Consider the following 54,202-nt stretch of genomic DNA (forward strand, 5'->3'; position numbering starts at 1 on the left):
GAGGTCATCGCGGAGGCCGGGGCGGGGGCGTCGTTCCTCGGGTACCACCCGTCGTTCGGCGCGATGCCGTACCCGGGGGTGATCTGCACGTCGGTGAACGGGGTGATGCTGCACGGGCTGCCGACGTCGTACCGGTTGCGTGACGGTGACCTGCTGAGCGTGGACTGCGGCGCCTACGTCGACGGGTGGCACGCCGACGGCACGGTCAGCTTCGCCGTCGGGCAGGCCCGCGCCGGGGACCTCAAGCTGATCAGGGTCGCCGAGGAGACGCTGGCCGCGGGCATCGAGGCGGCGCTTCCCGGGGGCCGGATGGGCGACATCGGCCACGCCATGTCCACGGTCGGCCGCGGCGCGGGCTACGGCATGCAGAACGACTTCGGCGGCCACGGCATCGGGCGGGCCATGCACGAGTCGCCGTTCGTGCCCAACGAGGCCCGCCAGGGCCGGGGTCTGCGGTTGAGGCCCGGGCTGGTGATCGCGATCGAGCCGAGCCTGATGGCCGGGGGTGGCGACGACTACGTCATGGCGGAGGACGGGTGGTCGGTCTGCTCGGGCGACGGCAGCAGGAGCGTGCACGTTGAGCACACAGTTGCCATAACTGCGGACGGTCCGGTCATTTTGACTCTTCCGTAGGCCGGGAGCGCGCGATGGCCAAGTGATGGTCATGGAGGGCGAGGTATTTTCTCAACTCGGGACGCCGGAATGTCAAGTGGGTCGATCTTGGTCACCACTTCTCCCACGCCCGGTATTTGCGCGGATCAAGAGGAGTGTAGGGGCGTTTGTCCAACTTGGGCGAGGGGCAGATCTTCCTCCGATAGCTACGGAGAGTAGTCGAGCGGTTATCAGAGGAGAAAAACATGTACAGATCAGGGCTCGTCCTGGCCGGCCTCGTCGGCGGGATGATCGTGGTCGCCGGTCCCGCGCTCGCCGCGACCCCAGGTGTCGCCGCCGTCGCAACGAACGCCGGCATCCTGCCCGGTCCCAACCAGACCGACGACGCCGCGAGGTGGGACTTCGGCGAGTGGAACAACCTCGGCTCGGACAACGACATCCTCGACGTCGACGTCCTGGGCCAGCTCCTCAAGTCGGTCCTGAGCAGCGGCTGATCAAGCGCAGACGTGCGAAGGGGCTCGCCCAGGGGCGGGCCCCTTCGGGGCGTTCGGATCCCTGTCCTCCGGTTGTGTGCGGGCCCGGCCGCGGTCCTGTGTGCGGGGGGAGGCGCGGCCGGGCCCGCCGGGAGGGGAGCGCATGGGCGTGCGGTGGGAAACCGGCTCGGGGTGTGGCCGGTGAAGGCCCCGGCGCTCCCTGGTCCGGGGGCAGTGCTCCGAAGTGGAGACTGCGTCGATCCCGAATTCTGGCGCCCCAGGGTCGGCTATGTATGGAAAAAGCCATCCATAGCTGGAGCTCCAGGTGGTCGAATCGTAATATGACCCGTGTGACCAGCGGGTAAACCACGGCGGCCCCCTGAGCGTCAGGGGGCCGCGCGGCGTCACGAGATCGTCAGCACTGTACGGGCTTGAGCCACGAGCACTCGAGGTCGCCGCCCCCGGGGGGCGCGTTCTGGGCGCGGAGCTGGACGGTGCCGGTGGTCGCCGTGGCCCGGGAGAACTGGGCGAGCCGGACGGCGATCTTGTCTTCGATGTCCTTGGGCGAGGGCGACGCCAGATACTGGTTCAGCATGATGGAGAAGACCAGCGGCTCCCCGTCGGCGCTCGTGACGTAGCCGGACAGGGCCGTGACTCCGGTCAGCGAGCCCGTCTTGGCGTGTACGTTGTTCGCCGCGGCCGTGCCCTGCATGCGGCTGCTCAGGGTGCCGCCGACGAAGCGCTCGGTGTTGCCCGCGATGGGCAGGGAGTCGTACCAGGTCTGGAACCAGGGCTTGGCCCGCAGGGCCGACAGGAGCTGCACGATCGAGCCGGGCGAGAAGCCGTCGCGGCGCGACAGCCCTGACCCGTCGCGCATGTTGACCACCTGCACCCCGTTGGCCCGGGCGAAGTCGGTGCTGACCTTGAGCCCGGCCGACCAGGTGCCCTGACCGGTGGCCTTGCGTCCCATGGCCTTGGTGAGGATCTCGGCGTGGATGTTGTTGCTCAGCTTCATGAACGGCACCAGCAGCTCGCCCAGCGTCATCGACTCGTGCCTGGCCAGCTCCTTCGCGCCCGGCTCGGCCGCGCCCGTCACGGTCGGCCCGAGCACCTTGACGCCGTGCCTGGCCAGCGCGTCGCGGAAGAGCGAGGAGGCATATGCCGTGGGGTCGTCCACGGCCACCCACTCCCGGGCCGAGGTCGCCACCGTGCCGGTGATCACGACGGTGCGGGTGCTGTGCTGCCGCTCGATGAGCAGGTCGTTCTCCGAGCCCACGGTGGCCCGGTTGACGATCTTCAGGTAGTCGGTCGGCGGAGTGGTGGTCACCTTGGCCTTGCCGCCCTCGGCCGCCACCGAGACGATCACGGAGCCGGCGTCGTAGTCCGTGTCGGGGGAGGCGGTCAGCGCCGAGATCGGCGCCGCGTAGTACGCGGTCTCGTCGTCCCAGGCCCAGTCGTTGCCGAGCCGCTGCCCGTCGAACCAGGTGTCGTCGGCCACGAGTTTGCCCGTGACGCGCCTGACGCCCGCGGCCGCCACCTCCTTGGCCAGCGCCTCGTAGTCCGCGGCCAGCATGGTCGGGTCGCCGGTGCCGCGCAGCACCAGGTCGCCGGCCAGCACCGAGCCGGCCTTGCGACCGTGCCTCAGCACGGTGGTGGGGAAGCGGTAGTCGAGCCCGAGCGTCTCCACCGCCGCGGACGAGGTGAACAACTTGGTGTTGGAGGCAGGGATCAGGAGCTTGCCCGCGTCTGTGGCGTACAGTTCCTCGCCGGTCTGGGCGCTCTTGACCACGACGCCCGCCCTGGCGATCGTGAGGCGCGAGTCGGCGAGGATCTGGTTGATGTCCTGGGTCAGGTCGGCCACGCCCGCCGATGGATCGAGCGCGACGGCCGGTAAGGAGGGGCTGGAAGCCCACGCGAGGGCCGCGACGAGCGCGCCCGCGGCGAGGGAGACTGAGGTGCGCCGCATGAGGTCTCCAAAAGACTGGGGGATCGCATGAGATCCTGGATCAGCGCACCCCACCCTGCAATCCGCAAATATCCGTATTTACAGGGATCGCGAGGTCAGGTCGGCTGGCCGTGCGTCAGCAGAAACCCGCAGTCGCCGAACGAGATCTCGTCCCCCGACTTGACCCGGGCGGGCCCCACCAGCCGCCACCCGTTGAGCCGGGTGCCGTTGAGCGAGCCCAGATCGACCAGCATCCACTGCCCGTCGCCCTCGCGCCGCAACTCGGCGTGCACCCGGGAGACCGTCAGGTCCGACAGCACGAGATCGCATGCCGATCCCCGGCCCACCACGTAACGCAGCCGGTTGTCGTCCGGCAGGGCCAGCCGGGGCAGCCGGGGCTTGCGCCACGCCGACTGCAGCTTGCTGGTGAAATCCGACATCGACGCCACGGCGTCGGTCAGCCGCTGCCGGAACGTCTGCCGCCGCGGCAGATCGGCCACCAGTTCGTCCAGCTCATGCTGGTTGCGCGCGCGCAGCGCCTGGTCCACCCGGCCCACGAACGTGTCGTGCGAGATCCGCCCCTCCACGGCGCGGTCCCTGAGCTCGTCGATCGCACGGTCGCGTTCACCGTCGGATGCCCGAAAGTGCGGGTGCGTGGAGCTCATAGAGCGAGTATCGGCCTGAACCGCGTTCCGTGTCCAGAATACGCGTATCGAGTTGCGAACAGCATACTCAGTATGCATACTCCGTATCTATGTCGATCAGACACGGACTGCTCGCACTGCTGAACAGCGGGCCCCGTTACGGCTACCAACTCCGGGGCGAATTCGAGGCATCGACGGGAGGGACCTGGCCGCTCAACATCGGGCAGGTCTACACCACGCTCGCCCGCCTGGAACGTGACGGCCTGGTCGAGCCCGCCGGTGCCGACGAACAGGGCCGCGCGGTCTATGCGATCACCGAGGCCGGTCGCGGGGAGCTGGAGCGCTGGTTCGGGACCCCCGTCGCCCCCGGCGACCGGCCCAGGGACGAACTCGCCATCAAGATCGCGATGGCCGTCGCCAGCGGCGCCGTCGACGTGGCCGAGGTCATCCAGGCCCAGCGCGCGGCCACCATGCGCGCCCTGCAGGAGCTCACCAGGACCAAACGCTCCGCGACACAGGGGCTCGCGGAGCGGCTGGTGATCGACGCTTCCATCTTCAGGACCGAGGCGGAGCAGCGCTGGCTGGACCACTGCGAGGCCGTTTTCAAGGAGGTTCGATGAGTGTGGTGAGGCTGGCGGACGTGACCCGCGAGCATGGCGACGTGCACGCGCTGAAGGGGGTGAACCTGGAGGTCACGGCGGGTGAGCTGGTCGCGGTCATGGGCCCGTCGGGGTCGGGCAAGTCGACGCTGCTCAACCTGGCCGGCGGCCTCGACCGGCCCACCTCGGGACCGACCGCTTCCCCGAGGAGCTGTCCGGCGGCCAGCGCCAGCGGGTCGCCATCGCCAGGGCACTGGCGGGGGAGCGGCGACTGCTGCCGCGATGCCACCGCCGACCAGCAGGATCACCACGTGGGCGAAGACCGGGCCGAAGACGGGGGTGGCCATGGCCAGCGCGGGCCCGCAGCCGAACAGCAGCGCGGCCAGCATCATCGCCCCGCGCTTGTCCGGTAGGCCTACTCGGCGTCACGCACGGCGAGGGCCCGGTTTCCCCGGGCCCCGGCCGTGCGTGTGCGTCAGTCCCGCACGTCGGCGCACACCACGTGCGCGCCGATCTCGATCATCCGGCGCTCGCTGCGCGTGTCCGCCACCCTCGCCATGAGGATCGGCGCCCCCGAGGCCGCGAACTGCGGCAGCCGGGCCCGCACCAGGCGGTGCAGATCGCGTACGACGTCCTCGGCGGCCGACATGTGCACCTTGACGTGCAGCATGATCCCGGGGGCCCCGGACGCGGTACGGGCCTCGGAGATCCACACGTGGTGCACCAGCGGGAAGTCCACCAGCAGGTACGCGATCGCCTGCCGCAGCGCGGGCAGGATCGGATGCGTGCACCGCCGGTACCCAGGGTCCACCTGCTGCATGGGCCCCGACAGGTGCGGCCGCGGCGCGGGCACCCACGGGAAGGCGGGTGCCTCCGTGCTCGGCGGCGCCACCTGGGCCACCGCGGATCCGCGTGACACGGTGGCCATGGCACCCGTCGCGTAGGCGGCCGGCACGGCCCCCGACAGCACGGGCGTCGGCCCCGAGCGCGTCGAGGTCAGGAAGCGCTGGAGGTCTTCGATGGGCACGGCGGCCGCAGCGGGACCGGCCGCATCGATCACGATCTCCCGCACGCCCGTGACGCGCTGGATGTCCAGGATGGTGTCGGCGTCGCACGCCGAGAGGGAATGGCTGCCACGGTGCCTGGCGTACGTAGCAGGGCCGGTGTAACCGAGAAGCACCCGGTCACCGGCTTGGGTCGTCCCCAGGACGACCGAACGGTCTGGTCGCACTGCCACCAGGACTCCACCGTCGGCGAGGGCGCCCAGGAGGCGGTGAGGCGTGCCATGCCGGGCGAGCACGTCGGCAAGCGCAGGATTCCCGATGCTCATATGACGAACCATAGGTAGTCGGCCACGGCTTATCAGGCTAATGGCGAATAAATCTCCCGATCAAGACAAGATTCATGCGCTTCTGGATGAGTTTCGCCGCCGCCGGGTACGGCGAGACGCTGTCTCACATCGTGGTATCTCGTGAATGCGTTCACAAGCGGTGGATAGACTCTGTGGGACCGCCGGGGGATCCGTGGACGTGTCCCCCGCAAGCCCGCAGCATGTCCGAAGGATCCACGCCAGTGAACAAGCCCGTCGTTCTGGTCGCAGAGGAACTGTCCGAAGCCGGCCTGGCCGTACTCGGCGCTGATTTCGAGGTCCGCCACACCGACGGCGCCGACCGTTCCCAGTTGCTGCCCGCCCTCGCGGAGGTGGACGCGCTGATCGTGCGCTCCGCCACGCAGGTCGACGCCGAGGCCATCGCCGCCGCGCCCAAGCTGCGCGTCGTGGCCCGGGCCGGTGTCGGCCTCGACAACGTTGACGTCGAGGCGGCCACCAAGGCCGGTGTCATGGTCGTCAACGCTCCGACCTCCAACATCACCAGTGCCGCCGAACAGACCATCGCGCTCATCCTGGCCAGCGCGCGCAACACGGCCCAGGCCCACGCCGCGCTGAAGAACGGGGAGTGGAAGCGCTCCAAGTACACCGGTGTCGAGCTCGACGAGAAGGTCGTCGGCATCCTCGGCCTGGGCAAGATCGGCCAGCTCGTGGCGCAGCGGCTGCAGCCCTTCGGCGTCGAGCTGATCGCCTACGACCCCTACCTGCCGCCGGCGCGCGCCGCGCAGATGGGCGTCAAGCTGCTCAGCCTCGACGAGGTGCTCAAGCAGGCCGACTTCATCACCGTGCACCTGCCCAAGTCCAAGGAGACGATCGGGCTCATCGGCGACCGGGAGCTGCACGCGGTCAAGCCGTCCGTACGCATCATCAACGTCGCGCGCGGCGGCATCGTGGACGAGGGCGCGCTCTACTCGGCGATCAAGGAGGGACGCGTCGCGGGAGCGGGCCTCGACGTGTTCGCCAAGGAGCCGTGCACCGACAGCCCGCTGTTCGAGCTGGACCAGGTCGTCGCCACGCCGCACCTGGGCGCCTCCACGCACGAGGCCCAGGAGAAGGCCGGCACCCAGGTCGCGCGCAGCGTGAAGCTGGCGCTCGCGGGCGAGTTCGTGCCGGACGCCGTCAACGTCCAGGGCGGCGTGGTCGCCGAGGACGTCAAGCCGGGCCTGCCGCTGGCGGAGAAGCTGGGCCGGGTGTTCACCGCGCTGGCCGGCGAGGTCGCCACCAAGCTCGACGTCGAAGTGCGCGGCGAGATCGCCTCCCAGGACGTGCGGGTGATCGAGCTGGCCGCGCTCAAGGGCGTGTTCACCGACGTGATCGAGGAGCAGGTCACCTACGTCAACGCGCCGCTGCTGGCCAAGGACCGCGGCATCGCCGTGGAGCTGGTGACCAGCTCCGAGAGCCCCGACTGGCGCAACGTCGTGACCGTGCGCGGCGTGCTCGCCGACGGACGTCAGGTCTCGGTCTCGGGCACGCTCTCCGGCCCGCGGCAGATCACGAAGATCGTCGAGGTCAACGGCTACGAGATGGAGATCGAGCCGACGGCTCACCTGTGCTTCTTCACCTACACCGACCGGCCCGGCATCGTCGGCGTGGTCGGCCGCCTGCTCGGTGAGCACAGCATCAACATCGCCTCCATGCAGGTGGCCCGGGACGTCAAGGGCGGCAAGGCGCTCATCGCGCTGACCGTCGACTCGGCGATCCCGGCCGACGTGGCCGACCAGATCGTGGCCGAGATCGGCGCCGAGAGCGGCCGCTCGGTGGACCTGGAGGACTGAGCGACCCTGCTCCACAAAGGGGGCCGCCACCCGGATCACACCGGGGGCGGCCCCCTTGTTTGTCTCACGATACGAGATGCTAGGACATCCAACGAGACGCTCGGGGTACTGTGGTGGGGATATGCGCCAGGTTCTCGTACTCATTACCTGCCGCGGCGGGGCCTGTTAGGGCAGGTCGACGACCCGCCGCGGGGTGTGGCGATGCGTCGGCCGGTAAGCCCCTTTTCGTCCGGTCCGCGACCCGGACCACGAGGTCAGGCCCGATCGGATTCGCGATCGGGATCCGAGTCCCCATTGGCACGCTCGCGAAATGAGATGAGTCACATGTACGAGATGTATGCCGCCAACCGCGCCGAAGAGCACGAGGACCAGGCCGCCGAGGCCCTGCAGATCGCGCTGGACCGTCGGGACAACGGCGGCGCGCCCCAGAACTCCAGCCGGTAGAACCGGCCGACCGCTTCATCCCCGGCAGGGCCTTGTCGTCTGCGAGGCCGTGACCGGGCGGCCCCGCGGCGGCCCCGCGGTGGTGCCGCGGTGGTGCCGCGGGGCCGCGTCCGCTCACAGGGTGGCGGTGAGCATGGCAGGCGGTGGGTCGTTGTGTTGCTTCGTGGAGAGCCGTACGCCCTTGGGGTCGGGCCGGACGGCGCCCACGAACGCCTCCCTGCGCCAGTCAGAGAGCGGCTCCTCCTTGACCACGTCACCGGTGTGCGGCGCGTTCACCATGTAACCGGGTCTGGAGACCATCCCGACGTGCCCCAGTCCGTGGAAGAAGACCAGGTCACCGGGCTTGAGATGGTTCCAGGAGATCTTCCTGGAGAACGCGTTGTACTGCTCCGCCGCGGTTCGCGGCAGCTCGATCCCGGCGTGCGCGTACGCCTTGAGCGTGAGTCCGGAGCAGTCGTACCCGCTGTCGCTGGTTCCGCCCCAGACGTAGGGGATGCCGCGCTTGCGCATGGCGAAGTTGAGGGCGATCTTCCAGGCCGGCTTGGGCTGGCTCTTCTGCTGGACGTGCTTGACCTGGGGGCCGGTCAGCGTGATCGCGCCGGAGTCGGCGGCCTGGGGGCGGACGACGTCGGGGCTGTGGGAGGTGGCGGCCTGGGCGGGAGAGGCCAGGGCGAGCCCGGCGGCGGTGGCCGCAAGGCAGGTGGTGATGCGAGGCATGGTCTGTCCTTCCACGTGGCCTACCGGGTTAGCTGACGGGCTCGGGCCTGGAAGTGGCCCTACGGCGGCTGCCGACTCGCCCCAGGGGAGATTTGGGTCCCCGGCTCCACACAGCGGTGTGCGGATTAGGCTGGACGAACTCTAACGAAACGGTCAAAGCGTTGTAAACCACCTAAAATCGGACGTCCGAGAAATGAGATGGTGTGTTCGTCAGTCGAGACGAGCCGGTAAGGTACCGCCATGGAGTCGCGTAACATCCGCTTGGCCGTCATCCCCGGGGATGGCATCGGCACCGAGGTCGTGGCCGAAGGGCTCAAGGTCCTGGAGGCCGTCGGCACGAAGTTCGAGCCCACGCACTATGACCTGGGCGCCGCGCGCTATCACCGCACCGGTGAGACGCTGCCCGACGCGGTGCTCGAGGAGTTGCGCGGCTATGACGCGATCCTGCTCGGTGCCGTGGGCGACCCCAGCGTGCCGCCGGGCGTGCTCGAGCGCGAGCTCCTGCTCCGCATCCGGTTCGAGTTCGACCACTACGTCAACCTGCGGCCGGTCAAGCTGTTCCCCGGTGTGACGACGCCGCTGGCCGGCAAGTCGCCCGAGGACATCGACATGATCGTCGTCCGCGAGGGCACCGAGGGCCTCTACGCGGGCACCGGCGGCGTCATGCGGCGCGGCACACCCCACGAGATCGCCACCCAGGAGTCGCTCAACACCGCCCACGGCGTCGAGCGCGTGGTGCGTTACGCGTTCGAGAAGGCCAGGTCGCGCCCCCGCAAGAAGCTGACCCTGGTCCACAAGACCAACGTGCTCTCCTACGCCGGCGACCTGTGGCAGCGCACGGTCAACCGGGTGGCGGCGGACTATCCCGAGGTCACCACCGACTACAGCCACATCGACGCGGCCTCGATGTTCTTCGTGAGCCAGCCCGAGCGGTTCGACGTGGTCGTCACCGACAACCTGTTCGGCGACATCATCACCGACCTCGGCGCGGCCATCGCCGGCGGCATCGGCCTGGCGGCCAGCGGCAACATCAACCCCGAGGGCGCCGCGCCCAGCATGTTCGAGCCGGTGCACGGCAGCGCGCCGGACATCGCCGGGCAGGGCAAGGCCGACCCGACCGCGACGATCCTGTCGGTCGCCATGCTCCTCGACCACCTCGGGCTGCACGCCGAGGCGGCCAGGGTCGAGCAGGCCGTCGCCGACGACCTCGTGGACCGGCTGGCCGGCGGGGCGAGCCGCACCACCAGTGAGATCGGCGACGAGATCACCGCGCGAGTATCCGGCTAGGACCGCCTAGTCCCCACGAGCGCCTGGCGGTTCCCACGAGGACCTCCAGGCGCTTTTTCGTGTGCGGACCGGCGAACCACCCCATCAGCCGCTTGTCATCCCATATAGCGAGACAATAGGAAGGTACGCACCGCCCTCGGGCAGTGCCCCACTCCCACAGACTTCGGTAGATTGCGCAGAACCGCAGAGAGAAGGACCTCCGTCATGACCGTCGCTCAGAAGCTCAGCTTCGACGTGCAGCTCTCCGACCACGCTCGCACCGCTGCCGAGCGGGAGCAGGTACTGGCGAACCCCGGTTTCGGGACTTTCTTCACCGATCACATGATCTCCATCGACTTCACCGAGGGCCGCGGCTGGCACGACGCCCGGCTCGCGGCGTACGGGCCGCTCTCCCTCGACCCGGCCACCGCGGTCTTCCACTACGCGCAGGAGCTGTTCGAGGGGCTCAAGGCCTACCGGCAGAGCGGCGGCTCGATCGTGACCTTCCGCCCGTACGCGAACGCCGCCCGCTTCAACCACTCGGCCGTCCGGATGGCCATGCCGGAGCTGCCGGAGGAGACGTTCGTGGAGTCGCTGGAGCTGCTCGTCGAGACCGACAAGGAGTGGGTGCCCACGACCGAGGGGCACAGTCTCTACCTGCGCCCCTTCATGATCGCCACGCAGGCGGGACTCGGGGTCAACTACCCGTCGAAGACCTACCGGTACATGGTCATCGCCTCGCCCGCGGCCTCGTACTTCACGGGGGGTGTCAAGCCCGTCTCGGTCTGGCTGTCCACCGAGTACACGCGGGCCGCTCCCGGCGGCACCGGCTTCGCGAAGTGCGGCGGCAACTACGCGGCGGCGTTCGTGGCGCAGCGGCAGGCGGTGGCCAACGGCTGCGACCAGGTGGTGTGGCTGGACGCCCACGAGCACAAGTACGTCGAGGAGATGGGCGGGATGAACCTGTTCTTCGTCTTCGGCGACAAGCTCGTCACCCCGGCGCTGACCGGCACCCTGCTGCCCGGCATCACCCGCGACTCCATCCTGGCGCTGGCCGGCGAGCTGGGCCTGGAGGCGGAGGAGCGGCTGATCTCGGTCGACGAGTGGCAGGCGGGGTGCGCGTCCGGGGAGCTCACGGAGGTGTTCGCGTGCGGGACGGCGGCCGTGGTGACGCCCGTGGGCACGGTGAAGGGCGCCGACCGCGCCTGGACCGTCGGCGACGGCACGCAGGGCCCCGTGACGACGCGGGTGCGCGAGGAGCTCGTCGGCATCCAGTACGGCTCCCGCCCCGACACCCACAACTGGGTCCACAAGATCGTCTAGTCGGGGGCCGTGGGATCGCCCGTGCCGGCGGGCGGTCCCACCTCAGTGCTTCGTGATCATGGTCATGCCGTCCGCCCACGGCATCATGAGCACGCTCACCCGCGGATCCTCGATCACCAGCTCGTTGAACTCGCGGATCTCCACGGTCGTGGTCTCCTCGTGGGCGGGGTCGGCCACCCATCCCCTGCGCAGCGTGTTGTCCGCGATGATCAGCCCGCCCGGGCGCAGGCGGGCGACCAGCAGCTCGTAGTAGCCGGGGTAGTTGCCCTTGTCGGCGTCGAGGAAGGCCAGGTCGACGGTCTCGTCGAAGGCGGCGAGCGTCTCCAGCGCGGGCCCGAGCGTGAGCGTGATCCGGTCCTCGACCCCGGCCCGGCGCCAGTAGCGGCGGGCGATCGAGGTCCACTCCTCGCTCACGTCGAAGCAGTGCAGCCGGCCGCCGGTCAGCCCGCGGGCGATGCACACGGACGAGTAGCCGGTGAACGTCCCCACCTCCACGACCACCCGGGGCGCCGCCAGCCGGGTGATCATCGTGAGGAAAGCGCCCTGGTCGGGGGAGATCTGCATGCCCGCGGAGTCTCCGGTGGCGGCCGCGGTCTCCTTGGCCAGCTCCTCCAGTAGCGGGTCGGGTGAAGAGCTGTGAGTCTGGACATATTGCGCCACGGCGGGGTCCAGGAAGTATGCCTTCATACGGCCATTGTTTCCGTTTCCGGTAGGGTCTGCGCGATCAATGACGTGGGAAGTGGGCTGATGATGAAGCGGTTGGTAGCGGTCGCCGCGGCGTGCGTGGCGATCGCCGCACTCGGGGTGCTCGCGTTCTCGGAGCCGGGAGCGTCGCCGGACGGGGTGCGGCTGAGCCGCCAGGTCGACGGCAGCATGGTCCTGGCCGACCGGTCCAGCGACGCACCCGTGCTGGACCTGTACGAGGACTTCGACTGCCCCGTCTGCAAGGACCTGCACGCCAGGGTGGACGCCACCATCCGGCGGCTGGCCATGGAGGGCAAGGTCAAGGTCGTCTTCCACACCGTGACGATCTTCCAGGACGAGCCCATGCGCTCCAACTCCGTCCGCGCCGCCGCTGCCGCCCGCTGCGTGCCCGAGGAGAGCTGGCTGACCTTCCGCGACGAGCTGTACGCCATGCAGCCCGCGCCGCACGGCGTGGCCTCCGGGTTCACCGTCGAGGACCTGGCCAGCGCGGCCAGGCAGGCGGGAGCGGACGTGGACCAGTGTGTCACCTCGCAGTCGTACGCGAAGGACCATCTGGAGCAGACGGCGAAGGCAGGGCTGGAGGGCACCCCGACGGTGCTGCTCGACGGGCAGATGCTGGGCCAGGAGGCGTTCGACCCGGCGGCCCTCGAACGGGTCATCACCCAGGGCGACGGTGTCGTGGTGTAACGACACTCATCCCACAAGGTGAGATCGATGTGCCAGATGGTGACCACGTGTGGCAGACTGATGAGCACTATGTTCAGCGGTCTGCTCATTATCGGCAGGCGCGCCGGCTGACCAAGGGAGACCGCCGGCGCGCAGACCTCTCACGTCCGTGAGGGGTCTTTTTGTTTTCCAAGATCCGCAGAACCCGCGCAGACCCACCAGAACTCCAGAACCAGTCGAAGACTTCCGGAGAGAACCCATGGCCGACGACCGCTTCCACGTATACGACACGACGCTGCGTGACGGCGCCCAGCAGGAGGGGCTCAACCTGACTGTCGCCGACAAGCTCGCCATCGCGCGCCACCTGGACAGCCTGGGCGTCGGCTTCATCGAAGGGGGCTGGCCGGGCGCCAACCCCAAGGACACAGAGTTCTTCAGGCAGGCCCGAACAGAGCTCGACCTGAAGCACGCGCGACTAGCCGCGTTCGGCGCGACCCGCCGGGCCGGTGTGAAGGCCGCCGACGACCCACTGGTGGCCGCGTTGCGCGAATCCGGCGCGCCGGTCGTGACCCTTGTCGCCAAGAGTCACGACCGGCACGTGGAGCTGGCCCTCCGCACGACTCTCGAGGAGAACCTCGCGATGATCCGCGACACGGTCTCCCACCTGCGAGCGGAGGGCCAGCGGGTATTCCTCGACGCCGAGCACTTCTTCGACGGCTACAAGTCCAACCCCGCCTACGCCCTGGAGGTCGTCAGGACCGCCGCCGAGGCCGGGGCCGACGTCATCGCCCTGTGCGACACCAACGGCGGCATGCTGCCGGACGAGCTCGGGGAGGTCGTCCAGGAGGCGGCACGGACCAGCGCCCGGGTCGGCATCCACTGCCACGACGACACCGGTTGCGCGGTGGCCAACACCCTGGCGGCCGTCCAGGCCGGCGCCACCCACGTCCAGGGCTGCGCCAACGGCTACGGCGAGCGCTCCGGCAACGCCAACCTCTTCACGGTCGTGGCCAACCTCCAGCTCAAGCGCGGCTTCGACCTCGTACCCACCGGCGCGCTGGCCGACATGACCCGCATCGCCCACGCCATCACCGAGGTGACCAACGTCACCCCCAACTCCCACGCCCCCTACGTCGGCACCTCCGCCTTCGCCCACAAGGCCGGCCTGCACGCCAGCGCCATCAAGGTGGACCCGAACCTCTACCAGCACATCGACCCGGCCGAGGTGGGCAACGACATGCGCATGCTCGTCTCCGACATGGCGGGCCGGGCGTCGGTGGAGCTCAAGGGCCGCGAACTGGGCTACGAGCTGACCCCCGACCACACCAAGGCCCTGGTGGACCGGGTCAAGGACCTGGAGTCGCGCGGCTACACCTTCGAGGCCGCCGACGCGTCCTTCGAACTGCTGCTGCGCGACACCGTACACGGCCGGCGCAAGCGCCACTTCGAGGTGGAGTCCTGGCGGGTCATCGTCGAGCGCACGAAGGGCGGCGAACTGGTCAGCGAGGCCACCGTCAAGGTGCACGCCAAGGGCGAGCGGATCGTGGCCACCGGCGAGGGCAACGGCCCCGTCAACGCCCTGGACAAGGCCGTACGGCTGGCCCTTGAGCAGCTCTACCCGGAGCTGGCCAAACTGGAGCTGGTGGACTACAAGGTCCGCATCCTGGAGGGCACCCACGGCACCGACGCCATCACCCGAGTCCTCGTCACCTCCAGCGACGACCGCGCCGAGTGGTCGACGGTCGGGGTGGCGGAGAACATCATCGACGCGTCGTGGCAGGCTCTGGAGCAGGCGGTCACGTACGGCCTCCTGAGAGCAGGCCGCGAAACCCTCTGACCATCACCATGCACTGACCCGCTACCAGGCCACACGGTGGGCGCCCACCCAGCGCCCACCCGTTACCTGGTTACACGGTGGGCCATGTGCGCCCGCCCCGAGCGGTCCTCGCTACCGCTCGGGCTGCCCAATCGTGGGCTTCGCCCAGGCGAGGGGCCTTCGGCCGATCGAGCGGTCGCAATGGTTGGCGGTCGGAAGATCGAGGGCGAATCGCAATCCATGAGCTTGCACAGCGTAGCCCCCGGCGAGAGAGAAGCCTCGCCGTTCTGTCACCTTCGGGATGATCCGCGCGACGAGTTCATGCAAACGGATCCATCGGTGCTACTCGGCCCGCGCCAGTCCCGGAAACCGTGCTTCCCAGGCTTGTCTGGCCTGGACCGGCAAGTACAGGGAACGCCAGACTCGGACCAGCGTCTCGTGGTTCAGATACGTTCGCAGATCTTCGAGGTGAGTCGCTTCACGGATCACGCGTTCGTACATCAACCCCACGTGGCGGTTGTTCGAGAGGTGGTAGAAACGCTGTTCCGACCAGTCCCAATCGAGTCGGTAACACCATCACACCCGTGACCGGCCCGGTCAGCTCACTGAGGTTGGCGGGGATGAGATAGACGCGATGGTTGGCGTACTGGGACTCGACGTTCACTCTTCCAGCCTGTGCAGTGACGGAGGGTGTTCGCGCCGTCGCTGTGGTATTTCGCCGCGTTGGCCGTCTCGTCGATCAATGACGTGACGACCAACACGGTGTTCGGCGATGAGGGCATGTCAGTCGTCGGAGTCGTGTTCCGGTGCGAACGGCCTCAGTTAGGTCATTCGACCCAAGCCTCACGGGGAGAACTGTGCTGTTGCCACGTCGAAATCCTCTCTGCGAGATGCTTGCCAGCAAAAATTACCCCCGATCTTGGGCACAGTACGCGTGCTATGTGTATGTGGTACCACACAATGCGGGTGGCGCAGCCAGCAAAAAGAAGAGGCTCGGCATTCCGGGCCTCTCCTATGTCTCGTCAGGGTGTTAGAAGTCGAATTCTCCCGCTTTTACTGCCTTGGTGAACGCATCCCACACAGATGCACTCACCACATAGGGCTGCATGTTCGACTGCTCGGTGTCTCGGATGCCGACGCGGCCTTTGGACAGCGGTGCGACCTCAAGGCAGTTGCCGTTGTCGCCCGAGAACGAGGACTTCCGCCACGCGGCGGTGGTGAGTTCCTCGTTCAAGTTCAGTTCCATTCCTGATCCAACCTCTTCAATTCTTCGGCGCGAAAGACTCTGGGGGAGTGCCTCGGAGCGGCATGCCTGGTATCGACGGATAAGGATCGCGATTTCGGACTCTCCATCCCATACCTTCCCGCTAACTGGCGAATCAACGAAGGCGGCAGCCGGCCTACCAGCTATGTGTGCGATCAGACAGCCGCCCAGAAGTCCAGCGGTCACGCGAGCGCTGAGTGGAAGGATTTACTTCCGATCATCTACCCATAGTGATCGTTCCCACACCTAGAGTGATACCCCTGGGTAACGGGTGGGTGCTGGGCGAGCGTGGTTGTCGGGGTGGGGTTCGGGCGGCCCACCGTGTAGCCGGGTAACGGGTGGGTGCGGCTGCTCAGAAGAGGTCAGTGGGGAAGGAGATGCCGTTCACCGTGACCTTGCTGGATGAGCAGGAGACCTTGGGGGAGTCGGTGCCGGGGACGATCGCCGTCAGGAGGGACTTCGCGGGTGGGGAGATCACCACGTTGGTCTGCTTCTTCGACAGGTACGCGGGGGAGGCCCAGCCCAGTTTCCCGCCCCGTTCCACCTGCTGCCCGCCGACCCGCTCGCAGGACGACAGTTGCACCAGGGAGACCTTGAACTTGTCGTCCCCGAGCACCACCTTGCCGCCGCTCTTGGAGATCAGCTTGAGTGACGGGTCGAAGCGCCACAGGTTCCTGATCTTCTTGCCTCCGGAGGCCGTGTCGAGCACCGCCATGAGGTCCTCGCCGTGGTTCACCAGGACCGATCTGGTGCGGGCCACGCCGTACGCCTTGTCGGTCAGCTTGAACGACTGGCGGTCGTCGCCGTACTCGGTGGCCACGAGCTTCGAGGCGGTGCGCGGCTTGAAGCGGGCGCCGACCACCGTCGGGACGTTGTGCGCCTCCGGCGAGAGCGTCCAGTAGCGGTAGGCGCTCTTCTCGTAGGAGTGGAAGCCGCCGTCCACGAGGATGTCGTGGCCCTGGGCGTAGTACGTCACGCCGAGATGGTCCTCGTGCCCGTGGAACTTCATGCCCGGCCCGTAGCGGAGCGAGTAGTAGGCCGAGTCCGGCTTGCCCCAGGCCGTGCGGCCGAACACGTAACCGGCGCGGTAGGTCCGGACCTCCTGCTTCGGCGTGCCGGTCTCCATCTTCGGCTCGGTCTCGGCGCTGCCGTCGCCGAGGGGCACCATGTAGCCGTTCGGCATGGTCGAGTGGGCGACGAAGTCCTTCAGGGCATCGGTCCGCTTGGCGATCTCGGCGGGGACCCTGCGGTCGCACGCCTTCATGTTGGTCATCGCGACCTGCAGGCGGCTGTGCACGTAGACGGCGTAGCGGGGAGCCTGCTCCATGAGCGCGCCCTGCGCGTCGACGTCGAGCTTGACGGTGCCGGTCAGCCGGTTGATCGCCAGGTTCGTCCAGTCCTTGCGGTCATACCGGCAGCCGATGCCCATGAGCGCGATGTCCTGGTCGATGCCGTGGTTGTGGCCCTTCTTGTAGAGCCGCGGGTCCGACAGGAGCTTGGCGTGCTCGGCCAGGCTCTCCTTGAGCCAGCTCTCGTTGACGTGCATGCTCAGGCACAGCAGTGCCTGCGTGCGCAGCGAGACGGGGTGGTCCTGCCAGACGTACGACTTGGTCGTACGGGCGCCGCGCTTGTTGTTGGCCACCCAGTCCTTGGCGATCTCGGTGGCGCGGTTGAGGTAGCGTTGCTCGCCGCTGTTCTCGTACTCGACGGCCAGCGAGCCCATCCACCGCAACGACTGGAAGACGAACTCCCAGGAGCGGTTGTTGTACGGGCTCGCACCCCAGTTGATCTTCTTGCCCAGCTTGTACGGCGGCAGCCCCACCAGCGAGATCTCGCCCTGCATGACGTCGCTCGCCGTCGGGGTGGCCGGTAACCAGTCACCCTGGCACTCCGCCGTGCGGGCCACTTTGTCGGCGTGCGCGGGGCTCACCAGCCCGCCTAGTGCGAGCATGAGGGCAAGAGATATCGCGAGGCGGCGCACGCCAGTTTCCTTCCGGGACAGAAGTTGAGGGCGGGACATGCTTTCGGACCGGAGATCAACTGGTCAAGTGGAATGCATGATTCGTTAACCGAGCCCCCCGGCTGGCACATGTCCGCACCGCCGAGACATGCTGGTGGAGTGAAACTCGACGATCTCGTGATCCCGGACACGCCCGCGTGCCGAGGCGCGCTCGAGGTGGCGGCCCGCTACCACACGCCCTCGCTGCTCAACCACTCCGTGCGCGCCTACCTGTGGGCGGCGGCCTACGCGCGCGGCAACGGCATCTCCTTCGATGCCGAGCTGCTCTACGTGGCGGCCATGCTGCACGACATCGGGCTGGTCGCCGAGTTCGACAGCCAGACGGTGCCGTACGAGGAGGCCGGCGGGCACGTGGCCTGGGCCTTCTGCGCGGGGGCCGGCTGGTCGCCCGAGCGCCGGGTACGCGCCAGCGAGGTGATCATCCGCCACATGTGGGAGGAGGTCCCGCTGGAGGAGGACCCGGAGGGCCACCTGCTGGAGCTCTCCACCGGGATGGACATCTCGGGCCGGCGTACCGGCGAGATCCCCGCGGACCTGCGCCGCGAGGTGCTGGAGCACTATCCGCGGCTGGAGATCGCCAAGGAGTTCGGTGTGTGCATCTCCGAGCAGGGGGCGCGCAAGCCGTCCAGCTACGCCGGCAAGTTCGTGCGCGGCGGCATCGTGGACCGCATCGCCCGCAATCCCCTGGACGCGTAAATCGTGGACCGTATCGCCCGCGACCCCCTGGACGCGTAAGTCGTCAGGATTTGGGCCCGGCGCTCTCGGAGACCTCGAAGGTCCACACCTCCGAGTCCGTCGCGGCGGGCCCCTGCCCGTGCCCGTGACCCTGCCCGTGGCCCTGAGCCCGCGCGTCCTGTGCCGCCTGGGCGTGCCCGCGCTGGAACGCCTCCCCCTGCTGCCACGCCTGGAAGTCCTCCTCGCTGCGCCAGCGCGTGTAGACGAGGTAGCGGTCGGTGCCCTCCACCGGCCTGAGCAGCTCGAACCACTCGAACCCGGTAGCCGACTCCACCATCCCCGCCCGGTTGGAGAAGCGCCGTTCGAGCTCCTCCCGCATGTCGGCGGGGACGGTCAGCACGTTGATCTTCACGACGGACAACACAGGCCCCTCTCGTCAGTGCACCACCCGGTGCCGCGAAGGTGAGGGCTCCAGGCTAACGCGGGCCACCACCGGTACATGATCCTGCTCCAGCGCGTCGCGCAGGCGAACCAGCGTGACAGTGGTCAGGTGCCCGGCCAGCTCGGACATCGGGGCCGCCTCGTCGGCGGCCACCCGCAGCCGTACCCGCGGCCTCGGTCCTGCCACGTCGGCGTCGGCGTCCAGTACGGCCGGGCCGGTGGCGACGTCGGCGGCCACCGCGTGCGCCATGCCTTCCGCGGTCACCTCCGTGACGCCCGCCGGGCCGCTCTCGACGCGCACCATGCCGCGCGCCCGCCCGCGCCCCTGGACGAACAGCCAGCGCAGCGCCAGCAGCGCGATCACGATCGCGGCCAGCGCCACCGCCCACCAGATCCACGGGCTGGTACGCGCGAAGAACCCGCGCACCCCGCCGTCCACGATCGGTGCGCCGGCCGGCCAGGTCCGCGGGAACGCGCCCAGCCCGCGGGCCAGCGCGAGCCCGCCGAGGATCGCCAGCACCAGCCCGACCAGTGCCAGCCCCCACCGGTTGCCCCGCGCGGTCTTCCTGTTCACTCGCGCTCCTTCCCGCCGACGACGACCCGGTACGGCTCCACCAGGTCCAGCCCGGCCAGCCGGGTGAGCACGGCATCGCGTACCGCCTGGCGCCGTCCCTCCTCGTCCCACCCGGACGTGACGGGCCTGACGGTGACCGTGTGGTGGCGCATCCTGACGCGGGCCGAGCGCACGCCCGGCACCTCCTCGGCGGCGTGGGCCAGGGCCCGGGTGACGCTCCTCGGGCGCAGGCCGATGGCCAGGTCGGGGTCGCGGCTGCGTACCGGCATGAGGGTCGGCCGGCCCGGCACCAGCGCGGTGGCCAGCAGGGCCAGCCCGAGCAGCGTCACGATCGCCGAGACGAGCGCGACCAGCGGGTTCGCCCACGCGGTGGTGGACGCCCAGCCCAGCATGCGGTCGTAGGGGACGAGACGCAGCGGCCGGCCGGCCAGCGCGGAGATCGTCTCGGCGGCCGCCAGCAGGCCGAGGAGCGTGAGCAGCGCCGCCACCACGACGGCCGGAATCCTGCGGTACGGCCGGAACATCCGCCTGACCGCCCGCTCGGCCCCCCTGTCCCGCCTCGGCGGGACAACCTGATAGGGGCCTTCGGGCACGTACGCCCCCTCGGCCTGGGGTACGCGCTCCGCCCGGTGCGCGCCCGCCGGTTCGGCGGGAACGGCGCGAGCCTCCGGCCGGATTCTGTCGTCCGGGTCCCGCGTTGTCATGGCAGTTCGCCGTCCACGTCGGTCATGGTGATGTCGAGGCGGGAGACGTGCACGCCGGTCTGGGCCGCGACGCGGCGGATCACGTGCTCCCTGAGCCGCCTGCCCACGGCACGCAGCGGTGCCGGGTAGGCGACGCCGACGGCCAGGTGGACGGTGGCCCGGTCGCCGTGCACCTCCGCGCTCGACGTGCGCCCCCACAGCCCGCCATCACCCGGCCTGCCCTTGAACGGAACGCCCTTGAGACGCACGCCACGCACCTCGGGCACCTCCATGGCGGCCCGGCACGCGAGCTTGGCGACCACCCGGTCGGCGACCTCGGTGCGCCCGCGCCGCTCCGGCGCCGTGGGCGGCACGGGGCGCTGCGCGGGCACCGTCACGGCGCCCGCCTGCGGCCGGCCGCCGCCGGTGGTCATCGGCGCTTCCCGGGCGCGTTCGGCAGCTTGATCTCGCCGCGCTCGACGATCCATCCGACGAGGAAGCCGACCGCGCCGAGCACCAGCACGAGCAGGAACGCGCCCAGCCCGCCGAACGCCGCGGCCAGCCCGAGCACGATTCCCGCCGCCATGCCGATCACGGGCATCCAGTGGTTGCTGTTCATGATCTCTCCACGATGTCGTCGATGCGGACGTTCACCCGGCGTTCGCCGACCAGGTCCGCCACGGCCCGCCGCACCTCGTCGGCGGTCTCCGGCAGCGGGCGGTCCAGCGTGGCGACGATGGAGATCTCCACCGCTCGCTCGTCCACGGACACGCCCGAAAGCCGCGCGCCCGGCAGGTACGTGGCCACCGTCCCGAACGGCCCCCCGGACAACCCGGCCACTCCAGGACAACCCCGTACGCGCTCCGCGATCCCCCCGGCCTCACCGACGGCGGATCGGCCGTGGACGGCTGCCGGATCCTCGCCCGCGACGGAGGTGTGCGCGCCTGCCGCGGCCCCGGTGTCCGCGCCGCAGCGTGCACCGACGTTGCCACCAGAACGCGCACCAGGGCGTGCGCCGGGATCCGGGCCGGCGGTCGTTCCCGGGTTCGGGCCGGTGGGTCTCATCGGACCCGCGGCTCCTGGCCGGGCTCCGTCTCCTGCTCCTCCATGCCCCGGTCCCGGTCCATGTCGGGCAGGTGTACGTCGTCGACCCTGATGTTGACCTCGGTGACCTCCAGCCCGCACATCCGCTCGACCGCCGTGATCACGTTCCGCCGCACGGCCCCCGCCAGGTCCGGGATCGCGGTGCCGTACTCGGCCACCAGGTCCAGGTCGACGGCGGCCTGCCGCTCACCGACCTCCACGGACACGCCCTGGGTGACGCTCCGCTCCCCGCTGACCATGCCCCGTACGCTGCCGAGCGCCCGGGCCGCGCCCCCGCCCATGTCGTGGACCCCGGACACCTCGCGTGCGGCCAGTCCGGCGATCTTGGCGACGACAACGTCGTCGATGGTGGTGGTGCCCCGCTCGGTGACCAGCGCGCCGCCGGGGCCGTCTTCCTGCGTCCTGGCCCGCGGCACCGTGGTCTTCGCCTCGCCGGTCCCCGCGGCTCGGTTGGACATTGTGTCCGCCACGATCCGTCACCCCCCAAATGTGACTCCTCAGTAAGGTGACATAACCGCTGCTACATGGCTAATGCGCAATGAAAAGGATTTTGGGGACATTTATCGACAGGCGCTGACTTTACTTGTGGCGGGTCGCCGGGTGGGCAGACCCCTCCGGCGGCGGCGATAGCCTTGTCGGGTGCGTATTGCGAGGTTCTCCACAGGCGAAGGCGTGTCGTTCGGCGTGGTCGAAGGCGGCCCGGGGGAGGAGTTCGTCTCCGCCGTCTCCGGGCATCCCTTCGGCGAGGTGCAGTTCACCGGTGAGCGGTTCCCGCTGTCCCAGGTGAAGCTGCTGGCCCCGATGCTGCCGAGCAAAGTGGTGGCCATCGGCCGGAACTATGCCGAGCACGCGGCCGAGCTGGGCAACGAGGTGCCCGAGGAGCCGCTGATCTTCTTGAAGCCGTCCACCACGGTGATCGGCCACGGAGAGAGCATCGCCTACCCCACGACGCTGTCCGACCGCGTCGACTACGAAGGGGAGCTGGCCGTGGTGATCGGCCGGCTGTGCCGGGAGGTGCCGGTCGAGCGCGTCAAGGACGTCATCTTCGGCTACACCTGCGCCAACGACGTCACCGCCCGCGACCTGCAGAAGAAGGACGTGCAGTTCACCCGGGCCAAGGGGTTCGACACGTTCTGCCCGCTCGGGCCGTGGATCCAGACCGATCTCGACGCGAGCGATCTGGCGCTGACGACCACGGTCAACGGCGAGATCAGGCAGAGTGGACGCACAAGCCAGCTCATCCACGACATCCCCGCGCTGGTCGCCTACGTCAGCGCGGTCATGACGCTGATCCCCGGCGACGTCATCCTGACCGGCACCCCGGCGGGTGTCGGCCCGCTGGAGATCGGCGACGAGGTCAGCGTCGGCATCGAAGGCATCGGCACACTCACGAACAAGGTGGTCTCCCGTGACTGAAGTACGGGTGCGGTTCGCCCCGTCCCCAACCGGCATGTTCCACGTGGGCGGCGCCCGCACCGCGCTGTTCAACTGGGCGCTGGCCGAACAGTCCGGCGGCCGCTTCGTGCTGCGCATCGAAGACACCGACGCCTCCAGAAACCGTCCGGAGTGGATCGAGGGCATCATCTCCGCGCTCGACTGGATCGGCATCAACGGCTCCAACGAGGCGTTCGAGGGCCCCTACTTCCAGTCGGCGTACGAGCCGCAGCACCGCGAGGCGGTGGCGAAGCTGCTGGCCGACGGCCGGGCCTACTACTGCGACTGCACGCGCGAGCTGCTGGTCGCCCGCACCGGGTCCGAGCACCGCGGCTACGACGGCTTCTGCCGTGACCGGGGCCTGACCGAGGGCGCGGTGCGCTTCCGCACCCCGGACGAGGGCGTCACCGTGGTGCACGACCTCGTGCGCGGCAAGGTGGAGTTCCCCAACGACGCGCAGGAGGACTTCGTCATCGCCCGCACCGACGGCTCGCCGCTCTACGTGCTGGCCAACGCGGTCGACGACATCACGCAGAGCATCACCCACGTCGTCCGGGGGGAGGAGCACCTCGGCAACGCGGCCAAGCAGATGCTGCTCTGGCCCGCGCTCGGCGCCAGCCCGCCGGTCTGGGGCCACCTGCCGGTGATCGTCAACGAGCAGCGCAAGAAGCTGTCCAAGCGCCGTGACAAGGTGGCGCTGGAGAGCTACCGCGAGGAGGGCTACCTCGCCGAGGCCATGGTCAACTACCTCATGCTGCTCGGCTGGGGGCCCGGCGACGACCGCGAGATCATGCCGTGGTCGGAGATGGTGCCGCTGTTCAAGGTGGAGGACGTCAACTCCGCCGGCGCGTTCTTCGACGAGAAGAAGCTGCGCGCGTTCAACGGCGAGTACATCCGGGCGCTGCCGCTGGAGACGTTCGAGGAGCGCTGCCTGCCCTACCTTGAGCCCACCTGGGACCGCGAGCTGTTCAGCAAGGTCGCGGCGCTGGCCCAGACCCGCCTCGGGGTGCTGTCGGAGATCCGGCAGAACGTCGACTTCCTCTTCCTCGACGAGCCGGTCTTCGACCAGGCGTCCTGGGACAAGGGGATGAAGAACTCCCCGGTGGAGATGATCGCCGGCTACCTGGCGCGCCTGGAGACGGTGAGCTGGGACCCCGAGTCGCTCAAGGAGGCGCTGGAGGAGGTCGGCACGGCCCAGGGGCTCAAGCTGGGCAAGGCCCAGGCCCCGGTGCGGGTGGCGATCACCGGCCGGACGGTGGGCCTGCCGCTGTTCGAGTCGATCGAGGTGCTCGGCCGCGCCCGCGCCCAGGAGCGCCTGCGCGCCGCCCTGACACGCCTCCAGGGCTGACCGAGCATGTTCGCGCAGTGGGCCGGGCCGTGGCGAACGCCGGAGCGTTCCGGCCCACCGCGCGCAGGGACTAGTCGAGGCCGCGACGCGTGAGCAGCGGCTGGATGCTCGGCTCGCGCCCCCGGAAGTTCCGGAAGGCGGTCAGCGGGTCGAGGCTGCCGCCGCGCGAGAGCAGCTCGCCGCGGAAGTGGTCACCGTTGGCCCTGGTCAGCCCACCGTTCTCCTTGAACCACTCCACGCTCTCCGCGTCCAGCACCTCGCTCCAGATGTAGGAGTAGTAGCCGGCGCTGTAGCCGCCGGCGAAGATGTGCGCGAAGTAGTTGGTCCGGTAGCGCGTCCTGACCAGCGCGAACGCGATCCCGGCGGCCTCCAGGGCCGCGGCCTCGAACGCCTCGGCGTCGGCCACCGTCTCCCCGGGCGCCAGCTTGTGCCAGGCCCAGTCGAGCAGCGTCGCCGCCAGGTATTCGACGGTCTTGAAGCCCTGGTTGAACTTCTCCGCCGCCGTCAGCTTGTCCACCAGCGAGACCGGCATCGGCTCGCCCGTCTCGTGGTGCTTGGCGTAGTTGGCCAGCACCTCGGGCCAGGTCGCCCACATCTCGTTGACCTGTGAGGGGTATTCGACGAAGTCGCGCGGCACGCTGGTGCCGGACACGCGCGGGTAACGCACCTGGGAGAACAGGCCGTGCAGCGCGTGCCCGAACTCGTGGAAGGCGGTGTTGACCTCCTCGTACGTCAGCAGCGTCGGCCCGGAGGCGGGCTTGGTGACGTTGAGGTTGTTCATCACCACGGGCAACTGGCCGAACAGGAAGGACTGGTCGACCAGGTTGTTCATCCAGGCGCCGCCGCGCTTGGTCGCCCGGGCGTACGGGTCGAGCACGAACAGGCCGAGCCGGCCGCCGTCCTCGTTGAACACCTCGAACACGGTCACGTCGGGGTGGTAGCCGCCGAGGTCGGGCCGCTCGGCGAACGTGATCCCGTACAGCTTGGTCGCCGCGAAGAAGACGCCGTCCCGGTAGACCCGGTTGAGCTCGAAGTACGGCCGCATCTCGGCGCCGTCGAAGTCGTAGCGGGCCTGGCGCACCTTCTCGGAGTAGTACGACCAGTCCCACGGCTCGATCTCGAACCCGGCCTGCTCGGCCAGCGCCTCGGCCTCCTTGCGCGCGTTACGCACGGCCGGGCCGACGAGCTGGCCCAGCATCTCCTCGACCGCCTCGACGGTCTTGGCCGTCTGGTCGGCCACGATGTAGGCGGCGTGGTTGGGGAAGCCGAGCAGCGCCGCCCGCTCCGCCCGCAACGCCGCCATCCTGGCCGCCAGCTCGAAGTTGCCGGGCGCGCGTCCGACGCTCAGCTCGTAAAGTCTGCGGCGCACGTCGCGGTCGGTGAGCTGGGCCAGGCCGGGCTGGTTGGTGAAGTTGAGCAGCGGCAGGACGTATTCGCCGTCCTTGCGCAGTGACTCGATCTTGGCCTGGTCGAAGCCGTCGAGCTCCGCGGGGTCCGTCACCACCAGCGCCGACTCGGTGGAGGCCTTGAGCAGGCTCTGCGAGAACCGCGTCGAGAGCTTCGACAGCTCCTCGTTGAGCTCGCGCAGCCGGGCCTGCTCCGACTCCGACAGGTCGGCCCCGGCCCTGATGAAGTCGTCGCGGTATTTCTCCAGCAGCCAGGACTCCTCGGCGTCGTCCGTGGTCACCTGTTTGATCCGGGCCCACAGCGCCCTGTTGAGCCGGATCGCGTCGCCGTGCCTGGTCAGCTCGGGGGAGATCTGCTTCTCGATCTCCATGATGCCGTCCGTCGAGTTGGAGGCCGCGACGCTGAAGAAGACCGTGGCCGTGCGGTCGAGGATCCGTCCCGACCGTTCCAGCGCGGCGATCGTGTTGTCGAACGTCGCTGGTTCCGTGCTGCCCGCTATGGCCTCGACCTCGGCGAGCTGTTCGGCCATGCCGAGCTCGAACGCGGGCAGGTAGTGCTCCTCCCGGATGTCCGCGAAGGGGGGCAGCTCGTAAGGCAGGTTGCTGGGGGCGAAGAAGGGGTTCTCGGCCAACGCTTGGGCTCCTCCACGTGGTGTTTTGTCCCCTTCAGCTTGGCACGACCGGCCCGGCGTCGGCGGAGCGGGAGGGCCTGTCGGGTAATCGTTTTGGTCTTACCCCCGGAGCTGGGCTATTCTTTCGGACGTCGCCAAGCGCGGTTCCCTGAGGGGGCCACGTACGGTGGGGTATGGTGTAATTGGCAGCACGACTGATTCTGGTTCAGTTAGTCTAGGTTCGAGTCCTGGTACCCCAGCACATTCGATTGAACGCATGTTCCCGCGCGGGGACGTGCGTTTTCTCATTTCGCGAGCCGGTGCAGAATTTCCCTGATCCGGGCGTATGCCGCCGCCGTCGGCGCATGGGCCGCCTCCACCGTGAAGACCTCAAACTTGTTGCCCGGCGTCGCCGCGTCCGCCTCCCTGATCATCCGGTCCTGCAGCGCGAGCGGGATCGTCCGATCCCGGGTGTGCCTGATGTAGCTACGCGGCACCCGCCCCCACGCCCGCTTGTCGCCCCGCGCGTCGCCGTTCGCCAGGTGGAGCGTTTCATCCGGGAACAACATGTTGAGCATGGCCAGAAACTCGCCCTCGCTCGCGTCGGCCATGAACGCCGCCTTCGCCGCCGCCAGGAACTCCGGGTCAGCGCTGCGCCAGTTGATGCGCACCGCCCCGAGCGCCGCCGGATCGCCCACGATGCCGGTGAACAGGCCGGGCGTGAGGCTGTCCTGCCCTTCCGGCGTGTTGATGTAGTCGGCGGGGGTGGCCAGCTCCGTGCAGCAGAACGCGGTGTCGTACACGAGGTGGTCGACCAGGTCGGGCACCTCGTCGGCGGCCTTCGTGATCACCGCCCCGCCCAGGCTGCCGCCCACCAGGATCACGGGCCCGTGCTCGGCGGCCCTGCGGACCGCGTCCACCGCGGCCGCCACATAGTCCTCCAGCCGCACGCCCCGCATCGGCGAGGGCAGCGCGGCCAGCTCCTCCAGGTCCTGCGGCGCCTGGTAGGCGCGGTGAAACTGCTGCTCGGGGCCGTGTCCCGGCAGGCTCACGCCCACCACGCGGTGCCCGCGCAGCACGAGCTCGGGGTCGGTCGAGGGCATCCCGTTCGAGCCGCTCACCAGCACGAACGTGGTCACCCTCCGGGGCTTCCCGCCCCCGGTCAGGCCGGCGCCGGCGGCACCGGCGCCCGCGACGGCGGCGTAGTGAAGGGCGGTTCTACGGGTCAGGAAATCGCTCATGACTCGATGGTGGCCGAGCCCGCCGCACCGCACATCGCCCACCTGGCGCGACGTGCGGTTGACGGCCGCCATCAACCGATCGGTGGATGCCGCGTGCCAGGCTGGGATCCATGAGCCGGCTCGATGGCCGCGAGCGCTGGGTGTTCCCGGTGCTCTCATACGCGCTGCTCGCCGTCTCCTCGACCGCGGCGGCCCTCACCGACCCCCCGGCGACGGCGACCCCGGGCTGGCTGGGCCTGCCCTGGCCCGTGCCGGCCCTGGCCGTCGCGGTGTGGCTGGCGCCGCTCGTCTGGCTCCACCCCCGCCGCGACACCCACCGCGTCCTCGTCGTCGCCCACTACGGCGTCCTCATCGTGCTCGCCGGAGCGCTGATCACCGCGAGTCCCCCCTTCGTCGTTTTCGGCTACGTGGGCTATCCGCTGGCCATCGGCCTGCTCCCCGCGCGGCTGGCCATGCTGGGCGTCACGGTCACGGCGGTGGTCAGCCTGGCCGCCCAGGCGGGCCCGGCCGCCCGCGCCACCCTCCCCAGCGTGATCGCGGGCGTCGCCATGCCCCTGGCCGTCGCCGGCTGGTACGTCGCCGCCGAGCACGACAAGCGGCGCCGCCTGGTCGAGCGGCTGCGTTCCACCATGGCCGACAACGCCGACCTCAACGCCCGGCTCCTGGAACAGGCCCGGCGCGCGGGCGTACTGGACGAGCGGCACCGGATGGCGGGCGAGATCCACGACACGCTCGCCCAGGACCTCGCCGCCCTGATCGGCCAGCTCGACGCCGCCACCCGCGCCTCCCAGGCCCCGGCCCGCCGTCGCCACCTCGACCAGGCGGCCGCGCTCGCCCGCCAGAGCCTGTCAGAGGCCCGCAGGTCCGTACGGGCCCTCCGCCCCGAGCCCCTGGAGCACACCGACCTCCCCACGGCCCTCGAACGCCTGGCCACGTCCTGGTCGCGATCGGCCGGCGTGCGCCTCACCCTGGAGATCACCGGCACCCCGGTCGCGCTGGCGGCCGACGTGGAGACCGCCCTGTTCCGGGTCGCCCAGGAAGCCCTGACCAACGTCGCCAAGCACGCCAGTGCCACCAGAACGGGCCTCACTCTGTCCTACACGGACGAACTCGTCCTCCTGGACATCCGCGATGACGGAACGGGTTTCGCCCCGCACGCGCCCGCTGACGGCTTCGGCCTGGACGGCATGCGCCAGCGGTTGCGCGGCATCGGCGGCACTCTGCGCGTCGAGTCCGAGCCGGGCCACGGCACGGCCATAGCCGCCACCGCCCCCAGCCTCCCCCCGGAGCGCCTCCCATCATCAACCGCCCTCTCCGAGGGCCCCGGGAACGCATGACACCGCCCTTCCAGGCGGCTCCGGACCCAGCCGGACCCAGCCGGGCCCGGGAGGGCGGCGGATCGGTGAGACGCTGGTCACCCGGTCGCGTCCATCCACCGGAGGATCGGCCGCGCCCGTCCGACGTTGGACCTGTTGTACTCGTCGGCACCTGTCGTACTTCACGTACTCGTCGGAGGAACGTATGCGGTTGAGACTGCTCATTGCGGACGATCACCCCATCGTGCGCGACGGGCTACGCGCCAACCTCTCCGGCGAGCCCGACTTCGAGATCGTCGGCGAGGCGGCCGACGGCGCGACCGCCGTACGCCTGGCCGCCGAGCTCCGGCCCGACATCGTCCTCATGGATCTGCGCATGCCCGGCATGGACGGCGTCACGGCCATCCGCGAACTCAGCGGCACCGGGCCGAGGGTGCTGGTGCTCACGACGTTCGACACCGACGTCCTGCCCGCGCTGGAGGCCGGAGCCAGCGGCTACCTGCTGAAGGACACCCCGCCGGAGGAGCTGGCCCGCGCCGTCCGAGCCACCCACAGGGGTGAGACCGTCCTGGCCCCCGCCGTGGCCGGCCGCCTGGCCGACAACCTCCGCAAGCCCGCGCGGGGCAAACTGACCAAGCGCGAGCTGGAGGTGCTGCGCCTGGTGGCCGGGGGAGCGACGAACAAGGAGGCGGCGGCCGTGCTGTTCATCAGCGAGGCCAGCGTCAAGACCCACCTCCTGCACATCTACGCCAAGCTCGATGTCGGCGACCGTGCCGCCGCCGTCGGCGAGGGCTACCGCCGCGGCCTCCTCACCCCCTGACCGCCCCGCCCCTGATCATGGTGGTGATCCGTTCGCGCGGCGGAAGGAAGCCCGGCGGGAGGCCGGGTTCGGCGCCGCAGCCCCAAGCCGGCGGGCCGAGAAGTGGTTTGGTTGGGTCTCCGGGGTGCGGTAGAGTTACCTGCGTTGCCGGGGATCCCGGCAGATCAGCTTGTGGACAGGGTCCCGTCGTCTAGTGGCCCAGGACGCCGCCCTCTCAAGGCGGTAGCGCCGGTTCGAATCCGGTCGGGACTACCACTGTTACAAGCCAGCAAGGTCCCGTCGTCTAGTGGCCCAGGACGCCGCCCTCTCAAGGCGGTAGCGCCGGTTCGAATCCGGTCGGGACTACGTCTACCGCAACTGCCCCAGGCAAGATTCACAGCCTGGGGCGTTTCGCATTCCGCGGCCAAATCCACTTCCGCGGCCCCATTAACGAAATGGGCCCGCCGGGCGGGCTGACGACTCTCACGTCGGTGGCCGGCAGTGCGCACGTTACGGCGCCCGGCCCCGTACACCTCAGGAGCGTTCCCCTGGACAGGGCCCAACCACGTGCGGCGGGTGGGGCCGCCCGTACGAAGCGTAAAGACCAAAAGTGGTGGCCCCCGCCGGCGAAGCGACGGGGGCCAGAGTGACAAAACGCCCTGAAAAAGCTAGAGGGACCGGGCCTTGAAGAGCGCGCGCCGGGCCGCCTTGGCGACCTGCTTGTCCGGGTGGACCTGCGAGATCAGGTCGAGCAGCTCCTCCACATGCGCGTGCGGAATCTTCCAGATCACTTCGAGCAGGCTGTTGACCATGTCGGGCCCGATGTCCCGCAGGCTGCTGACGAACTCCGACCGCCCCAGCCCCGCCGAGATCGTCCACATGTCCAGGATCAGCCAGTGCGTGTCATCCTGCGTGGGCTCCGGCGCCCCCTCGACCTCCAGCTGGCTCAGGTGCGTGGCCGCGTAGGGCCGCAGCGACGACTGCTTGAGCGCTGCCTGCCAGGCCGGGATGGCGGCCGCGCCCAGCGTGCCCACGACGCTGGCCGCCTGCACCCTGATCAGCGCGTCGCTCTCGTCCTCGGCCGCCGCCTCCAGCAGCTCCTCGGCCGCCTTGCCCGGCTCGCGCAGCCGCATCCAGGCCGCGAACTCCGCGTCCGCCTCCTCCTCGGGCAGCTCGGCGCTCAGCGCCAGCAGCTCGTGGGCGCTCATCGACTCGATGGCGGGCCGCGCGTCCACCTCGATGTCGGCGTCGTCGACCAGGTGGATGACGCCTTCGGTGCCGAGCGGCGTGAGGCTGAGGGCCTTGTCCCGGAGCTCGACCATGCCGTAGCCGACCAGCCAGTCGATCGCGGGCGCCAGCGGGTCGCCCGCCGCCTCCCAGGCGTCGGAGCCCAGCTCGTCGAGGTCGGCGGCGGTCTCGGCCAAATCCTGGGCCAGCTCGTCCAGGTCGCGTGAGCCGCCCGCCAGGAGCAGCCGGACCAGCACGCCCCTGGTCAGCCCGGCCAGGGCCATCGTGAGATCGTCGTCGTCCAGCTCGGGATCGCCGTAGTCGACCGAGTGCAGCCCGAGCATCCACGCGTCGAGCACGTCCTCGTCGTCGTCGAACGGCCACTCTTCCGTGTCGTCCTGCACGGCCACCGTGTTGCCCTCGCCCGGCTGGAGGAACTCCAGGTCCACGGCGAGGTTCCAGATGTTCCACAGATGGGGGACGGCCTCGGCGATCGGCCCCTCGGTCTCCGGCCGGGGCAGCCCGACGGCCGCCAGCGCCTCCTCCACCTCGGCGTCGGTGAGCAGCGTGTCCTCGCCCACCTTGCGCCCGGAACCCACCCAGAGGGCCAGGTCGCGGGCCATGGCGACCAGCGGGGCCTGGCGGGCCGCGGCGGCCAGCTCGGAATCGGGCCGCAGCCTGATCGTGTCGAGCTCGGCGAGCTCGTCCGCGAACGGCTCGAAGTCGCCCAGGTCGCCGGCCCCGTCGTCCTCCTCGTCGTCTTCGCCGTCGGCGTCCTCCAGCAGGTCCTCCATGAGGTCGACGAACTCGTCTTCGACGTCGTCGAGCTCGGCCTGCAGATCGGCGAGGGAGTCAGAGCCCTCCGCCAGCCTGCCGGTCTGCGAGAGGAACGTCAGGTAGGCGTCCACGGCCGGGAGCATCCCGTCGGCGGCGGCGTCGGGATCCTGTACGACCTTGGGCATGCGGTCGAGGAGCAGGTTACGCAGGTCGGCACGCTTCCACGTGCCGAGGTCCTGCGAGAAGGCGAGACGGTGCCACAGCGCGGCGGGCCCCACGAGCTCGGGGTCGCTTCCGGGGGCGTTCGCACGCGCCCACATGATGAACTCTTCGAGCAGGGGTCGCAGCTCAGTGGCGGCTACCTCGATGCGATCTGTCACGCACTCAGGCTAGTGCGCCAGCGAGGCTGTCGGCTCCCGAAATACATCCTTTTGCTGATCATGACGTGCGGCGCATCGCCTCAGTGATGCGTTCGGCGGCGGCCATGACGGGCACGGCGTGCAGTCGTCCGGGCGCCCTCGTCAGCCGCTCTATGGGTCCGGAGACGGATACGGCCGCTATGACCTTGCCGCCGCTGCCCCTTATGGGCGCCGAAACGCTGGCCACTCCCTGCTCTCTTTCGCCGACGCTGTGGGCCCAGCCCCGGCGCCGTACGGAGGCGAGCGTGGCGGCGGTGAACTTGGCCCCGCGCAGTCCGCGGTGCAGCCGGTCGGGCTCCTCCCACGCCAGCAGGATCTGGGCCGCCGAGCCGGCCGTCATGGGCAATGCGGAGCCGACGGGCACGGTGTCGCGCAACCCGCTGGCCCGCTCCGCCGCGGCCACGCAGACACGCTCGTCACCCTGGCGGCGGTAGAGCTGCGCGCTCTCCCCGGTGAGATCCCTGAGGTGGAGCAGGACCGGTGCCGCCACCGCGAGCAGCCGGTCCTCGCCGGCCGCGGTGGACAACTCGGACAGCCGGGGGCCGAGCACGAAACGGCCCTGTGTGTCACGACTCACAATGCGGTGGTGCTCCAGGGCGACGGCCAGCCGGTGGGCGGTGGGCCGGGCCAGACCGGTGGCCTGCACGAGCTGAGCCAGTGAAGCGGGTCCCGCTTCGAGGGCATTGAGTACAAGAACTGCCTTGTCGAGTACTCCGACTCCGCTAGAGTTGTCCATAAACCGATACTGCCGTCTCGACATATGAGAAAGCAAGTCGGAGGATTCTCCGAACGCGGCAGCATCGCAATCGAGCTGGAGGAGATCATGGGCCGCACACTGGCCGAGAAGGTCTGGGAGCAACACGTAGTCCGGCGCGCGGAGGGCGAGCCTGACCTGCTCTATATTGACCTGCACCTCATTCACGAGGTGACCAGCCCCCAGGCGTTCGACGGGCTCCGGCTCGCCGGCCGTAAGGTGCGGCGGCCCGATCTCACCATCGCCACCGAGGACCACAACGTGCCGACCGTGCTCGGCCCGATCGCCGACCCGGTGTCCAAGACGCAGGTCGAGACACTGCGCAAGAACGCCGCGGAGTTCGGCATCCGGCTCCATCCGATGGGCGACGCCGGGCAGGGCGTGGTGCACATCATCGGGCCGCAGTTCGGGCTGACCCAGCCGGGCATGACGATCGTGTGCGGTGACTCGCACACCTCGACGCACGGCGCGTTCGGCGGCATCGCGTTCGGCATCGGCACCTCCGAGGTCGAGCACGTGCTGGCCACGCAGACGCTGCCCGCCTACCGGCCGAAGACGATGGCCATCGAGGTCACCGGCGAGCTGCCCGCCGGCGTCACCGCCAAGGACCTGATCCTGGCGATCATCTCCAAGATCGGCACCGGCGGCGGCCAGGGCTACATCGTCGAATACCGCGGCGAGGCCGTACGCAGGCTCTCCATGGAGGGCCGCATGACGGTCTGCAACATGTCGATCGAGGCGGGCGCCCGGGCCGGCATGATCGCGCCGGACGAGACCACGTTCGACTACCTCAAGGGCCGACCGCACGCGCCGCAGGGCGCGCGGTGGGACCAGGCCGTCGAATACTGGAAGTCGCTGCGCACCGACGACGACGCCGTGTTCGACAAGGTCGTGGAGATCGACGCCTCGACCCTGACCCCGTACGTCACGTGGGGCACCAACCCGGGACAGGGCCTGCCGCTGGGCGAGGCCGTGCCGAGCCCCGACTCCTTCACCGACCCGGTCGAGCGCGCGGCCGCCGAGCGGGCGCTGACCTACATGGGCCTGACCGCGGGCACGCCGCTGCGCGAGATCGAGGTCGACACGGTCTTCGTCGGGTCGTGCACCAACGGCCGCATCGAGGACCTGCGCTCGGCCGCCGAGATCCTGCGCGGCCGCCAGGTGCGGACCCGCACGCTGATCGTGCCCGGCTCGATGCTGGTCAAGCTGCAGGCCGAGCAGGAGGGCCTGCACGAGGTCTTCAAGGCCGCGGGCGCCGAGTGGCGCGAGGCCGGCTGCTCGATGTGCCTGGGCATGAACCCCGACACGCTCCAGCCGGGCGAGCGCAGCGCCTCCACCTCCAACCGCAACTTCGAGGGCCGCCAGGGCAAGGGTGGCCGCACCCACCTGGTGTCGCCGCAGGTCGCCGCCGCGACCGCCGTCACCGGCCGCCTCACCGCCCCCGCGGACCTCTAGCAGGTCGGGGTGAGACGGCCAGGCCGCCTCACCGACGCATCTGCCAATGCCGACCTCTGATTTCAGGAGAGACTCCGATGGAAGCCTTCACCACCCACACCGGTACGGCGGTGCCGCTGCGCCGCAGCAACGTCGACACCGACCAGATCATCCCGGCCGTCTGGCTCAAGCAGGTCAGCAGGACCGGTTTCGAGCGGGGCCTGTTCGCGGCCTGGCGCGAGGACCCCACGTTCGTGCTGAACGACCCGGTCTACGAGGGCGGCTCGATCCTCGTCTCCGGCCCCGACTTCGGCACCGGCTCCTCGCGCGAGCACGCCGTCTGGGCGCTGCAGCAGTACGGGTTCCGCGCCGTGATCGCCGCCAGGTTCGGCGACATCTTCCGTAACAACGCCACGAAGATGGGCTTGCTGCCGGTCGTCCTGCCGGGCGACCAGGTCGAGGCCCTGCAGTCGGCCGTCGAGGCGGACCCCAAGCTGGAGATCACCGTCGACCTGGTCGAACGCCAGGTCCGCTGGGCCGGCGAGGCCGTCCCGTTCGAGACCGACGACTACACCCGCTGGCGGCTCATGGAGGGTCTCGACGACATCGGGCTGACCCTGCGTCATGCCGACGAGGTCGGGGCGTACGAGAATGGTCGGCAGCCATGGCTGCCGACGACCGTCTAGAGGACGACGAACTGGCGCGGCGGTTGCGCGAGGCGCACCGCCGCGTCCGCCTGCTGCCCGCCGCGGACAAGGAGCGGGCGGCCCGCCGTTACCTCGCGATCTGCGACCTCGCGAAGCGGGATCCGGAAAGGGCGGCGGCGCGTCTCGAAGCGTTTCTGACCGCCCTTGACACGGCCTTCGACACGCCACGCAATGAGGAAACACGCTAGGTGATTGAGTTCCCCCGCAATCCCGCCTACTTTCGAGCGCGTAAGGGGTTTCTACGTCGAACTCGTGAGCTGGAACCCCGAGCCGTAACTGGGGGAGCAGGACTTTCATGAACAAGCGAGAACTCGTCGAGGCCATCACGGATCGGGTGGGCGACAGGAAGACGGCCACCGAGGCCGTGAACGCGGTCATCGACGCCATCCAGAAGGCCGTGGCCAAGGGCGACAAGGTCTCGATCACGGGCTTCGGCGCGTTCGAGATGGTGAACAAGCCCGCGCGCACGGCGCGGAATCCGTCGACCGGTGCGGAAATCAATGTCGCTGAGAGCTGGGGACCCAAGTTCCGCCCCGGCTCGGATTTCAAAGAGCTGGTCAACGAGGGCGGCAAGAAAATCGGAAAGAAGAGGTAAACCCAGCCGACCAGCACGCCCGGGCCTTGGCCCGGGCGTCCGCATTTCTCCCCAGGAGACCCCCGCGAACGCCGGCCGCACGTGAACCGGCGGCCTGCTCCGTCACGGGAGCGGGAATGTCGAGAGCGTGATGAACGTGATTTCGCCGCCGGTCATCGCGAGGTTGACCCGTTGGCCCGAGCGCAGCAGCCGTAGCGGCCCCGCGTCGAAGGCGGTGGCGCCGAACTCCAGCACCGTCCCGTCATCGAGGAAGACCGTGCCCGAGCGAGTGCCCTGATCGAAGCTGCGTACCGTCCCCTGCACGCGAACCAGCGTAGGGCGGGCTCGGCCGGAGGTCCAGGTAAACGGTTTGCCCCCGCCATCATGAAGGCACCCACCTCATGAGCCGGGCCACAGGTCTGCCACCACCGCCGCCGTGTGCGGGCCCAGCCCGAGCGCCATGGCCGCGCGCAGGTCGTCGGGGGTGTCCACGTCCCGCCGTACGGAGTCGATGCCGGGCACGCACAGCTCCTTGGCCCCACCCGCCAGGTGCTTGGCCCGCGACTCACCGCCGAACCTCGGCGTGAACGGCACCCCGGGCCCCACTCCGTAGAAGGTCGTCCCCACGTCCGGCGCGTCCGGCACGAACGACTGCTCGAACTCGGCCGCCGCCGCCAGGGCCAGCGCCAGCTCGGCGGGCCGCAGGGCGGGCAGGTCGGCCTGGAGCGCGCCCACCGCGTCGCCGGGCGCCAGGCGCGCGGCGTGGGCGGCGCCCGTGCGCAGGGCGGTGTTCAGCCCCCGGTCGGGGTCGTGCACCACGTCGGCGCCGAGCGCGCCCAGCGGCCCCGCGGCGGCGGGGTCGGACGTCACCACGACCACCCGGGCGACCGGCCGGCAGGCCAGCGCCGCCGACACGGTGTCGCAGGCTATGGCGACGGCCAGCCGGGTGCGGTGCGGACCCGTCGCGGCGGCCAGCCGGGTCTTGGCCGCGACCAGTGTCTTGACCGGAATGACGAGCGTCCAGTGGGCGTTCACGGAATCACCTCGAACAAGGAATTCCGGGCCTTCATGTTGAGACTGCACAGAAACATAGAACCGCATCCTTAGATCGAACACTTGAACGGTTATCGCTTGATCTTGCGTTAGTGTGTGGGGCGTCGCGCAGGGCGTTGACGAAACGCCTGAGGAGCTGATGCGAGACCTCAACGGAGCCTTCCCGGGTCGACATTCCGCGCGGCCAACCGCGAGACTTGGGCGCATACCGTAGGAGGAGATCATGAGCCGCCCCACGCGACCCTCGCGTTTCTGGGAAACCCTGGCAGTTGTGCTGGTGAAACCGCTGTCCAGGCTCCTGGTGAAGCGAGACTGGCGCCGGGGCGAGCGCATTCCCCGCACCGGCGGGGTGATCATCGCGGCCAACCACCTCTCCTGGACCGATCCGGTGCTGCTGTCGCACTTCCTGTACAACCACGGCCGCTGGCCGGTCATCCTGGCCAAGTCGGGCCTGTTCAAGGTGCCCTTGCTGGGTAAGGCCGTGAGGGAGCTGCTGGCCATCCCGGTCTACCGGGGCAGCAGCGAGGCCGTGAAGTCGCTGCGCATCTCGGCCCAGCGGCTCCAGGACGGCGGCGCGATCCTTTTCTACCCCGAGGGCACCTGCACCCGCGATCCAGACCTGTGGCCCATGGTCGGCAAGACGGGCGCGGCCCGGCTGGCGCTGGAGAGCGGCGCGCCGGTCATCCCGGTGGCCCACTGGGGGGCGCAGGAGCTGCTCCCGTACGGCGCGAAGAAGCCCAGGCTGTTCCCGCGCAAGACGTTCCACGTGACCGTGGGACCGCCGGTGGACCTGTCGAAATACGCGGGCAAGCCCACGCACTCCGACGTCCTGCGCGAGGCGACGGCCGACATCATGGCGGCCATCACCGCGCAGCTCGCCGAGTTGCGCGGCGAGAAGGCCCCCGAGACTCCCTACGACCCCGCCGGACGGTGATCGCATGACGAGGGTGGCGGTTTTCGGCACGGGTTCGTGGGGCACCACGTTCGCGATGCTCCTGACCGAGGCGGGCAACGAGGTCACGCTGTGGGGGCGCAGGCGGGAGCTGGTCGAGGTCATCGACCGCGAGCACCGCAACCCCGACTACCTGCCCGGCGTGTCCCTTCCCGAGGCGCTGCGCGCCACGACCGACCCCGCGCACGCCCTGGACGGAGCGGACTTCGTGGTGCTGGCCGTGCCGTCGCAGAGCCTGCGCCCCAACCTGGCCGCCTGGCGGGAGCACATCCCGCCCAGCGCGGTCCTGGTCAGCCTGATGAAGGGCATCGAGCTGGGCACGACCAAGCGCATGAGCGAGGTGATCCGCGAGGTCGCCGAGGTGCCCGACGAGCGCGTCGCCGTGATCTCGGGCCCCAACCTGGCCCAGGAGATCGCCCACCGCCAGCCCGCCGCCACGGTCGTGGCCTGTACCGACGAGTCGGTCGCCGGCCGCTTCCAGGCGATCTGCCACCTGCCGCCGTGGTTCCGCCCCTACACCAATCCCGACGTGGTCGGCGTGGAGCTGGGCGGCGCGGTGAAAAACGTGATCGCGCTGGCCGTGGGCGTCTCGGCGGGCATGGGCATGGGCGACAACGTCAGCGCCATGCTCATCACCAGGGGGCTGGCCGAGATCTCGCGGCTGGGCGCCGCGCTCGGGGCCGACCAGCACACGTTCGCTGGACTGGCCGGGATGGGCGACCTGGTCGCCACCTGCACGTCGCCGCTGTCGCGCAACCGCACCTTCGGCGAAAACCTCGGCCGCGGCATGACCCTGGCCGAGGTCGTGGCCGCCACCAAGCAGACCGCGGAGGGCGTGAAGTCCTGCGAGTCCGTGCTGGAGCTGGCCGGAAAGCACGGCGTCGAGATGCCGATCACCGAGGTCGTGGTCGGCGTCGTGCACGACGGCATGTCACCGGCCGAGGCGGGCATGCTGCTGATGTCCCGCTCGCCGAAGCCCGAACGCTACGGCGTGTGACCCGGCGCCGCCGCCCCGCGTCCGGCGTGAATCGGCTGCTCACGGCACGTGGCGGAGGGGGCGTACTGTGGGAAAGACCTGATTGCGGCGTGCTCGGCTCGCTGTGAGTAGGACACCACCGGTAGATTCGGACACCATGAGCAAGCCACGCGTCGCGGTCGTTTTCGGGGGTCGCAATTCTGAGCATGCCGTGTCCCTAATGGGCGCGGGCAGCGTGCTGGAGGCGATCGACAGGACCAAATACGAGGTGGTCCCCATCGGGATCGCCCAGGACGGCAGGTGGGTGCTGGCCGCGTCCGACCAGCGGTACGCCATCGAGGCGGGCGAGCTGCCCATCGTGGACACCTCGGGAGCGGCGCTGGCGCTGCCCTCGGGCGGCGGCAACTCGCTGATGGCCTACGACCCCGGCAGCATCCCCGTGGAGCTCGGCACGGTCGACGTGGTCTTCCCCGTCATGCACGGCCCCTTCGCCGAGGACGGCACGATCCAGGGCCTGCTGGAGATGGCCGGGGTGCGTTATGTCGGCTCCGGCGTGCTGGCCAGCGCGGTGGGCATGGACAAGGCCCACATGAAGACCGTCATGGCCGCCGCGGGGCTCCCGACGGGACGCTACGTCGTCATCCGCGACCGTGACTGGCGGCTAGACCGCCACCGCATGCTCAAGGAGGCCGAGGAGCTCGGCTACCCGATGTTCGTCAAGCCCGCCAGGGCCGGCTCCTCGCAGGGCATCTCCAAGGCGCACGACCGGGCGGGGCTGGAGGCGGCGGTGGAGTTCGCCCGGCAGCACGACCCCAAGGTGATCGTCGAGGCCGCGATCGTGGGCCGCGAGATCGAGTGCGCGGTGCTGGAGTCGCCGGGCGACGAGCCCACCGCCGCGTCGCTGCCGGGAGAGGTGAAGGTCGAGGGCGGGCAGGAGTTCTTCGACTTCGAGGCGAAGTACTACCCGGACCAGATGTCGCTCACCGTGCCCGCCGACCTCCCGCCGGAGACGGCCGAGGAGCTGCGGGCGATGGCCGTGCGCGCGTTCGACGCGCTCGAGTGCGAAGGGCTCGCGCGGGTCGACTTCTTCTACACCCCCGGCGGCGAGCTGATCTTCAACGAGATCAACACCATGCCGGGGTTCACGTCCCTGTCGGTGGCGCCGCAGCTCTGGGCCGCTTCTGGCCTGCCCTACCCGGCGCTGGTCGACCGGCTCATCCAGCTCGCGCTGTCCCGTCCGGCGGGATTGCGCTGAGCCCGGTCAGGCCGGCGGCGCCGAGATCTGGGCGATCGGCTTGGACAGGTCGGCGAGCACCTCGCCGGGCGCGTGCTCGCCGCCGACCGTGACCTCCACGTACACCGTGTCGGCCGGGGTGTCGACGACGGCCGTGAACAGCGCGGGCTTGGCGGGATCGGCGTACCACCCCACGTCGCCGATCTCCTGCAACCGGTCGGTGGGCGCCATCCGGGCGGGCCGGGGCACGCCGCAGCGCAACGCGATGGACCCCTCGCCCCAGACGGCCACATACGGCGAGTCGGGCGTGGACGTGCCACGCGCGGCGCCGTCGAGCGTCTGGGGCAGCAAGGTGGCGAGCCTGTCGCAGGCCGCCACCGCTCCGCCCCGCGGTGTGGGTGGATCGACCCGCAATGTGCCGCCGCAACCGGCGAGTGCCAGGAGAACGAGCAGGACGGCGACGGCACGCATGCGACTACTACTACCTTCAGATGTGCACTATCGGACACGTAAGCGTACGCGTGATGCCGTTTACTGCCTGAATCTGTGCGACGACGAGCTTGCCCAGCTCGTCGACGTTGTTGGCCTCCGCGCGCACGATCACGTCGTAGGGCCCCGTCACGTCTTCCGCCTGCGTGACCCCGGGAATCCCGGAGATCTCGCGAGCCACTGCGGCGGCCTTGCCGACCTCGGTCTGGATAAGGATGTAGGCCTGCACCATTACGTCCTCCCGGGCGATTGGATCACGCCGAAGGGCCACCGTACCCTGTGTGCGTCAGGAGGTGCGTCATCACAGTCGGAGATCTCGGCGAATTCGGAGTGATTAATCGTATTACCGCACGTCTGCCCCAAGGGGCGGCGGTAATGCTCGGCCCGGGTGACGACGCCGCTGTCATCGGCGCGCCCGACGGGCGGGTGGCGGTCTCAACTGATCTGCTGCTTGAGGGTAGGCACTTCCGCCGCGACTGGTCCAGTGGCTATGACGTGGGACGCAAGGCCGCGGCCCAGAACCTGGCCGACGTCGCCGCCATGGGCGCCGTGCCGACGGCCATCGTGGTCGGCCTGGGGATCCCCGCCGACCTGCCCTTGACCTGGCTCGACGCGCTGACCGACGGGTTCGGGGACGAGTGCGCGGTGGTCGGGGCGAGCGTGGCCGGTGGCGACATCACCCGGTGTGACCTGGTGGTCATCGGTGTGACCGCGCTGGGCGACCTCGGGGGGCGCGCCCCGGTGAAACGTTCCGGGGCCAGTCCGGGGCAGGTGGTGGCGGTGGCGGGCAGGCTGGGCTACTCCGCCGCCGGGTGGGCGCTGCTGGAGGCGGGCGTGACGGTGGGCTCCGCCGCCCTGCGGGAGGCCGTGGCCGGGCACCGGCGGCCGTGCCCGCCGTACGCGATGGGCCCCGTGGCGGCCGAGCTGGGCGCGAGCGCCATGCTGGACGTCAGCGACGGGCTGCTGCAGGATCTCGGCCACATCGCCGAGGCCAGCGGCGTCCGCCTGGAGCTGGACCCGCAGGCGTTCGCGGTGGCCGAGCCGGTGGCGGTGGCGGCCAAGGAGCTGGGGGCCGATCCGCTGGAGTGGGTGCTCACGGGGGGCGAGGACCACGCGCTCGCGGCGGTGTTCCCGGCGGACGTACGGCTGCCGCCGTCCTGGCAGGTCGTGGGCCGGGTGGTCGAGGGCGAGGGCGTCGTGGTGTACGGGCGCGAGATTGGGCGAACCGGATGGGATCACTTTCGGTGACGACTTGTCCCGATTTTGGTGAAATTTTCCTGTTTTGAGGTGGCACTCGCGGGATTGCTGTGACAAGGGCGTAGCAAAGGTGTTATGAAAGACGGCGGCCACTGTAACCGGGAGAAAGGGCAGCCATGGGCCGCCACGGCACAGGTGGATCCGACGACGGGGATGAACGGGGGAACCACAGCGCTTTCTGGGGTCCTGAGGAGAAGACCGGGCAGCCCGGCTGGCCTTCGTTGCCGGACGAGTCCGAGGTGACGGGATCGTGGGCTCCGATGCCGCAGCGGCAGGACGGCCCGCCGGCCCGCCTGCCGCAGTCCGAGCCGTTCGAGGTCACCGGGGCCTTCGCGCTGCCCACCAACCCCGCCGGTGGCTTCCCCCCGGCCAACGACCCCGCGGGCGCCTTCAACGCCTCCGCGCGGCAGGCGTCCCCGCCACCGGCGGACGAGGCGGGTCCGTTCGAGACGACGGGCGCCTTCGCCCGTCCGCCCGAGTGGGACCAGCCCCACGCCGGGCCCGCGGACAGGCAGGGGTCCTTCAGGGATCCCGACAGGTCGTCGTTCTTCGGTGGCCCGGGCGGCGACGCCCTTGAGCCAGCCGACCAGCCGCCGTTCTTCCGCGGACCGGCCGCCGACCAGACTTTTTTCCCGGGTGCTCCGTCCCCGGACCAGACCGCGTTCCTGGGCGACCCGGCCGCCGACCAGACCGCCTTCCTGGGTGGCCCGGCCGCCGGCGGCACGGGACCCGCCGATCAGACGGCGTTCTTCGACAATCCGGCCGCCGAGCGGACGGCGTTCTTCGACAATCGGGCCGCCGACCAGAAGGGCGGGTTCGGCGCCTCCTCCGGCCCCAACCCCCTGTACGGTCCGCCCGAGCCGGGTGACGTCAAGGTGGCCGGCGAGCCGACCCAGGTCCAGACCCCGGCCTGGGCGAGCGCCGAGACCGGCTTCCTCGGCTCCGGTTGGTCGGGCGACGACGTTCCCCCCGACCAGGACGAGCCCAGGGGCCGCCGCGGCCGGCGCAAGGGCGGGCGTTCCGACGAGGTGCTCGCCGCCCCGTCGGGTGGCAAGGGCAAGGTGGCCCTGCTGTCGGTGGCCGCCGTGGCCCTCGTGCTGGGCGGCACCGTGGCGGGCGTCAAGTACATGAGCAGCTCGGGCGGCCCCGGCGACTGTGTGGACACCAAGTGCGCCGCCGTACACGCCACCAGCAACCAGCCGGCCCCCCAGGTCTCCGAACCCACTGAGGAGGAGACCGAGCCCACGGAAGAGCCGCCGCCGTCGGAGGAGGGGACTCCCGAGGAGAGCGCGTCCGCCGAGAATCGGCCGACCCCCGCGGCCACCTATGCCCGGCCGCGCCCGACTCCGACCCCCACGCCCACCAAGGCCAGGGTCAAGGCACCGGCGGAGCCGACCGAGGATCCGTTCGACGTGCCCGTCGAGGAGAGCTCGCCGGAGGAGACCCCGACCGACACGCCTTCGAGGCTGGACGACACCAGCGCCGGCAACACCGGCGGCACCGTCGACCTGCCACAGAACGGCGGCGGCTTCGAGCCCGACCGTGGCGGCGGTGGCAATGGCGGCCGCGGCGGTGGCAATGGCGGCACCGGGCTCGAGATCAAGCAGAACATCAACCAGCGGACGGCCACGTACTCGGCGACCCTGCAGGTCTCGAACGCCACCCTGGGAACGCTGCTGAACCCCACGATCTCCCTGCCCGTCACGGGCAGGGTCATGGACGTGCAGGGCGCGCAGTGGACACAGGACGGCGACCTGCTGATCCTGGACGTGCCGAAGTCGCTGGCGGGCGGAGCCTCGATCAACGTGACGTTCACCGCCACGGGCACAGGCCAGCCGGCTGAGAACTGCGGGCTCGTCACCGGGGAGTGCGTCATAAGCTGATTGCTTATGACGGTTTCGACCCCTCAACGCACCCCCGCACGTGTGCTGACCGTCGCCGGATCCGACTCCGGCGGCGGTGCGGGCATCCAGGCTGACCTGAAGACCATGCTGGCCATGGGCGTGCACGGCATGAGCGTGATCGCCGCGGTGACGGCACAGAACTCGCTGGGTGTCCAGGGCTACTGGGAGCTGCCGCCCGAGGCCGTGCGGGCGCAGCTCGACTCGGTGCTCGGCGACATCGGCGCGCAGGCCGTGAAGACCGGCATGCTGGCCTCGCCGGTGCTCGTCGAGATCGTGGCGGAGGTGCTCGGTTCGTACGCCGCTCCCGTGGTCGTGGATCCCGTGGGGGTGTCCAAGCACGGCGACTCGCTGCTCGCGGCCGAGGCCGTGGAGACCGTACGGCGCCGGCTGCTGCCGGTGGCCACTGTGGTGACGCCGAACCTGTGGGAGGTGGAGCAGCTCACCTCGGTCAAGGTCGAGGACGAGAGCGGGCTGCGCGCGGCGGCGGACGCCGTCCTCGCGCTGGGGCCCACCTGGGCGCTCATCAAGGGCGGCCACCTGCCCGGCGCGCCGGTGGACCTGCTCACGGACGGCACGAGCGAATACCGCTTCGCCGCCGAACGCCTCGACAACCGCCACACCCACGGCACCGGCTGCACGCTGGCCTCGGCCATCGCCTCCCGCCTCGCGCAGGGCGACGACGTGCCGACGGCGGTGGGAGCGGCCAAGGAGTACGTGACGGGCGCCATCGCCCACGGCTTCCCCCTGGGCGCCGGCATCGGCCCGGTGGACCATGCCTGGCGCTGGCGCTGAGCCCGCGTGCCCGGCGATCATCCGCCGCCGGGCACATCCCCACGACGGGAGGCTGCCGCGCCGGGCCCGGATTTCGGCGGGCGCCCGGGACCGGGCGCCCGCCCCTTGAGCACGGCGAAAGCCCGCCACTCGGGAGGGAGCGGCGGGCTTTCGCGGAAGCGAGGACTAGCGGGTGACCTTGCCCGCCTTGATGCACGACGTGCACACGTTAAGCTTCTTCGGCGTGCCGCCGATGACCGCGCGGACCGTCTGGATGTTGGGGTTCCAACGACGGCGGGTGCGGCGGTGAGAGTGGGACACGTTGTTGCCGAAGGTCGGCCCCTTGCGGCAGACATCGCAGACGGAAGCCACGGTATCGCTCCTTATAACAGTCGATGTAGCCCTGTCCGCTGATGCTTTCCGGGCGGAGGGCATGCCGGGACAACCGGCCAGCCAGTCGAGAATATCCGATCCACCCGATGGGTGCGAACCAGAGCGCTGGACGTGAGCCCCGCGCGGGATATTCTCCTGCGACAACCGTAGCGCATGCGGAGAGGTCGGAGCGCGCAGATGAAGATCCTCGACCCGCCCTCGGTGCGCCGCCGGGCCCGCCTGGCGGCCGACGCGCTCGGCCGGGCCAGGTCGGAGATCGACGCGCTCAACGTGTTCCCGGTGGCCGACGGTGACACCGGCACCAACCTGCATCTGACCATGCTGGCCGCGGCCGAGGCCGTCGAGTCGCTGCCCGACGACGCGGACGCGGCCGTGGTCTGGCAGACCCTCTCCTACGGGGCCCTGGTCGGGGCCCGCGGCAACTCCGGGGTGATCGTCAGCCAGGCGTTACGCGGGCTCGCGGAGGTGCTGAAAGAGGGCCAGGACCTGCGGGCCGGGCTGCTGCGGGCCGCCGCGCCGGCCAGGGAGGCGGTGGCCAGGCCGGTCGAGGGTACGGTGCTCAGCGTCCTTGAGTCGGCGGCGCGGGCCGTACAGGACGTGGACGGAGACCTGTCCGAGGTGGCCCGGCAGGCGGCCGGGGAGGCGCGGGCCGCGTTGCGGCGTACCCCTGACCAACTGGAGGTGCTGGCCCGCAGCGGGGTCGTGGACGCGGGTGGCGCCGGCGCGGCGATCGTGCTGGAGACGCTGGCCGCCGTGATCACCGGCTCCTACACCGACCGTTACGAGGTGCCCGCGCCGACCGCGCGGGTGGCGCCGAGCTGGCCGCGATCAGGCAGGCGGGCGGCGAGGTCGCGGTCCTGCCCACGGCGAGCAGGGCGGCTACCCGCTGCTGATCGGTGTGGAGTGACGGGCCGGAACGGGATTCTTGTCGCCCTCAGGCGGTAGAACTTAATCCCGTGAGCCGTTTCGACGAGCCTCTGACGAAGGCGCTCGACCCCAAGACCGCGAAGCTGCTGCACGGCGTGCTCGACCTGGAGACGGTCGGTGACCTGCTGCGTCACTATCCGCGCCGCTACGCCGAGCGCGGCGAGCTGACCACGCTCGACGCGCTTGAGGCCGACGAGCACGTCACCGTGGTCGGCGAGGTGACCAGGCTCATGCGCAAACCCATGCGCAACCGCGGCGGCACCTGGCTGGAGGTCGAGATCGTCGACGGCAACGGCAACAAGCTCTACCTGTCGTTCTTCGGCAAGGGGTCCCACGTGGCCGAGTCGCGGCTCAAGCCGGGGCGGCGCGGGATGTTCGCCGGGAAGGTGGGGATGTTCGGCGCGCGCGGCCGTCCGCGCTGGCAGCTCGCGCATCCGGAGTTCGAGTTGTTCGAGGAGAACGAGGCGAGCGCGGAGGAGTTCGCTTCCGCGCCGGTGCCGATCTATCCGGCGGGTAAGGACGTCACGCCGTGGGCGATCAGGCGCGCGATCGGCGTCGTGCTCGACACGCTGGGGCCGCTGGACGATCCGCTCCCCGCCGCCCTGCGGGCCCGCCACGGCCTGCAGGACCTGGGTGACGCCCTGGAGGCCATCCACCGGCCGAAGGACTTCGCCGAGATGGGGCGGGCGCGCAAGCGGCTGAAGTTCGACGAGGCGTTCGTGCTGCAGGCCGTGCTGCTGCAGCGCCGCCAGGCCGCCACCGCCTGGCCCGCCTTGCCCCGGCCCCGGCGTGGCGACGGGATGCTGGCCGACTTCGACACGCGGCTGCCCTTCTCCCTGACGGAGGGGCAGGCGCAGGTCGGCGAGGAGATCGCCGACGACCTGGCGCGGGAGCACCCGATGCACCGGCTGCTGCAGGGCGAGGTCGGCGCGGGCAAGACGGTGGTGGCGCTGCGGGCGATGCTCCAGGTGGTGGACGCGGGCGGGCAGGCGGTGCTGCTGGCGCCCACGGAGGTGCTCGCCCAGCAGCACCACCGCTCGATCACCGGCATGCTGGGCGACCTGGCGCAGGGCGGGATGTTCGGGGGCACGGCGGTCACGCTGCTGACCGGCTCGATGGGCGCCGCCGCCCGCCGCTCGGCCCTGCTCGACGCCGCCTCCGGCACGGCCGGGATCGTCGTCGGCACGCACGCGCTGCTGCAGGAGCACGTGCAGTTCGCCGACCTGGGGCTGGTCGTGGTGGACGAGCAGCACCGCTTCGGGGTGGAGCAGCGTGACGCGCTGCGCGAGAAGGCGGGCGGGCGGCGGCCGCACGTCCTGGTCATGACCGCCACCCCGATCCCGCGCACGGTCGCCATGACGGTCTTCGGTGACCTGGAGGTCTCGACACTGTCCCAGCTCCCCTCGGGTCGTGCCCCCATCACCACCCACGTCGTCCCGGCCGCCGAGAAACCCCACTACCTGGAGCGCACCTGGCAGCGGGTGCGGGAGGAGGTGGCCCTCGGCCGGCAGGCTTACATCGTCTGCCCCCGCATCGGCGACCTGGAGGGCGACGAGGGGGACCTGGCGGTGGTGGCGGCCTCGCCGGACGACGAGCGCCGTCCCCCGCTCGCCGTCCTGGACGTGGCCGAGCTCCTGACCGAGGGTCCCTTCCACGACCTGCGCCTCGGGATCCTGCACGGCAAGCTTCCCCCGGAGGAGAAGGACGCCGTCATGCGCTCGTTCAGCCGGGGCGAGCTGGACGTCCTGGTGGCCACCACGGTCATCGAGGTGGGCGTCGACGTCCCCAACTCCTCCGTCATGATCATCATGGACGCCGACCGCTTCGGTGTCTCCCAGCTCCACCAGCTCCGCGGCCGCGTCGGCCGTGGCGGCCTGCCCGGCCTGTGCCTGCTGGTCTCGGACTTCCCCGAGGGCACCCCGGCGCGGGCCCGTCTGGACGCGGTGGCGGCGACCTTGGACGGCTTCAAGCTGTCCAGGGTGGACCTGGAGCAACGCCGGGAGGGCGACGTCCTGGGCGCGGCCCAGTCGGGCAAGCGCTCGTCCCTGAAACTGCTCCAGTTGCTCCGCGACGAGGACGTCATCGCCACGGCCCGCGACGAGGCCGCAGCCCTCCTCGCCGCGGACCCGGACCTGACCTCGCACCCGGGGTTGCGCGCCGAGATAGACCGCCTCCTGGCCGACGAACGAGCGGAATACCTGGAGAAGACCTGACCCGGGGGCTTTTTGGTCCTCGTGGGGGTGGTCGCGGTGCTTGGAGGGGGGGCTGCGCGGCCGCGGGCGAGGGCGTTCGGTCCTGCGTGGCGAGGGTTGCGGCAGGGGTTGGCGGTAGGCGGGCAGCTCCTCCACAGAGGAGCTGCGGTGGCGTGCCGCGCGGTCCCCAGGTCGCGGAAGGGGGGCTGTGCGGCCTGTGGTGGTTTGAGGTGTCGGGGGCGGGCCGATCGGCCCTCAGGGTGCGGCAGGCGGCGGCATGGCACGGGTTTGGGAGGCGCCGGGACGGCCGGGGAGGGAGTGCGGGGGTGTTCGGCGCAAAGGACGCTCCGGCGGGCGGGGAGCCACGGAGGTCGGTCAACGAAGCGCCGTAACGGCGGCCGGCCACGTGGCGGTCAGCGAGCGTCTTCCTGGAGGCGATCGACCACGTGCGGCGGGTGGCGGCCGGCTTGGCTCCGCCGTAACAGATGAAAGGGATTGTCGTAAAGGGGATAAAAGACCCAGCCGCGGGGACGGCCTCCCCCCGAATGCCGTCCCCGGCTGGGCCCACCCTCGGGTCAGGTGCCGAGGGAACCGGCGTGCGGAAGGGCTCACGATCACGCCGGTCGGCCTTCATGTGGGTCACCTCGAAGGCCGCAGAACTCATCATGCGGGTCGTCGGCCTCGATGTGAATCACCCTTGCGTTCTCAAGGCAGACACTTGTCCACTCTTGACCTGCGCGAACATGCGGAACAATGGGTCACATGACGCGGATCATCGCAGGCACAGCAGGTGGCAGGCGGTTGGCGGTGCCGCCGGGGCGGGGGACGCGGCCCACCAGCGACAGGGCCAGGGAAGGGATCTTCTTGACGCTCGACTCCCTCTATGGCCTGCGCGGCGCCCGCCTGCTGGACCTGTACGCCGGATCGGGCGCGATCGGGCTGGAGGCGTTGTCCAGGGGCGCCGAGGCGGCCCTGCTGGTCGAGTCCGATCCCAGGGCCGTTCGCACGATCAAGGACAACGTGCGCTCGCTGGCCCTCGACGGCGCCCAGGTGATCGCCGACAAGGTGGAGCGGGTGCTCGGCAAGACGCCCGACGAGCCGTACGACATCGTCTTCGCCGATCCCCCCTACGCCGTCCCCGACGGCGAGGTCGAGCGCGTCCTGGAGTTGCTGCGCGACAACGGCTGGCTGGTTGATGAGGCGTTGGTGGCATTCGAGAGGGAAAGCAGGGGAAAAGCCCTGATGTGGCCAGAAGGGTACGTTGAGGAGAGGGTCCGTCGTTATGGCGAAGCGTCCGTTTGGTACGGTCGCGCCGCCGGGAACCCGTAGACCTGGGAGGCGACTTGCGCCGCGTAGTCTGCCCGGGGTCATTCGACCCCATCACCAACGGCCATCTCGACATCATCGGGCGGTCCGCCCGGCTGTATGACGAGGTGGTCGTGGCCGTCCTCATCAACGTCGAAAAAAGCAGCCTGTTCACGGTGGACGAACGGATCGAGATCCTGCAGACCGTGACCAAGGAGTTCTCCAACGTCAAGGTGCGGAAGTTCCACGGCCTGCTGGTCGACTTCTGCCGGCAGAACGACATCCCCGCCATCGTCAAGGGCATCCGGGTCGTCAGCGACTTCGACTACGAACTGCAGATGGCGCAGCTCAACTACCGCCTGTCGGGAGTCGAGACGCTGTTCATGCCGACGAACCCGGAATACTCCTTCCTCTCCTCCAGCCGGGTGAAGGAGATCGCCAGGTACGGTGGTGACGTGTCGGGGCTCGTGCCGGATCTGGTGCACACGCTGCTGATCGAGCGGCTGAGGGGCTGATCGAGCGGCTGAGGGGCTGATCGAGCGGCTCAGCGGCCGAGCACGACCTGCTATCCTTTCATTTCGGCCTTGTACGACGGCGATCTTTTTCGCCATGCCTAGCGAGAGCAGGATGACTCAGCACCTCGACCCCCGCTCCCCTTGGGTGATATCCACTCATGATCTGGGAAAGCGGCCGGGCACGATGCGCCAGACGACTCTTTCTCTCCCGGCACCGGCGGACCTCGGCGTCGACATGGTCGGTGTCCCCAAGGATGCCGAAGTCGAGCTGGATCTCAGGCTCGAAGCAGTGATGGAAGGCGTGCTCGTCTCGGGCACGGCGCAGGCCCCGCTGGCCGGGGAGTGCGCGCGGTGCCTCGACCCGGTCACCTCGGACATCGAGGTGGACCTGCAGGAGCTGTTCTTCTACTCCGACGAGGACGCCTCCGACGAGGATTCGCTGCTCGACGGTGAGCTGCTCGACCTCGAGCCGACGTTCCGCGACGCGGTGGTGCTCGCACTGCCGTTGAGCCCCGTGTGCCGCGAGGACTGCGAGGGGCTCTGCACGGAGTGCGGGATCAAGCTGGCCGTGGCCGGCGACGATCACCGGCACGAGAAGATCGATGCCCGCTGGGCGTCGTTGCAAGGTCTGATTACCGACAAAGATAACGATCAGGAGAAGTGACGTGGCCGTCCCGAAGCGAAAGATGTCGCGGAGCAACACCCGCGCCCGTCGCTCCCAGTGGAAGACGACTGCTGTCGCCCTGGTGAGCTGCCCGCAGTGCCGTTCGCCCAAGCAGCCGCACATCGCGTGCCCCACGTGTGGCACCTACAACCGTCGTCAGGTCATCGAGCCGTCTGCCTGATCCGCTGACGGAGACCTGCGCGGTGGACTGCCGCACCACTCTTGTGCTTGGTTGAGAAGGTGGCGCAGGTTTCCCGTCAGTAGTTGACGTGATGCCGACCGGGTGCCATTGTGCCTCGGTCGGCGTTACCGTCTCAGGTGCGTGCGGCGGCGGTTCGCCCGCGGCCGTGGTGGACGCCGGGGCTTTATGCGGCACCCCGACGCCCACCACGTTTTCGGGCATCATTCGCGGCCGGCGCGCTATGTGAAGATGTCCGAGGAGGAAGCACGTGGGCGCAGGTCCAAAGCCGGTGGCCGTGGAGGTCGCCAGAGACGAGCTGGAGCGGGTCCTGGCGGTCGGCCTCGACCCCGACATTCTCGAGCGGGCGCTGACGCACCGCTCCTACGCGTACGAGAACGGCGGCCTGCCCACCAACGAGCGCCTGGAGTTCCTGGGCGACTCGGTGCTGGGCCTGGTGGTCACCGACACCCTCTACCGCAACCACCCCGACCTGCCCGAGGGGCAGCTCGCCAAGCTGCGCGCCGCGGTGGTCAACATGCGCGCGCTGGCCGACGTGGCCCGCAACCTGGGCCTGGGCCGGTTCCTGCGGCTGGGCAGGGGCGAGGAGGGCACCGGCGGGCGCGACAAGTCCTCCATCCTGGCCGACACGCTGGAGGCGCTGATCGGCGCGATCTACGTCGACAAGGGGCTGGACGAGGCGTTCCGGGTCGTGCACCTGCTGTTCGACCCGCTGATCGTGCGCTCGGCCTCGCTCGGCGCCGGGCTCGACTGGAAGACCTCCCTGCAGGAGCTCACCGCGTCCGAGGCGCTCGGCGTGCCGGAATACCACGTCGAGGAGAGCGGTCCCGATCACGCCAAGTCGTTCACGGCGATGGTGCGGGTCGGCGGCGAGTCCTACGGTTCGGGCACCGGGCGCAGCAAGAAGGAGGCCGAGCAGCAGGCGGCCGAGGCCGCCTGGACCCGCATCAGGGCCCGCAGGGAGCAGCGCGAGAGCCAGCCCGCGGGCTGAACGCCTCCGGCGGGTGACATCAAAGGGCCGGACCGCCGTGCGAGGGCCGGTCCGCGGGCGGCATCATCAGGGGTGCCGGGCCGGACATCGAGGGCGAGGTTGGGTTGCCTGAGCTGCCAGAGGTCGAGGTCGTCAGAAGGGGCCTCGCGCAGTGGGTCGTCGGCCGCGAGATCGCCGCGGCCGACGTGCTGCATCCCCGCGCCGTCAGGCGGCACATCCCCGGGGCCGACGAGTTCGCCGCGGGGCTGAAGGACCGCACGCTGCTGTCCGCCGAGCGCCGCGGCAAATACCTGTGGCTGCCCCTGTCGGGCGGCGACGAGGCGCTCATGGCTCATCTCGGGATGAGCGGCCAGTTGCTGATCGTCCAGCCGGACTCGCCGCTGGAGAAGCACCTGCGAGTCCGCATGCGGTTCGGGGACGGCGGCCACGACCTGCGCTTCGTCGACCAGCGTACGTTCGGGCACGTCATGCTCACCCCGCTGGTGGGCGGGGTCCCGGCGCCGATCTCGCACATCGCGCCCGACCCGTTCGAGGAGGCGTTCGACGACGCCGAGTTCGCCCGCAGGCTGAGGGCCAAACGCACCGAGATCAAGCGGGCGCTGCTCGACCAGTCGCTGATCAGCGGTGTCGGCAACATCTACGCCGACGAGGCGCTGTGGATCGCGAAGCTGCACTGGGCCCGCCCCACGGCGACGCTCACCCGCCCGAAGATCGCCGAGCTGCTGGCCGCCGTGCGCACCGTCATGACCGCCGCGCTCCAGCAGGGCGGCACGTCGTTCGACAGCCTGTACGTGAACGTCAACGGTGAGAGCGGCTACTTCGAACGCTCGCTGGAGGCCTACGGGCGGCGCGACCTGCCGTGCTCCCGCTGCGGCACCCCGATCAGGCGCGAGGAGTTCATGAACCGGTCCTCCTACTCCTGCCCCAAATGCCAGCGGCGACCGCGCTGACCAGCGTGAGCGCCGCCCCGGCCGGCATCACAGCGGAGATCGACACCCCGTCCACGATCCGGCCCCCGGCGAACGCGCCGAACGCCACGGAGAGGTTGAACGCGCTGACGAACAGCGCCGTGCCCATCTCGCCGCCGCCCTCCCGCATGATCCAGAGCTGTAGGGCCACGCCCACGCCGCCGTAGCCGAGGCCCCACACGATGAGCAGGGGCAGGGGCAGCCCGGTCAGCAACGGCAGCGCCGCCATGGCCATGGTCATGAGCACGGTCCGCGTGATCAGGACCCTCTTGGGGTTGCGCGCCGCCCTCGAGCCCGCGGTGAAGTTGCTCACGACGCCCGCGGCGCCGTACAGGAGGAGTGTGGTGCTGATCAGGGCGGGACCGGCGTGCGAGGCCTGCTCCAGGAACGGCTGGACGTAGGTGTAGGCGGCGAAATGCCCGGAAATGGTGAGGACGGTCAGCACCAGGACGAGCTTGAGTGGCCCGGAGAGCCACGTACGCCGCTCGCCCGAGCCCGGGTGACGGGCGGGAGCCTCCTCGCCCGGCAGGGGCGGCAGCGTCGCGGCCAGCACCGCGAGCAGGGCCACGGCCAGCACCCCCACGGCGACGAACGCGGTCCGCCATCCCGCGAACGAGGAGACGACCGTCGAGGCGGGCACCCCCAGCACGGTCGCCACCGACACCCCGGACAAGATGATCGACGTGGCGCGTCCGACGGAGGCCTGCGGCACCAGCCGTGCGCCGAGACCGGCGGCGAAGGCCCAGAACCCGCCGATGCTCACCCCGGTCAGCACGCGCGCGGCCAGCATGACCGGATAGCCGGGCGCGAGCGCGCCGGCCAGGTTGGCCACCGCCAGCAGCGCCATCAGCCCCAGCAGGGTGATCCGCCGGTCCAGCCGCCTGGTGGTGACCGCCAGTACGGGTGCCGCGACGGCGGCGACCGGGCCGGGCATCGTCATCATCAGCCCGGCGGTGCCGTCGGAGATGCCGAGGTCTGCGGCGATCGAGGTGAGCAGTCCGACGGGCAGCATCTCGCTGGTCACGATGGTGAAGGTGCCCACGGCGACGGAGAACACGGCGAGCCAGCGCGCCCGCGTAGTGGGGGAAATGTCGGTCAAAGTCATGGCAGTAAGCCTGTGCACGGCCACCTGCGGGAACAATGGCGAAGCTCGAAGGCTTGATTTAGGCAGGTTAAATGATCGGGAGGCCGTCAGATGGAGTTCAGGGAGCTGGAGTGCTTCGTCGTGCTCAGCGAGGAGCTGCACTTCGCCCGTACGGCCGAGCGCCTCTACCTGTCGCCCGGCCGGGTGAGCCAGCTCATGCGCTCGCTGGAGACCAGAATCGGCGGCCGGCTCTTCGAGCGCACCAGCAGGCACGTGCGCCTCACCCCGCTGGGCGAGCGTTTCCTTGCCGACCTGCGCCCCTCCTACGACGGTCTCGCGGCGGCGGTGGGCCGGGCCAGGGCGGCCGCCCGCGAGGTGACGGGCATGATCAGGGTCGGCTTCCTGGCCACGCCCACGGATGTCGTCACCGGCGCCGTGCGGGCCTTCGAGGACGTCCACCCGGGGTGCGAGGTGGAACTGGTGGAGATCCCGCTGTCCGACCCCTTCGGCAAGCTGCGGGCCGGTCAGGTGGACATCGCCTTTTCGCTGCTGCCGCTGGACGAACCGGACCTGGTGACGGGTGAGGGTCTGAACAGGGTCTCGTACCGGCTGGGGGTGTCCACGCGGCATCCGCTGGCGCGGCGGGAGAGCATCGGCGCCGAGGAGCTCGCCTCTGTAGGCCTGATCGGTCTGGACGGCCCCGCTCCGCGCGCCTGGCGGGAGCGGGTGGCACCGTCCGTAACCCCTTCCGGACAACCGATATCCAAGGCCGGTGCCGTGGCCACCAGTCAGGAGGGCCTGACCCAGGTGGCGCTCAATCGGGGCGGCATGCTGTTCTGCACCCCCACGGCGGTTCAGCACGGGCGCCCGGACGTCGCGTTCGTACCGGTCAAGGGCCTGCCGCCGTCGATTCTCGGGCTGGCGTGGGTCAGGGCGGCGGAGACGGCGGCGATCCGGGCGTTCAACGACTCGGCCGTCCGGCACGCGGCCGGTCTCCCGGCTCTGGTGGCGTGAGACGTAACGGGAGAGGAAATGCCGGAAAATTCGGAAAACGCCAGGATGACGGCCTGGGTACGGGGCAGAGTCCAGGGTGTGGGGTTCCGATGGTGGACCCGGGCCAGGGCCTTGGAGCTGGGACTGACAGGGTG

At 70.0% G+C, this 54,202-nt stretch carries 57 protein-coding genes, 3 tRNA genes, 1 pseudogene and 1 riboswitch (2 of these 62 cut by a window edge); of the genes and pseudogenes, 37 read left to right on the top strand and 24 right to left on the bottom strand.

The window, feature by feature from the left end; all coding sequences use genetic code 11:
• Nucleotides 1-633, top strand: partial view of a type I methionyl aminopeptidase gene (map, locus tag ABGB18_RS16900; protein ID WP_347696450.1) — the 3' portion only. The gene continues 135 nt to the left of window position 1, outside the view; the window shows 633 of its 768 coding nt (coding positions 136-768); its start codon lies off the left edge, out of view; its stop codon occupies nt 631-633.
• 224 nt (nt 634-857) lie between these two features.
• Nucleotides 858-1,106 carry a hypothetical protein gene (locus tag ABGB18_RS16905; protein ID WP_347696451.1) on the top strand — a complete coding sequence of 83 codons (249 nt, stop codon included), beginning with the start codon at nt 858-860 and terminating at the stop codon, nt 1,104-1,106.
• Nucleotides 1,107-1,500: 394 nt separating this feature from the next.
• Here the strand turns inward: ABGB18_RS16905 and dacB are convergent, their stop codons facing one another.
• Nucleotides 1,501-3,051 (bottom strand): D-alanyl-D-alanine carboxypeptidase/D-alanyl-D-alanine-endopeptidase, encoded by a 1,551-nt coding sequence (gene dacB / locus ABGB18_RS16910; RefSeq protein WP_347696452.1) that lies wholly within the window; start codon nt 3,049-3,051, stop codon nt 1,501-1,503.
• 95 nt (nt 3,052-3,146) lie between these two features.
• Nucleotides 3,147-3,695 carry a DUF1707 and FHA domain-containing protein gene (locus tag ABGB18_RS16915; RefSeq protein ID WP_347696453.1) on the bottom strand — a complete coding sequence of 183 codons (549 nt, stop codon included), beginning with the start codon at nt 3,693-3,695 and terminating at the stop codon, nt 3,147-3,149.
• An 89-nt stretch (nt 3,696-3,784) separates the two neighbouring features.
• On the opposite strand from ABGB18_RS16915, the gene ABGB18_RS16920 reads away from it, so the two are divergent.
• On the top strand, nt 3,785-4,294 hold the full coding sequence (locus tag ABGB18_RS16920) for a PadR family transcriptional regulator (protein WP_347696454.1): 510 nt from the start codon (nt 3,785-3,787) through the stop codon (nt 4,292-4,294).
• A pseudogene (locus tag ABGB18_RS16925) lies at nt 4,291-4,550 on the top strand (ATP-binding cassette domain-containing protein); the annotation flags it as partial. The gene ABGB18_RS16920 and the pseudogene ABGB18_RS16925, both read left to right, overlap by 4 nt.
• A gap of 198 nt (nt 4,551-4,748) precedes the next feature.
• Here the strand turns inward: ABGB18_RS16925 and ABGB18_RS16930 are convergent.
• On the bottom strand, nt 4,749-5,603 hold the full coding sequence (locus ABGB18_RS16930; RefSeq protein WP_347696455.1) for a hypothetical protein: 855 nt from the start codon (nt 5,601-5,603) through the stop codon (nt 4,749-4,751).
• A 242-nt stretch (nt 5,604-5,845) separates the two neighbouring features.
• Between ABGB18_RS16930 and serA the strand changes: the two genes are divergently transcribed.
• Nucleotides 5,846-7,435: a phosphoglycerate dehydrogenase gene (gene serA, locus ABGB18_RS16935; RefSeq protein WP_347696456.1), complete on the top strand. Its 1,590-nt coding sequence runs from the start codon at nt 5,846-5,848 to the stop codon at nt 7,433-7,435.
• A gap of 558 nt (nt 7,436-7,993) precedes the next feature.
• Here the strand turns inward: serA and ABGB18_RS16940 are convergent.
• Nucleotides 7,994-8,596 carry a C40 family peptidase gene (locus tag ABGB18_RS16940; protein WP_347696457.1) on the bottom strand — a complete coding sequence of 201 codons (603 nt, stop codon included), beginning with the start codon at nt 8,594-8,596 and terminating at the stop codon, nt 7,994-7,996.
• Nucleotides 8,597-8,598: 2 nt separating this feature from the next.
• Nucleotides 8,599-8,738: riboswitch (cyclic di-AMP (ydaO/yuaA leader) on the bottom strand.
• 98 nt (nt 8,739-8,836) lie between these two features.
• On the opposite strand from ABGB18_RS16940, the gene ABGB18_RS16945 reads away from it, so the two are divergent.
• Together ABGB18_RS16945 and ABGB18_RS16950 are read left to right on the top strand one after the other, a co-directional pair.
• Complete coding sequence (locus ABGB18_RS16945) at nt 8,837-9,883, top strand: 3-isopropylmalate dehydrogenase (RefSeq protein WP_347696458.1); 1,047 nt, start codon at nt 8,837-8,839, stop codon at nt 9,881-9,883.
• Nucleotides 9,884-10,087: 204 nt separating this feature from the next.
• Entirely contained in the window at nt 10,088-11,185 is a 1,098-nt protein-coding gene (locus ABGB18_RS16950) for a branched-chain amino acid aminotransferase (protein ID WP_347696459.1), read from the top strand.
• 42 nt (nt 11,186-11,227) lie between these two features.
• Here ABGB18_RS16950 and ABGB18_RS16955 read toward each other — a convergent pair whose 3' ends face one another.
• Nucleotides 11,228-11,872, bottom strand: coding sequence for an O-methyltransferase (locus tag ABGB18_RS16955; RefSeq protein WP_347696460.1), 645 nt, complete (start codon nt 11,870-11,872; stop codon nt 11,228-11,230).
• A gap of 60 nt (nt 11,873-11,932) precedes the next feature.
• On the opposite strand from ABGB18_RS16955, the gene ABGB18_RS16960 reads away from it, so the two are divergent.
• Nucleotides 11,933-12,577 carry a thioredoxin domain-containing protein gene (locus ABGB18_RS16960; protein WP_347696461.1) on the top strand — a complete coding sequence of 215 codons (645 nt, stop codon included), beginning with the start codon at nt 11,933-11,935 and terminating at the stop codon, nt 12,575-12,577.
• Nucleotides 12,578-12,815: 238 nt separating this feature from the next.
• On the top strand, nt 12,816-14,393 hold the full coding sequence (gene cimA / locus ABGB18_RS16965) for a citramalate synthase (protein ID WP_347696462.1): 1,578 nt from the start codon (nt 12,816-12,818) through the stop codon (nt 14,391-14,393).
• Between the two features lie 1,009 nt (nt 14,394-15,402).
• Here cimA and ABGB18_RS16970 read toward each other — a convergent pair.
• Together ABGB18_RS16970 and ABGB18_RS16975 are read right to left on the bottom strand one after the other, a co-directional pair.
• Entirely contained in the window at nt 15,403-15,606 is a 204-nt protein-coding gene (locus ABGB18_RS16970; RefSeq protein WP_347696463.1) for a DUF397 domain-containing protein, read from the bottom strand.
• Nucleotides 15,607-15,988: 382 nt separating this feature from the next.
• Complete coding sequence (locus ABGB18_RS16975) at nt 15,989-17,587, bottom strand: heparinase II/III family protein (RefSeq protein ID WP_347696464.1); 1,599 nt, start codon at nt 17,585-17,587, stop codon at nt 15,989-15,991.
• A 168-nt stretch (nt 17,588-17,755) separates the two neighbouring features.
• Between ABGB18_RS16975 and ABGB18_RS16980 the strand changes: the two genes are divergently transcribed.
• On the top strand, nt 17,756-18,352 hold the full coding sequence (locus tag ABGB18_RS16980) for an HD domain-containing protein (RefSeq protein WP_347696465.1): 597 nt from the start codon (nt 17,756-17,758) through the stop codon (nt 18,350-18,352).
• 43 nt (nt 18,353-18,395) lie between these two features.
• Here ABGB18_RS16980 and ABGB18_RS16985 read toward each other — a convergent pair whose 3' ends face one another.
• The 7 genes from ABGB18_RS16985 to ABGB18_RS17015 are packed head-to-tail and all read right to left on the bottom strand — an operon-like array spanning nt 18,396 to nt 21,603.
• Nucleotides 18,396-18,752, bottom strand: a complete 357-nt coding sequence (locus ABGB18_RS16985; RefSeq protein WP_347696466.1) for an antibiotic biosynthesis monooxygenase — start codon at nt 18,750-18,752, stop codon at nt 18,396-18,398.
• 15 nt (nt 18,753-18,767) lie between these two features.
• Nucleotides 18,768-19,346, bottom strand: coding sequence for an alkaline shock response membrane anchor protein AmaP (locus tag ABGB18_RS16990; RefSeq protein ID WP_347696467.1), 579 nt, complete (start codon nt 19,344-19,346; stop codon nt 18,768-18,770).
• Nucleotides 19,343-20,050: a DUF6286 domain-containing protein gene (locus tag ABGB18_RS16995; RefSeq protein ID WP_347696468.1), complete on the bottom strand. Its 708-nt coding sequence runs from the start codon at nt 20,048-20,050 to the stop codon at nt 19,343-19,345. The genes ABGB18_RS16990 and ABGB18_RS16995 overlap by 4 nt, the downstream gene beginning before the upstream one ends.
• Nucleotides 20,047-20,463: an Asp23/Gls24 family envelope stress response protein gene (locus tag ABGB18_RS17000; RefSeq protein ID WP_347696469.1), complete on the bottom strand. Its 417-nt coding sequence runs from the start codon at nt 20,461-20,463 to the stop codon at nt 20,047-20,049. Before ABGB18_RS17000 ends, ABGB18_RS16995 begins: the two co-directional genes overlap by 4 nt.
• Nucleotides 20,460-20,648 carry a DUF2273 domain-containing protein gene (locus tag ABGB18_RS17005; protein WP_347696470.1) on the bottom strand — a complete coding sequence of 63 codons (189 nt, stop codon included), beginning with the start codon at nt 20,646-20,648 and terminating at the stop codon, nt 20,460-20,462. Before ABGB18_RS17005 ends, ABGB18_RS17000 begins: the two co-directional genes overlap by 4 nt.
• Nucleotides 20,645-21,094: a hypothetical protein gene (locus ABGB18_RS17010; protein WP_347696471.1), complete on the bottom strand. Its 450-nt coding sequence runs from the start codon at nt 21,092-21,094 to the stop codon at nt 20,645-20,647. Before ABGB18_RS17010 ends, ABGB18_RS17005 begins: the two co-directional genes overlap by 4 nt.
• Nucleotides 21,091-21,603, bottom strand: coding sequence for an Asp23/Gls24 family envelope stress response protein (locus tag ABGB18_RS17015; RefSeq protein WP_347696472.1), 513 nt, complete (start codon nt 21,601-21,603; stop codon nt 21,091-21,093). Before ABGB18_RS17015 ends, ABGB18_RS17010 begins: the two co-directional genes overlap by 4 nt.
• 169 nt (nt 21,604-21,772) lie before the next feature.
• Here ABGB18_RS17015 and ABGB18_RS17020 point away from each other — a divergent pair, with 169 nt between their 5' ends.
• Both ABGB18_RS17020 and gltX read left to right on the top strand, forming a co-directional pair.
• On the top strand, nt 21,773-22,549 hold the full coding sequence (locus ABGB18_RS17020) for a fumarylacetoacetate hydrolase family protein (protein WP_347696473.1): 777 nt from the start codon (nt 21,773-21,775) through the stop codon (nt 22,547-22,549).
• Entirely contained in the window at nt 22,542-23,915 is a 1,374-nt protein-coding gene (gltX, locus tag ABGB18_RS17025) for a glutamate--tRNA ligase (protein WP_347696474.1), read from the top strand. The genes ABGB18_RS17020 and gltX overlap by 8 nt, the downstream gene beginning before the upstream one ends.
• A 70-nt stretch (nt 23,916-23,985) precedes the next feature.
• Here gltX and ABGB18_RS17030 read toward each other — a convergent pair whose 3' ends face one another.
• Nucleotides 23,986-25,953: a M3 family metallopeptidase gene (locus tag ABGB18_RS17030; protein ID WP_347696475.1), complete on the bottom strand. Its 1,968-nt coding sequence runs from the start codon at nt 25,951-25,953 to the stop codon at nt 23,986-23,988.
• A gap of 167 nt (nt 25,954-26,120) precedes the next feature.
• Here ABGB18_RS17030 and ABGB18_RS17035 point away from each other — a divergent pair.
• A tRNA-Gln gene (locus ABGB18_RS17035) sits at nt 26,121-26,192 on the top strand.
• Between the two features lie 45 nt (nt 26,193-26,237).
• Here ABGB18_RS17035 and ABGB18_RS17040 read toward each other — a convergent pair.
• Complete coding sequence (locus ABGB18_RS17040) at nt 26,238-27,173, bottom strand: alpha/beta hydrolase (RefSeq protein WP_347696476.1); 936 nt, start codon at nt 27,171-27,173, stop codon at nt 26,238-26,240.
• Nucleotides 27,174-27,283: 110 nt separating this feature from the next.
• Between ABGB18_RS17040 and ABGB18_RS17045 the strand changes: the two genes are divergently transcribed.
• The 4 genes from ABGB18_RS17045 to ABGB18_RS17060 all read left to right on the top strand — a co-directional run bounded on the left by ABGB18_RS17045 (nt 27,284) and on the right by ABGB18_RS17060 (nt 29,654).
• Nucleotides 27,284-28,510 (top strand): sensor histidine kinase, encoded by a 1,227-nt coding sequence (locus ABGB18_RS17045; protein ID WP_347696477.1) that lies wholly within the window; start codon nt 27,284-27,286, stop codon nt 28,508-28,510.
• A 184-nt stretch (nt 28,511-28,694) separates the two neighbouring features.
• Nucleotides 28,695-29,309, top strand: coding sequence for a response regulator transcription factor (locus ABGB18_RS17050; RefSeq protein ID WP_347696478.1), 615 nt, complete (start codon nt 28,695-28,697; stop codon nt 29,307-29,309).
• 179 nt (nt 29,310-29,488) lie between these two features.
• Nucleotides 29,489-29,564 (top strand) — tRNA-Glu (locus ABGB18_RS17055).
• 17 nt (nt 29,565-29,581) lie between these two features.
• Nucleotides 29,582-29,654, top strand: a tRNA-Glu gene (locus tag ABGB18_RS17060).
• A 302-nt stretch (nt 29,655-29,956) separates the two neighbouring features.
• Here the strand turns inward: ABGB18_RS17060 and ABGB18_RS17065 are convergent.
• Complete coding sequence (locus ABGB18_RS17065) at nt 29,957-31,672, bottom strand: hypothetical protein (protein WP_347696479.1); 1,716 nt, start codon at nt 31,670-31,672, stop codon at nt 29,957-29,959.
• A 58-nt stretch (nt 31,673-31,730) separates the two neighbouring features.
• Nucleotides 31,731-32,447 (bottom strand): IclR family transcriptional regulator, encoded by a 717-nt coding sequence (locus ABGB18_RS17070; protein WP_090938366.1) that lies wholly within the window; start codon nt 32,445-32,447, stop codon nt 31,731-31,733.
• Nucleotides 32,448-32,534: 87 nt separating this feature from the next.
• Here ABGB18_RS17070 and leuC point away from each other — a divergent pair, with 87 nt between their 5' ends.
• From leuC to ABGB18_RS17090, 4 genes are all read left to right on the top strand, one after another.
• On the top strand, nt 32,535-33,920 hold the full coding sequence (leuC, locus tag ABGB18_RS17075) for a 3-isopropylmalate dehydratase large subunit (RefSeq protein WP_347696608.1): 1,386 nt from the start codon (nt 32,535-32,537) through the stop codon (nt 33,918-33,920).
• 77 nt (nt 33,921-33,997) lie between these two features.
• On the top strand, nt 33,998-34,585 hold the full coding sequence (leuD, locus tag ABGB18_RS17080; RefSeq protein ID WP_347696480.1) for a 3-isopropylmalate dehydratase small subunit: 588 nt from the start codon (nt 33,998-34,000) through the stop codon (nt 34,583-34,585).
• On the top strand, nt 34,564-34,794 hold the full coding sequence (locus tag ABGB18_RS17085) for a hypothetical protein (RefSeq protein ID WP_347696481.1): 231 nt from the start codon (nt 34,564-34,566) through the stop codon (nt 34,792-34,794). The genes leuD and ABGB18_RS17085 overlap by 22 nt, the downstream gene beginning before the upstream one ends.
• Nucleotides 34,795-34,901: 107 nt before the next feature.
• Nucleotides 34,902-35,201 (top strand): HU family DNA-binding protein, encoded by a 300-nt coding sequence (locus ABGB18_RS17090; protein ID WP_347696482.1) that lies wholly within the window; start codon nt 34,902-34,904, stop codon nt 35,199-35,201.
• Between the two features lie 102 nt (nt 35,202-35,303).
• Here ABGB18_RS17090 and ABGB18_RS17095 read toward each other — a convergent pair whose 3' ends face one another.
• Both ABGB18_RS17095 and cofC read right to left on the bottom strand, forming a co-directional pair.
• A complete protein-coding gene (locus ABGB18_RS17095; protein ID WP_347696483.1) occupies nt 35,304-35,504 on the bottom strand; it encodes a hypothetical protein in 201 nt (66 codons plus the stop codon).
• 75 nt (nt 35,505-35,579) lie between these two features.
• Nucleotides 35,580-36,215 (bottom strand): 2-phospho-L-lactate guanylyltransferase, encoded by a 636-nt coding sequence (gene cofC / locus ABGB18_RS17100; protein ID WP_347696484.1) that lies wholly within the window; start codon nt 36,213-36,215, stop codon nt 35,580-35,582.
• Between the two features lie 241 nt (nt 36,216-36,456).
• Between cofC and ABGB18_RS17105 the strand changes: the two genes are divergently transcribed.
• The 3 genes from ABGB18_RS17105 to ABGB18_RS17115 all read left to right on the top strand — a co-directional run bounded on the left by ABGB18_RS17105 (nt 36,457) and on the right by ABGB18_RS17115 (nt 39,416).
• Nucleotides 36,457-37,167, top strand: a complete 711-nt coding sequence (locus tag ABGB18_RS17105) for a lysophospholipid acyltransferase family protein (RefSeq protein ID WP_347696485.1) — start codon at nt 36,457-36,459, stop codon at nt 37,165-37,167.
• A gap of 4 nt (nt 37,168-37,171) precedes the next feature.
• Nucleotides 37,172-38,182 (top strand): NAD(P)H-dependent glycerol-3-phosphate dehydrogenase, encoded by a 1,011-nt coding sequence (locus tag ABGB18_RS17110; RefSeq protein ID WP_347696486.1) that lies wholly within the window; start codon nt 37,172-37,174, stop codon nt 38,180-38,182.
• Between the two features lie 136 nt (nt 38,183-38,318).
• The gene (locus ABGB18_RS17115) at nt 38,319-39,416 is read left to right on the top strand and encodes a D-alanine--D-alanine ligase family protein (RefSeq protein ID WP_347696487.1); all 1,098 of its coding nucleotides are present in this window, start codon (nt 38,319-38,321) and stop codon (nt 39,414-39,416) included.
• Nucleotides 39,417-39,422: 6 nt separating this feature from the next.
• Here ABGB18_RS17115 and ABGB18_RS17120 read toward each other — a convergent pair whose 3' ends face one another.
• Together ABGB18_RS17120 and ABGB18_RS17125 are read right to left on the bottom strand one after the other, a co-directional pair.
• The gene (locus ABGB18_RS17120; RefSeq protein ID WP_347696488.1) at nt 39,423-39,866 is read right to left on the bottom strand and encodes a DUF3515 family protein; all 444 of its coding nucleotides are present in this window, start codon (nt 39,864-39,866) and stop codon (nt 39,423-39,425) included.
• A 16-nt stretch (nt 39,867-39,882) separates the two neighbouring features.
• Nucleotides 39,883-40,116 (bottom strand): Lrp/AsnC ligand binding domain-containing protein, encoded by a 234-nt coding sequence (locus tag ABGB18_RS17125; protein ID WP_347696489.1) that lies wholly within the window; start codon nt 40,114-40,116, stop codon nt 39,883-39,885.
• A gap of 47 nt (nt 40,117-40,163) precedes the next feature.
• On the opposite strand from ABGB18_RS17125, the gene ABGB18_RS17130 reads away from it, so the two are divergent.
• From ABGB18_RS17130 to thiD, 3 genes are all read left to right on the top strand, one after another.
• On the top strand, nt 40,164-41,132 hold the full coding sequence (locus ABGB18_RS17130; protein WP_347696490.1) for a thiamine-phosphate kinase: 969 nt from the start codon (nt 40,164-40,166) through the stop codon (nt 41,130-41,132).
• Nucleotides 41,133-41,401: 269 nt separating this feature from the next.
• Nucleotides 41,402-43,024, top strand: coding sequence for a hypothetical protein (locus ABGB18_RS17135; RefSeq protein WP_347696491.1), 1,623 nt, complete (start codon nt 41,402-41,404; stop codon nt 43,022-43,024).
• Between the two features lie 6 nt (nt 43,025-43,030).
• On the top strand, nt 43,031-43,837 hold the full coding sequence (thiD, locus tag ABGB18_RS17140; protein ID WP_347696492.1) for a bifunctional hydroxymethylpyrimidine kinase/phosphomethylpyrimidine kinase: 807 nt from the start codon (nt 43,031-43,033) through the stop codon (nt 43,835-43,837).
• A gap of 165 nt (nt 43,838-44,002) precedes the next feature.
• On the opposite strand, the gene rpmB is transcribed toward thiD, so the two are convergent.
• On the bottom strand, nt 44,003-44,188 hold the full coding sequence (gene rpmB / locus ABGB18_RS17145; protein WP_049556934.1) for a 50S ribosomal protein L28: 186 nt from the start codon (nt 44,186-44,188) through the stop codon (nt 44,003-44,005).
• Nucleotides 44,189-44,386: 198 nt separating this feature from the next.
• On the opposite strand from rpmB, the gene ABGB18_RS17150 reads away from it, so the two are divergent.
• The 8 genes from ABGB18_RS17150 to mutM all read left to right on the top strand — a co-directional run bounded on the left by ABGB18_RS17150 (nt 44,387) and on the right by mutM (nt 51,952).
• Nucleotides 44,387-45,154, top strand: a complete 768-nt coding sequence (locus ABGB18_RS17150) for a DAK2 domain-containing protein (protein ID WP_347696493.1) — start codon at nt 44,387-44,389, stop codon at nt 45,152-45,154.
• Nucleotides 45,155-45,165: 11 nt separating this feature from the next.
• Nucleotides 45,166-47,349: an ATP-dependent DNA helicase RecG gene (recG, locus tag ABGB18_RS17155; protein WP_347696494.1), complete on the top strand. Its 2,184-nt coding sequence runs from the start codon at nt 45,166-45,168 to the stop codon at nt 47,347-47,349.
• Between the two features lie 741 nt (nt 47,350-48,090).
• Nucleotides 48,091-48,657 carry a 16S rRNA (guanine(966)-N(2))-methyltransferase RsmD gene (gene rsmD / locus ABGB18_RS17160; protein ID WP_347696495.1) on the top strand — a complete coding sequence of 189 codons (567 nt, stop codon included), beginning with the start codon at nt 48,091-48,093 and terminating at the stop codon, nt 48,655-48,657.
• A gap of 14 nt (nt 48,658-48,671) precedes the next feature.
• Complete coding sequence (gene coaD / locus ABGB18_RS17165) at nt 48,672-49,148, top strand: pantetheine-phosphate adenylyltransferase (RefSeq protein WP_347696496.1); 477 nt, start codon at nt 48,672-48,674, stop codon at nt 49,146-49,148.
• A gap of 112 nt (nt 49,149-49,260) precedes the next feature.
• Nucleotides 49,261-49,812, top strand: coding sequence for a YceD family protein (locus ABGB18_RS17170; protein ID WP_347696497.1), 552 nt, complete (start codon nt 49,261-49,263; stop codon nt 49,810-49,812).
• Between the two features lies 1 nt (nt 49,813).
• A complete protein-coding gene (gene rpmF, locus ABGB18_RS17175) occupies nt 49,814-49,993 on the top strand; it encodes a 50S ribosomal protein L32 (RefSeq protein WP_033409409.1) in 180 nt (59 codons plus the stop codon).
• 289 nt (nt 49,994-50,282) lie between these two features.
• Entirely contained in the window at nt 50,283-51,002 is a 720-nt protein-coding gene (rnc, locus tag ABGB18_RS17180) for a ribonuclease III (RefSeq protein ID WP_347696609.1), read from the top strand.
• A gap of 104 nt (nt 51,003-51,106) precedes the next feature.
• Nucleotides 51,107-51,952, top strand: coding sequence for a bifunctional DNA-formamidopyrimidine glycosylase/DNA-(apurinic or apyrimidinic site) lyase (mutM, locus tag ABGB18_RS17185; protein ID WP_347696498.1), 846 nt, complete (start codon nt 51,107-51,109; stop codon nt 51,950-51,952).
• On the opposite strand, the gene ABGB18_RS17190 is transcribed toward mutM, so the two are convergent.
• Nucleotides 51,900-53,075 carry an MFS transporter gene (locus ABGB18_RS17190; protein ID WP_347696499.1) on the bottom strand — a complete coding sequence of 392 codons (1,176 nt, stop codon included), beginning with the start codon at nt 53,073-53,075 and terminating at the stop codon, nt 51,900-51,902. The two genes, mutM and ABGB18_RS17190, sit on opposite strands and share 53 nt — an antisense overlap.
• A 90-nt stretch (nt 53,076-53,165) precedes the next feature.
• Here ABGB18_RS17190 and ABGB18_RS17195 point away from each other — a divergent pair, with 90 nt between their 5' ends.
• Both ABGB18_RS17195 and ABGB18_RS17200 read left to right on the top strand, forming a co-directional pair.
• On the top strand, nt 53,166-54,068 hold the full coding sequence (locus ABGB18_RS17195; RefSeq protein ID WP_347696500.1) for a LysR family transcriptional regulator: 903 nt from the start codon (nt 53,166-53,168) through the stop codon (nt 54,066-54,068).
• 18 nt (nt 54,069-54,086) lie between these two features.
• Nucleotides 54,087-54,202: the start of an acylphosphatase gene (locus ABGB18_RS17200; RefSeq protein ID WP_347696501.1), read on the top strand. The gene runs 172 nt beyond the window's last position; the window shows 116 of its 288 coding nt (coding positions 1-116); its start codon is at nt 54,087-54,089; the stop codon falls past the right edge of the window.

It is taken from the genome of Nonomuraea sp. B12E4, from assembly GCF_039871825.1.
In the GTDB taxonomy this organism is placed as follows: domain Bacteria; phylum Actinomycetota; class Actinomycetes; order Streptosporangiales; family Streptosporangiaceae; genus Nonomuraea.

Bases quoted from the DNA above. Each gene is read 5' to 3' on its own strand.
- ABGB18_RS16975 (WP_347696464.1), bottom strand. From the start codon at position 17,587: ATGCTCGCACTAGGCGGGCTGGTGAGCCCCGCGCACGCCGACAAAGTG.
- ABGB18_RS17170 (WP_347696497.1), top strand. From the start codon at position 49,261: ATGACTCAGCACCTCGACCCCCGCTCCCCTTGGGTGATATCCACTCAT.
- ABGB18_RS16995 (WP_347696468.1), bottom strand. From the start codon at position 20,050: ATGACAACGCGGGACCCGGACGACAGAATCCGGCCGGAGGCTCGCGCC.
- ABGB18_RS17105 (WP_347696485.1), top strand. From the start codon at position 36,457: ATGAGCCGCCCCACGCGACCCTCGCGTTTCTGGGAAACCCTGGCAGTT.
- ABGB18_RS17000 (WP_347696469.1), bottom strand. From the start codon at position 20,463: ATGACCACCGGCGGCGGCCGGCCGCAGGCGGGCGCCGTGACGGTGCCC.
- ABGB18_RS17110 (WP_347696486.1), top strand. From the start codon at position 37,172: ATGACGAGGGTGGCGGTTTTCGGCACGGGTTCGTGGGGCACCACGTTC.
- ABGB18_RS16955 (WP_347696460.1), bottom strand. From the start codon at position 11,872: ATGAAGGCATACTTCCTGGACCCCGCCGTGGCGCAATATGTCCAGACT.
- ABGB18_RS16950 (WP_347696459.1), top strand. From the start codon at position 10,088: ATGACCGTCGCTCAGAAGCTCAGCTTCGACGTGCAGCTCTCCGACCAC.
- ABGB18_RS17090 (WP_347696482.1), top strand. From the start codon at position 34,902: ATGAACAAGCGAGAACTCGTCGAGGCCATCACGGATCGGGTGGGCGAC.
- ABGB18_RS16920 (WP_347696454.1), top strand. From the start codon at position 3,785: ATGTCGATCAGACACGGACTGCTCGCACTGCTGAACAGCGGGCCCCGT.
- leuC (WP_347696608.1), top strand. From the start codon at position 32,535: ATGGGCCGCACACTGGCCGAGAAGGTCTGGGAGCAACACGTAGTCCGG.
- ABGB18_RS17040 (WP_347696476.1), bottom strand. From the start codon at position 27,173: ATGAGCGATTTCCTGACCCGTAGAACCGCCCTTCACTACGCCGCCGTC.
- ABGB18_RS17125 (WP_347696489.1), bottom strand. From the start codon at position 40,116: ATGGTGCAGGCCTACATCCTTATCCAGACCGAGGTCGGCAAGGCCGCC.
- ABGB18_RS17005 (WP_347696470.1), bottom strand. From the start codon at position 20,648: ATGAACAGCAACCACTGGATGCCCGTGATCGGCATGGCGGCGGGAATC.
- ABGB18_RS17085 (WP_347696481.1), top strand. From the start codon at position 34,564: ATGGCTGCCGACGACCGTCTAGAGGACGACGAACTGGCGCGGCGGTTG.
- thiD (WP_347696492.1), top strand. From the start codon at position 43,031: ATGACGGTTTCGACCCCTCAACGCACCCCCGCACGTGTGCTGACCGTC.
- ABGB18_RS16915 (WP_347696453.1), bottom strand. From the start codon at position 3,695: ATGAGCTCCACGCACCCGCACTTTCGGGCATCCGACGGTGAACGCGAC.
- ABGB18_RS17070 (WP_090938366.1), bottom strand. From the start codon at position 32,447: ATGGACAACTCTAGCGGAGTCGGAGTACTCGACAAGGCAGTTCTTGTA.
- ABGB18_RS17115 (WP_347696487.1), top strand. From the start codon at position 38,319: ATGAGCAAGCCACGCGTCGCGGTCGTTTTCGGGGGTCGCAATTCTGAG.
- ABGB18_RS17120 (WP_347696488.1), bottom strand. From the start codon at position 39,866: ATGCGTGCCGTCGCCGTCCTGCTCGTTCTCCTGGCACTCGCCGGTTGC.
- ABGB18_RS17195 (WP_347696500.1), top strand. From the start codon at position 53,166: ATGGAGTTCAGGGAGCTGGAGTGCTTCGTCGTGCTCAGCGAGGAGCTG.
- ABGB18_RS17045 (WP_347696477.1), top strand. From the start codon at position 27,284: ATGAGCCGGCTCGATGGCCGCGAGCGCTGGGTGTTCCCGGTGCTCTCA.
- ABGB18_RS16930 (WP_347696455.1), bottom strand. From the start codon at position 5,603: ATGAGCATCGGGAATCCTGCGCTTGCCGACGTGCTCGCCCGGCATGGC.
- cimA (WP_347696462.1), top strand. From the start codon at position 12,816: ATGGCCGACGACCGCTTCCACGTATACGACACGACGCTGCGTGACGGC.
- ABGB18_RS16905 (WP_347696451.1), top strand. From the start codon at position 858: ATGTACAGATCAGGGCTCGTCCTGGCCGGCCTCGTCGGCGGGATGATC.
- ABGB18_RS17010 (WP_347696471.1), bottom strand. From the start codon at position 21,094: ATGAGACCCACCGGCCCGAACCCGGGAACGACCGCCGGCCCGGATCCC.
- ABGB18_RS17150 (WP_347696493.1), top strand. From the start codon at position 44,387: ATGAAGATCCTCGACCCGCCCTCGGTGCGCCGCCGGGCCCGCCTGGCG.
- ABGB18_RS17135 (WP_347696491.1), top strand. From the start codon at position 41,402: ATGCCGCAGCGGCAGGACGGCCCGCCGGCCCGCCTGCCGCAGTCCGAG.
- ABGB18_RS16945 (WP_347696458.1), top strand. From the start codon at position 8,837: ATGGAGTCGCGTAACATCCGCTTGGCCGTCATCCCCGGGGATGGCATC.
- ABGB18_RS16940 (WP_347696457.1), bottom strand. From the start codon at position 8,596: ATGCCTCGCATCACCACCTGCCTTGCGGCCACCGCCGCCGGGCTCGCC.
- rsmD (WP_347696495.1), top strand. From the start codon at position 48,091: ATGACGCGGATCATCGCAGGCACAGCAGGTGGCAGGCGGTTGGCGGTG.
- leuD (WP_347696480.1), top strand. From the start codon at position 33,998: ATGGAAGCCTTCACCACCCACACCGGTACGGCGGTGCCGCTGCGCCGC.
- ABGB18_RS17190 (WP_347696499.1), bottom strand. From the start codon at position 53,075: ATGACTTTGACCGACATTTCCCCCACTACGCGGGCGCGCTGGCTCGCC.
- dacB (WP_347696452.1), bottom strand. From the start codon at position 3,051: ATGCGGCGCACCTCAGTCTCCCTCGCCGCGGGCGCGCTCGTCGCGGCC.
- ABGB18_RS17050 (WP_347696478.1), top strand. From the start codon at position 28,695: ATGCGGTTGAGACTGCTCATTGCGGACGATCACCCCATCGTGCGCGAC.
- ABGB18_RS16960 (WP_347696461.1), top strand. From the start codon at position 11,933: ATGATGAAGCGGTTGGTAGCGGTCGCCGCGGCGTGCGTGGCGATCGCC.